The sequence below is a fragment of the Streptomyces sp. NPDC051183 genome (assembly GCF_040682455.1).
Classification (GTDB): domain Bacteria; phylum Actinomycetota; class Actinomycetes; order Streptomycetales; family Streptomycetaceae; genus Streptomyces.
Map to the genome: position 1 here is coordinate 1 of NZ_JBFBBA010000053.1, position 43,966 is coordinate 43,966.

Sequence of the window (43,966 nt, forward strand, 5' to 3'; positions counted from 1 at the left end):
GGGGGGACCCTGTGGGAGAGTAGGACGCCGCCGAACAATCATTGTGGGAAAGCCCCGCACCTTATGGTGCGGGGCTTTTCTGCGTTTACGGGCCGGGTGCGGGCCCGATAGGGCTGGTACCGGCGGGTCCTACCAGTCGGAGGGGTAGCTCTTGAGGCTGCTCGTGTCGAGCGTCCAACGACCGGCGGTGAGGGTGTCCCCGAAGGCATAGGGGACCTTCTTGCGGTAGCGGACGCCGTCAGGCCCCTCCGAGGGGTCGCTGTGCACCGTGGCGGTCTTCTTGTCCTTGCGGGGGTCCACCACGACATAGAGCGGGATCCCCATCCTCGGATAGTCGTGGAGCTTGTCGCGGATGCCGGTGAGGGAATTCGTACGCGAGACGACCTCAATCACCATCAGGACATCGCGGGAGCTGACGACCTTCGCCGTGTCGTCGGTGTCTTCCTCGGCGATGACCATGAGGTCGGGGACCTTGGTCAGGCCTGTCACCGGATCGCCCATGTTCGTGTCGTTGAGAGCCATGACCTCGGGTGTCTGGGCCTCGATCTGGCGGCGCAGACGCACCACGTTCAGCCTGTGAGGCGCCATGGGGCTCATCATCGTGAGGAAGATCTGACCGTCGGTGGTCTGCACCTTCCACCGGTCCGAGAGTTGCTCCGCGAAGTCGTGCATGCGGCGCATCTGCTCGGGGGTGAGGTCGGCCATGGTGCCCTCCTGGTGGGTGCCTCGCCCAGCGTATCCAGGTCGGGACGGTGCGTGCCCGTGAGGAAGTGATCAGGTGGTCACAGTCGGCCGGCGGCCTTCAGGGAGAGGTAGGCGTCGGCCAGGGACGGGGCCAGGGTGTCGGGGGTGGCGTCGACGACGTGGACGCCGTGGCGGGTGAGCTGCTCGGCGGTGCGGCGGCGCTGGGACTGGGACTGGGTGGCCGCGGCGGCCTCGTAGACCGCGTCCAGCGAACCGCGGGCGGCGGCCATCTGCGCGATGTGCGGGTCGGCCACCGAGGCCAGCAGGACCGTGTGGCGCTGGGTGAGGCGGGGGAGGAGCGGCAGCAGGCCCTCTTCGATGGGGGCCGCGTCCAGGCTCGTCAGGAGGACCACCAGGGAGCGGCGCGGGGCGTTGCGCAGGATGGTGGAGACCAGGGTCTTGGAGTCGGTTTCGACGAGCTCCGGCTCCAGGGTGGCCATGGCGTTGACGAAGGCCAGCAGGGTGTCGGCGGCCGAGCGGGCCTGGATCTGGGCGCGGGGGCGGCGGTCGTGGGCCAGCAGGTCCACGCGGTCGCCGGCGCGGGTGGCCAGGGCCGTGAGCAGGAGGGCGGCGTCCATGGACGCGTCCAGGCGGGGTGCGTCGCCGACGCGGCCGGCCGAGGTGCGGCCGGTGTCGAGGCAGATCAGGATGTGCCGGTCGCGTTCCGGGCGCCAGGTGCGGACGGCGACCTTGTGCTGGCGGGCGGTGGCGCGCCAGTCGATGGAACGGGTGTCGTCGCCGGGGACGTAGTCGCGCAGGCTGTCGAACTCGGTGCCTTCGCCGCGGGTCAGGACGCTGGTGCGGCCGTCCAGCTCGCGCAGCCGGGCGAGCCGCGAGGGCAGGTGCTTGCGGCTGGTGAAGGGCGGCAGGACCCGTACCGTCCAGGGGATCTTGTGGGAGCCCTGGCGGGCGAGGAGGCCCAGCGGGCCGTACGAGCGGATCGTCACGCGGTCGGTCTGCCGGTCGCCGCGGCGGGTGGGCCGCAGGCGGGTGGTGAGGCGGCGGCGCTCGCCGCCGGGGACGGTGACCCGGTGGCGGGACGCGGCGGCGTCGGTGCCCGGGAGCCAGCTGCTCGGGGGCCAGGCGTCGCGGACGCGGGCGCGGAGCTTGCGGGTGCTCGGGTTCGTGACGGTGAGGTGGACGTCCGCGGTCTCGCCGAGTCGGACCGAGGTGTCACCGGAGCGGGCCAGGACGAGGGTGCGGACGGGCGCGGCGAGGGCGTAGTCGACCGCGCAGGCCAGGGCGAGGGGGCCGTTGACCGCGAGCATCCCCGTCCAGCTCGGTTCGAGGATGCCGACGGGGATGCTGCCGAGGGCCGCGAGCAGGGCGGCGCGTCCGGTGAGGGCCATCAGCGCGGGACGGGGACGTGGGCGAGGATCGCCGAGATCACCGAGTCCGGGGTGACGCCTTCCATTTCGGCTTCCGGGCGGAGCTGGACGCGGTGGCGCAGGGTGGGCAGGGCGAGTGCCTTGACGTCGTCGGGGGTGACGTAGTCGCGGCCGGTCAGCCAGGCCCAGGCGCGGGCGGTGGCCAGCAGGGCGGTCGCGCCGCGCGGGGAGACGCCGAGGGTGAGGGAGGGCGATTCGCGGGTGGCGCGGCAGATGTCGACGACGTAGCCGGTGATCTCGGGGGAGACGGAGACCTTGGCGACGGCCTCGCGGGCCGCTTCGAGCTCGGCCGGGCCGGCGACCGGGCGGACGCCGGCGGCGTGCAGGTCGCGCGGGTTGAAGCCGGCGGCGTGCCGGGTCAGTACGCCGATCTCGTCCTCGCGGGAGGGCAGCGGGACCGTCAGCTTCAGCAGGAAGCGGTCGAGTTGGGCCTCGGGGAGCGGGTACGTGCCCTCGTACTCGACGGGGTTCATGGTGGCGGCGACGAGGAAGGGCTCGGGGAGCGCCCGCGGGGTGCCGTCGACGGTGACCTGGCGCTCCTCCATGGCTTCGAGGAGGGAGGACTGGGTCTTGGGCGGCGTGCGGTTGATCTCGTCCGCGAGGAGGAGGTTGGTGAAGACCGGGCCGTTCTGGAAGGAGAACTCGGCGGTGCGGGCGTCGTAGACGAGCGAGCCGGTGACGTCGCTCGGCATCAGGTCGGGGGTGAACTGGACGCGCTTGGTGTCGAGTTCGAGGGACGCGGCGAGGGCCCGTACGAGGAGGGTCTTCGCGACGCCGGGGACGCCTTCGAGGAGGACGTGGCCGCGGCACAGGAGCGCGACGACGAGACCGGTGACGGCGGAGTCCTGGCCGACCACGGCCTTCGCGATCTCGGTTCGGAGCGCCTCCAGGGCGGAGCGGGCGCTGTCCGTGGTGGCCGTCATGAGGTGCGGACCTCTCTTTCGAGGGCGTCGAGGTGGTCGGCGAGCGCGACGAGTGCCGCGTCGTCGGCGGGGGTGGTGCCGAAGAGGAGGGCGGTGAGGTTCTCCCGGGTGCCGTCCGGGAACCGGGCGGAGACGGCGGGGACCAGGGCCGCGGGGTCGTGTGCCTGGGCGGCCGGTACGCCGACCAGTGCGGCGAGGCGTTCGCGGGTGGCGGCGCGCAGCACGGTGGCGGCGCGGTCGCGGGCGCCGGCCTTGCGGTAGAGGCGGGCGCGGCCCTCGGTGGCCTCGGAGGCGCGGATGGCGACGGGCAGCCGTTCGGTGACGAGCGGGCCGAGGCGGCGGGCGCGCCAGAGGGCGGCGAGGGCGGCGGCGGTGAAGAGCTGGAGCAGGGCCCAGTTCCAGCCGTCGGGGATGAGTTCGAGGAAGGTCTTGTCCTGGCGGCCGGCGGCGTCGGGGTCGGTGTCCGAGAGGGACGGCATGTACCAGACGAGGTCGGGGCGGGAGCCGAGGAGTTGGAGGGCGAGGGAGGCGTTGCCCTCCTTGGCGAGGCTCCGGTTGAGGAGGATCGTCTCGGAGCCGAGGAGGACGGTGTCGCCGCCGGTGGTTCCCGTGGGGAGGACGAGGAGGGTGGGGTAGCCGTGGCTGGGGTAGCAGGCGGTGGCTCCGCCGGTGCCGGTGCCGGTGCCGGTGTTGGTGCCTGTGCCTGTGCCTGTGCTGTAGCGGTAGCCGTCGCCGGTGCCGGCGCGGCCCGCGGAGGTTGCGGCGGGCAGGGTGCAGGCGGGGTCGAGGTTGTCCTCGGGGGCGTCGCCGCGCAGTTGGGTGCCGGGGGCGAGGTCGGGGAGGCCTGCGGGGCCGGGGGCGAGGAGTACGGTGCGGCCGCCGGAGAGGTCGATGGCGGAGCGGATGGTGCGGCGCTGGCTCTCGCCGAGCAGGTCGGGGTCGGTGACGAGGAGGGTCGCGTCGGGGCCCGCGGCGTCGGCGGCTTCGCGGGCGGTGGTGACGACGCGGACGGTGACGCCGCGGGCTTTGAGCAGTTCGGCGACGGCCCGGCTGCCGTAGGGGTCGGCGGAGCGGGGGTCGAGGTAGCCGTGGTGGGCGCCGGAGTTGAGGGCGGCCATGGTGATCGCGGCGGCGAGGAGCACCGCGAGGGCGACGGCGATCCCGCGGGCGCGGCCCCAGACCCCGGCCGGTCCCCTGCGGGGGGCCTTGGGGGCCTTGGGGCCATCGGGGGCGAGGAGCAGCGCGACACCCTGGGCGGCGGAGCCGCCGGGGTCACGCGGCACCGCCCCGCCGGGCGTCGGCGCCGAGTACGGAACGGTCGTGGGCGCCGTGCCGAGCGCGGGCGCGGGCGCGGATCCGCCTGCGGTGGGGGCTGGCCGGTCGGGCGTGGGCGCCGGGCCGGGTGCGGGCGTCGCGTCAGCGGTCGGTGCGTGCCCGGGGGCCGACGTTCCGTCCGGGGACGGTGCGGGCGCGGCTGCGTGCGCGGCGGGTCCGGGCGTCGCGTCAGAAGACGGTGCGGGTTCAGGGGCCGACGTCGCGTCGGGCGCGGGGGTGCCTGCGGCGGGGGTTGCCGGGGCGGGTGCGGCTGCGGACGTGGTGGGCCCGGGGGCCGACGTCGGGTCGGGTGTGGCCGAGGGCGCGGTGGGGTCGGGGTTCGGGGTGGGGGCCGTCATGACTGGGGGCCTGTCAGGAGGGGCTTGGTGCGGTCCAGGGCCAGGTCGAGGGTGCGCAGGCGGGCGTAGGTGTCGGCGTCGCCGGGGCGGCCGCCGTAGGTGACGTCGTCGAAGGCGCGGGCCGCGGCGCGCAGTTCGGCGGTGTGGTCCGGGAGGGACGCGGATGCCTCGGCGGCGGCCTCGTCGGCGGTGCGGCCGGGGCGGGGGTCCAGGAGGGTGCGTTCCTCCAGGGCGCGCACGACCGCGCGCATCCGCTCCTGGACGGCTTCGGTCCAGCGGCCCGCGGAGGCGTGCGCCTCGGCGGCCGCGCGGTGGTCGGCGGCGCTGCGGATGCCGTCGTCGAAGAGGTCGCCGGCGCCGGCGGCGCCGCGGCGGGGGGAGCCGAGGCGCCACCACAGGGCGGTGACGGCCAGGACGATCAGGACGGCGATGGCGACCAGGCCGAGGGTGCCGCCGGGAGCGGACCCGGAGGCGCGGTCGAGGAGGTCGCCGACCCACTCCCAGAACCGGTCCATGGCGCGCTGGAGCAGGCCCGGGTCGTTCTGGTGGTACACCGGCTTGGACAGCTCGTGCTCGGCCGCCTCACGGGCCGCGTCGCGTCCCGTCGTCACCGGCCCCCCCGAATGGATCATCCCCGGATCAGCCTCCGGCCGACGGCGGTGTGCTGGTCCCCGCGCCGTAGTTCTCGACGCCGGCGGCTCGGGCGAGCTCCAGGTCGAGGGCCTCGCGGCGGATGCGCTGGTCGACGTAGAGCAGGACGGTGACGCCGGCCTGCATCGGCATGGTGATGGTCAGCGCGATGACCAGGCCGACCGCCGTGAGGATCAGGTAGCCCCAGCTGTCCTGGCCGGTGCCCTCGGCGAGGCTGCTCAGGCCGTCGCCGAAGAAGGCCGCGCCCACGGCGGTCAGCGGGAGGACGATGATCGAGGAGATGAAGCCGGTGATGAGCTGGGTGAGGGCGGTGATGCCGAAGATGCGCCACCACGAGCCGCGGACCAGCTTCCAGGACCGGGTCAGGGCCTTGAACACCGGCGCCTTCTCCAGCATCAGCGCGGGCGAGGCCAGGCTGAGCGCGATCCAGAGCCAGACGACCAGTCCGAAGCCGGTGAAGATGCCGAGGAAGATGAGGCCGTAGCTGTCGACGATGGCGCCGGGCACGGCCAGTACGCCGATCACCAGGATCGCGCCGAGCGCCAGGATGAAGGTCAGGCCGACCAGCCGCAGCAGCTGGGGGCGGGCGTCGCGCCAGGCGGCGCCGATGGACGAGGTGTGTCCGAGTACCGCCCGGCTGAAGATCATCGTGAGCATGGCGGTGGCCACGACGGAGCCGACGAGCTGGATGAAGAGGTCCGCGCCCGAAGCGAGCAGGAGGCTGCCGAGGGTGTCGAAGGCCTCGGTCAGGGTCGTCGGTTCGGATTCGAGGTCGAGCTCGGACAGGGCGTACTTCTGTATCAGCACGCTGCAGAGCTGTACGACGGTGGCCACGACCAGGGCGATCGGCAGGACGGAGCGCCAGTGCTTGCGCATGGTGGCGACCGCGCCGTCGAGGATCTCGCCCATGCCGAGGGGGCGCAGCGGGATCACGCCGGGCTTGGCCGCGGGGGGCTTGCCCCAGTGGGCGCCGGGCCCGCCCGGGTAGCCGTACTGGCCCGCGTACTGGGAGCCCTGCTGCCCGCCGTACGATCCCCAGCCCGTGCCCTGCTGCGAAGGCGCGGCCGGGTCGGGGGCGGGTGCTCCCGGGCCGGTGCCGGTGGCGCCGCTGCCCGTGCCCGTGCTGCCGGGGCTCGACCACTGTCCGGGCGGGGGCTGCTCGGCAGACCACTTCGGGTCGCCGGCCGGCTGCGCGGGCTGCGCGGGAGGCTGGGTGCCGTCTGCGCCGTCCGCCCCCTGACCGTTGTCGGACGGGGAGGATCCGGGCGTAGCCCAGCCCGGAGAGTCGTTCATCGTCGCTCCTTCACGTGCACTGCAGGGGAGGCGGGGCGCTTGGTCCGGCTGCCATCGTGCCATGTGAGAACGTCATACGGACCAGCCGTCCCCCTATCCGTGGCCGCCCGCACCTTCAATTGTCGCGCGGATCCGGGGCAGACTGGTCGCCCTGATCACCACGCAGGTCCGAGGGGCGATTTCCAGCCCCTTTGGCTGTGGGACAGCTCACCGCCAGGTAACGATTAGCTAATGGGATGATGTCAACCATGAAGGGACGCGTCCTCGTCGTCGACGACGACACCGCGCTGGCCGAGATGCTCGGCATTGTGCTGCGGGGAGAAGGTTTTGAGCCGTCGTTCGTAGCAGACGGTGACAAGGCACTTGCTGCCTTCCGGGAGGCGAAGCCGGACCTGGTGCTGCTCGACCTCATGCTGCCCGGACGGGACGGCATAGAGGTGTGCAGGCTGATCCGGGCCGAGTCCGGCGTGCCGATCGTCATGCTCACGGCCAAGAGCGACACGGTCGACGTGGTCGTGGGCCTGGAGTCCGGGGCCGACGACTACATCGTCAAGCCGTTCAAGCCGAAGGAGCTGGTGGCCCGCATCCGGGCCCGCCTGCGCCGGTCGGAGGAGCCCGCGCCCGAGCAGCTGGCCATCGGTGACCTGGTCATCGACGTGGCCGGGCACTCGGTCAAGCGGGACGGTGCCTCCATCGCCCTGACCCCGCTCGAGTTCGACCTCCTGGTCGCCCTCGCGCGCAAGCCCTGGCAGGTGTTCACCCGCGAGGTGCTGCTGGAGCAGGTCTGGGGCTACCGGCACGCGGCGGACACGCGCCTGGTCAACGTGCACGTGCAGCGCCTGCGCTCCAAGGTCGAGAAGGATCCGGAGCGCCCCGAGATCGTCGTGACGGTGCGCGGTGTCGGCTACAAGGCCGGACCGAGCTGACGTGCAGCCCGGCAAGCCCCGGAGCGGTTCCCGCAGGGGAGCCCTGCGGGGCGGCCGGGCGCTTCGTCACGTCGCTGACGGAGCACCGGGCGGCCCCGTGCTGCGGCTGTTCGTACGCCTCGTGCGACGGCCGCTGCTTCCGGCTGTCCGGATCTGGCGGCGCAACATCCAGCTGCGGGTGGTCGCCGCCACCCTGCTGATGTCACTGGCCGTGGTCCTCGCGCTCGGCTTCGTCGTGATCGCCCAGGTCAGCAAGGGCCTCCTCGACGCCAAGGAGGAGGCCGCGCAGAGCCAGGCCGCGGGAGGGTTCGCGGTCGCACAGGAGAAGGCCAACGCCCCCGCCACGGTGGACGGGCCCGACGCCACCGACAACAAGGCCGGCCGGGACGCCAGTACCTGGATGAACTCGCTGGTCAAGCAGCTGGCAAGTGGCGGGCAGACGGCCTTCGAGGTCGCCGCGCTCGGGGCGGGCACCGGCACCGGCGAAGAACAGCCCCCCGGCCGTGCGATCGGGGTCCGCGGCGCCCGCGCCTCCGGTGACGTCGACCCGACCGCGAGCGTCCCGCTCTCGCTGCGCAAGGCCGTCAACCGCGCCACCGGCGCCTACAAGGGCTTCTCGCAGATCCGGTACACCGCCGGCGCAGGCGAGAAGAACCCGGAGCCCGCGCTGGTCGTGGGCAAGCGGCTGACCGACATCAACGGCGAGCCCTACGACCTGTACTACCTCTTCCCGCTGACGCAGGAGGAGGAGTCCCTCAACCTGGTCAAGAGCACCATCGCCACGGCCGGACTCTTCGTCGTGGTGCTGCTCAGCGCCATCGCCTGGCTCGTCGTGCGCCAGATCGTGACCCCCGTGCGGATGGCTGCCGGGATCGCCGAGCGGCTCTCGGCCGGCCGGCTCCAGGAGCGGATGAAGGTCACCGGCGAGGACGACATCGCCCGTCTGGGCGAGGCCTTCAACAAGATGGCCCAAAACCTCCAGACGAAGATCCAGCAGCTGGAGGACCTGTCGCGGATGCAGCGCAGGTTCGTCTCGGACGTCTCCCACGAGCTGCGCACACCCCTCACGACGGTACGCATGGCGGCCGACGTCATCCACGACGCCCGGGTCGACTTCGACCCGGTCACCGCGCGCTCGGCCGAGCTGCTCGCCGGGCAGCTCGACCGCTTCGAGTCGCTGCTCGCCGACCTGCTGGAGATCAGCCGGTTCGACGCGGGCGCCGCCGCGCTGGAGGCGGAGCCGATCGACCTGCGGGACGTCGTACGCCGCGTCATCGACGGGGCCGAACCGCTCGCCGAGCACAAGGGCACCCGGATCCGGATCCTCGGCGACACCCAGCCGGTGATAGCGGAGGCCGACGCCCGGCGCGTGGAGCGGGTGCTGCGCAACCTCGTCGTCAACGCCGTCGAGCACGGCGAGGGCCGTGACGTGGTGGTGCGGCTCGCGTCCGCGGGCGGGGCCGTCGCCGTGGCCGTACGGGACTACGGGGTCGGGCTCAAGCCGGGCGAGGCCACCCGGGTCTTCAACCGCTTCTGGCGGGCCGACCCGGCCCGGGCGCGCACGACGGGCGGTACGGGCCTGGGCCTGTCCATCGCCGTCGAGGACGCCCGGCTGCACGGCGGCTGGCTCCAGGCGTGGGGCGAGCCCGGGGGCGGTTCGCAGTTCCGGCTGACGCTGCCGCGCACCGCGGACGAGCCGCTGCGGGGGTCGCCGATCCCGCTGGAGCCCGAGGACTCGCGGGCCAACCGGGCCAGGGCCGCCGCGGACGCCGCCGGGAGCGCGGCGCCCGCCAAGGCGGCGGAGCCCGTGGACCGCTCGCCGATACCGCCGCGGTCGCCCGTGGCGGGGGCGGTGCCGGTGCCCGCGGACCCGACGGCGTTGCCGGGCAGCGGGGCCAGGGTCGTGACGCGGCCGGCCGACCAGGCGGGTCAGGCCGAGCAGGCGGGCCAGGCCGACCAGGCGGGCCAGGCGGGCCAGGCCGAGCAGGCCGGAGCGGCCGCGCAGGAGGACCGAGCAGGTGGAGCGGGTGGAGCGGGTGGAACCGGTGGAGCGGATGGACGCTGAGACCGGGGCCGCGCGCGGTCGCGGCGTACGGAGCCTGCGGACCTCACGGCGGACCTCGCGGGCCTCAGGGGCTTCGCGGACCTCGCGGACCCTGCGCGCGTACGCCCTCGGCGCGGCCGGGCTGCTGCTGGCCGGCTGCGCCTCCATGCCCGACCGCGGCGAGATCCGGCCGGTGCAGGCCTCGCAGGGCGTCGACTCGCAGGTCCGCGTCTTCGGTGTGCCGCCGGCCGACAAGGCCAGCCCGCAGGAGATCGTCGACGGCTTCCTGGAGGCCATGACCAGCGACGACCCGCAGCAGCAGACGGCCCGCAAGTACCTCACCGAGGAGGCCGCGAAGGAGTGGAAGCCGGGCGCGGCCGTCACCGTGCTCTCGGCCGGCCTCGACCGGTTCTCCGTACAGGGCGAGAAGGACCCCTCGCGGCCGCGCTTCAAGGTGTCCGGCAAGCGCCTCGCCACGGTGGACGAGCGCAGCGCGTACCAGCCGGAGACCGGCGGGCGGCGCTACGAGGAGTTCCTCCAGCTCACGGAGGAGAACAAGCAGTGGCGGATCTCGACCCCGCCCAGCAGCCTGGTGCTGAGCCAGTCCGACTTCGAGCGCATGTACATGCCGGTCAACAAGTACTACTTCGCGGGCAACACGCTGGTCGCCGATCCCGTCTACGTGCGCCAGCGCAGTGACCCCGACTCGCGGATGGACCCGACCACGCAGACGGTGCAGTCGCTGCTGGCCGGCCCGTCCAAGTGGCTGGGTCCGGTGGCCTCGTCCGCCTTCCCCACGGGGACGGAACTGCGCGAGGGCACCAAGTCCCTGGCGTACGACGGGCAGAACACGCTGCGCGTGCCGCTCAACGACAAGGCCGACAACGTCGCGCAGCCGCAGTGCCAGAAGATGGCGACCCAACTCCTCTACACGGTCAAGGACCTGACGGGCGGCCAGCGGGTCGACCGGGTCGAGCTGATGCGCTCGGACAAGTCCTCGCTGTGCTGGGTGACCGAGGCGGGCGCGGCCGTGAACGCCAACCGGCCCCTGCCTCCCGAGCACCAGTACTACGTCGACAGCGAGCACCACCTCCAGCGGCTGAACCTGGACCCCAACAAGGAGGACCAGCAGGACCGGCCCGAGCCGGCCCCCGGGCCGCTGGCGGCCAACCCGTCCTTCAAGGTGGGCACGGCCGCCGTGGCGTACGGCGAGAAGCGCGCGGCGGTGGTGTCGGAGGACGGGCACGGCCTGTACGTCGTGAACCTGACGACCACGGGGGCCATGCCGCAGCCGCTGCTGACCAGCAAGGGCGCCAAGCCGAACGCGCTGACCGCGCCCACCTGGGACGCGTCCGGTGACTTGTGGGTCGCCGACCAGGATCCGCAGAACCTGGTGCTGTGGCGGGTTCCGGGCGGCACCGGGACCCCCGAGAAGGTCGAGGTCGCCGGGCTCGACGGCGGGCGGATCACCGCGCTGAAGGCCTCGCCCGACGGGGTGCGCCTCGCGATGCTGGTGCAGCGCGCGGGTGCCAAGAACCTGTTCATCGGGCGGGTGGAGCGGCCCGAGGGCAAGGCGGACGCGCCGGGGGTGTCGGTCCGCGAGCTGCGCCCGGCGGCCCCCCAGATGGCGGACGTGGACGCGATGAGCTGGGCGCCGCGGGGCCGGCTGCTGGTGGTGGGCCGGGAGAGCGGCGGGCTGGTGCAGGCCCGGTACATGCTGGCGGACGGCTCGATGGTCGCGGCCGGGCTGCCCGGGGCGACCGGGCTGAAGGCGATCGCGGCGACCGAGGACGAGAAGAAGCCGGTCGTCGGGTCCTCGGACGACGACGGGATCGTGTGGCTGCCGCCGGGCGCCCAGTGGCGCACGGTGGCGGCGGGCGGCAGAGCCCCGGTCTACCCGGGCTGACCTGCGGCTTTCGCGGGCCGTCGGGCCGCTCGCGACGGTTGTCCACAGGGGTGGCGGCGGCCTGCCCGCGCCCGGAACAGTGGTGGCCGTGCTGGGGTGGTGGCAGGAGCTCGCCGGGCTGGTCCTGCCGGTGGACTGCGCGGGCTGCGGCGCCGCCCGCGTGCTGCTGTGCGGCGGGTGCCGGTCGGCGCTGAGCGGGGCCGGGGCACGGCGTGTGCGGCCGTCTCCGCGCCCGGCGGGGCTGCCGGTGGTACATGCCTGCGCCGCGTACGAAGGGGCCGTACGGGAGGTCCTGCTGGCCCACAAGGAGCGCGGGGCGCTGGCGCTGGCCGGCGTGCTCGGTGAAGCCCTGGCGGCGGCGGTCCGGGCGGGTGGGGGCGGGGCGGGGGAGCCGGGGGAGGTGGCCCTGGTCCCGGTGCCCTCCGCGCGGCGGCAGGTGCGGGCGCGCGGGCACGACCCGGCGCGGCGGATCGCGCTGGCGGCTTCGGCGCGGCTGCGCGGGGCGGGGGTCGCGGCGCGCGTGGCGCCCGTACTGCGGCTGCGGCGGGCGGTCGCCGACCAGGCGGGCCTCGGGGCGCGGCAGCGCCGGGAGAACCTCGCGGGGGCCCTGGAGGCCTGCCGGGACGCGGCGGGGCTGACGGCGGGGGCGGGTCGGATCGTGCTCGTGGACGACCTCATGACGACCGGAGCCACGCTGGTGGAGGCGGCGCGGGCGCTGCGCGCGGCGGGAATCGGGCCGGTGGCGGGCGCCGCGGTGGTCGCCGTGTCCGCGGACTCGTTCCATCGGATCCGGTCCGCAACTCGTACAGAGCAAAAAAGTTGTGAATAGATTTGGAACTGGAGGGGAAAGCGCATCGTTGCAGGTAGTAAGAGGGAAGAGCCACCTGAACGGAGGTACGTTCCGGTAGCGGGTGCCGACAACCGCCATAGAGGGATATGTTCGGTTGTGAGGAACTGGCGAGCCTCGGGCCCCACGCATCGGATCGCACGTTTCGAACTTTTTGGAACCTTCGTGTCAGAGGCTGTCTCTCGACTCCGAAGTCGGTGGGGTGTAGATCTTGCCGATGGGGGAGGAGGAGGTGAAAGTCGCCAAGTCCGAGGCTCCGGTGTTCACCGGAGTCTGGTGCGAAAGGGAGACGCTTCGCCCCGAGGCGGAGCTATCCGGGAACGGAGTTCTGCGTGGACATCGTCGTCAAGGGCCGTAAGACCGAGGTGCCCGACCGGTTCCGCAAGCACGTGGCCGAGAAGCTGAATCCGGAGCGGATCCAGAAGCTCGACGCCAAGGTGATCAGCTTGGACGTCGAGGTGTCCAAGGAGCACAACCCGCGCCAGGCCGACCGTTCCGACCGCGTTGAGATCACCCTGCGTTCGCGGGGCCCGGTCATCCGTGCCGAAGCCGCCGCAGCCGACCCGTACGCGGCGCTCGACCTCGCTCAGGACAAGCTGGAGGCCCGGCTGCGCAAGCAGCACGACAAGCGCCACACCCGTCGCGGCACCGGCCGGCTCTCCGCCGCGGAAGTCGCCGACGTGGTGCCGGACGCCGCGACCCTGAACGGGAACGGCCAGCCGGTCACCGAGGAGAAGGCGGGCGCGATCCCGACCACCCGGATCGGGTCGCTGGAAGTGCAGGGCGAAGGCCCCCTCATCGTCCGCGAGAAGACCCACTCGGCCGCACCCATGTCGCTCGACCAGGCTCTCTACGAAATGGAGCTGGTCGGCCACGACTTCTACCTGTTCGTCGACTCCGACACCAAGATGCCCAGCGTCGTCTACCGGCGCCACGGCTACGACTACGGCGTGATCCACCTCAACGCCGACACGGCGTCCAGCTCGGGTGAGCTCGACGGCGCCGGCGCGGGCGGTGCGCTCGGCGGCTGACGCCGGGCACGGTTTTCGCGCGGTGCCCCCGTCGGACGCTCCGGTGTCCGCGGGGGCACCCGTATGACTTGTAACAGTCGGCCGGTATCCGGCGGCTCCCCCTGTGGTCGTGCGGGCATGGAATCATGGCGGGCAGTCAACCGGCGGCCGTCCCCGTCGGATTGGCCCAGAGCTCAGCACATGCGGTGCAGGGGGAGGAACGATGGCGGACAGCTTCGGGCCGGTGCGTGGTGACGACGGTGGGGGCTGCCGTGGTTGGGAGCCGGCGGAAGAGCGGGCCGGGGAACCCGCCGGGGAGCCGATCCGGGTGCTCGTGGTCGACGACCACGCGCTGTTCCGGCGCGGGCTGGAGATCGTCCTCGCGCAGGAGGAGGACATCCAGGTCGTCGGCGAGGCCGGGGACGGCGCGGAGGCGGTGGACAAGGCGGCCGACCTGCTGCCGGACATCGTGCTGATGGACGTACGGATGCCCAGGCGCGGCGGGATCGAGGCGTGCACGTCCATCAAGGAGGTGGCGCCCTCCGCGAAGATCATCATGCTGACGATCAGCGACGAGGAGGCCGACCTCTACGACGCGATCAAGGCGGGTGCGACCGGGTACCTGCTCAAGGAGATCTCGACGGACGAGGTCGCGACGGCGATCCGCGCGGTGGCGGACGGGCAGTCTCAGATCAGCCCGTCCATGGCGTCGAAGCTGCTGACCGAGTTCAAGTCGATGATCCAGCGCACCGACGAGCGGCGGCTGGTGCCGGCGCCGCGGCTGACGGACCGGGAGCTGGAGGTCCTGAAGCTGGTGGCCACCGGGATGAACAACCGGGACATCGCCAAGGAGTTGTTCATCTCCGAGAACACCGTGAAGAACCACGTGCGCAACATCCTGGAGAAGCTGCAGCTGCACTCCAGGATGGAAGCGGTGGTCTACGCGATGCGGGAGAAGATCCTGGAGATCCGCTAGCGCGGGCGGAGGCGGAGGCGGAGGCGGAGGCTGAGGCGGCGCCGGCGCGGGTCCCTTGAGCCGTTCGTGCGACTTCGTGATCCGTACGGGCTGTCCGGGCGCCCGTACGGATCACGCCGGGAAGCCGACCACCCTGGCACGTGGTCGGCTGGGCTCGGCCGGCCGCGGTCCCTGATGACCGGCCGTACGTCGCACAAGGAGGAACCTCCGATGTTCCGTCGGCATGTCCCGGCCGTTCTCGGCCTCGTCGCGGGCGCCCTGGTGGCCGTCCCGGCACCGGCCGCGCACGCCGCCACCGTGCAAGTGGGCTGCTCGGTCCCGGATCTCGTCGAGGCGGTCAACACCGCGAACAGCACGCCGGGACCGGACACGCTCCGGCTCGCGCGCAAGTGCACGTACGAGCTGACGGCGCCGGACCCCGTGAATCCCGGCAACGGGCTGCCGGTGATCACCAGTGAGATCACCATCGACGGGCGCGGGGCCACGATCGAGCGGGAGGACCGCGGGCACAAGGTGCCGAGGTTCCGGATCGTCTTCGTCGGCCCGACGGGCGACCTGACGCTGAACCACACGACCATCAGCGGCGGCTACGCCACGGACTGCCCCGCCTTTCCCGACCCCCCGGGCCTCGCCTGCGGCGGCGGAATCTCCAACACCGGAACGATGAAGGTGACCCGCAGCAAGTTCACCGGCAACACCTCCGCATCGGACGTCTTCGCCCAGGGCGGCGCCATCGACAGCCCCGGCACCGCGAGCATCAGCGACACCGAAGTGACCGGGAACCACGTCGTCTACAGCGGGAGCGCAACCGGCGGGGCCGCCGCAGGCGGGGGCATCTCGAACGACGGTCCGCTGACCCTCACCGACTCCAAGCTCACCGGGAACACCGCGACCGTCACCAAGGACACCCAGAGCACCGCCTTCGCCGCGGGCATCATCAGCTTCGCGGAGACGACCATCGAGAACACGGTCATCAGCAAGAACCGGGCCTTCGCCCCCGGGGGAATCGCGCGTGCCGCGGTCTCCAACGGTGTTCCGGAGCCCGGCAGGCTGACCGTGACCGGCGGCTCCGTCCTCGCCAACATCTCGGAGGCCCCGCACGGCGTGGCGCAGGGCGGCGGCATCGCGAACAACGGCCTGATGACCGTGACCGGCGTGAAGATCAGCGGCAACCGGACGGTCGCCGAGGGCGGCACCGCGCGCGGGGGCGGCGTACGCATGGGTCCCTTCGGCACGCTCGACCTGAGCGACAGCCAGATCACCCGCAATACCGCCGAGGCCCCGAACGGCACGGCGCAGGGCGGCGGCGTCGACAACCCCGACGGCGGCACCCTGAGGGCGAGCCGCAACGAGATCCTCCACAACGCGGCCACCGCCAAGGGCGGCACGGCGCAGGGCGGCGGTCTCTACCACGCCGGTGGGACCACGGGGCTGGGCACGAGCACCCTGGAGCAGAACACCGTCACCCACAACCGGGCGGGTGACGGCGGGGGCATCTTCAAGGCGTCCGGCGTGCTCACCCTGAGCGGGGACACGGTCCGCGACAACCAGCCGAACAACTGCAGCCCGTCCGGCGCGGTAGCGGGCTGCACCGGCTGACGGCGACCCCGGCGGCGACGGCGGAAAGAGTCGGGATGGGGCCGGCCGGATTCGAACCGGCGTCTTCCCACATGCGGTGAAGGCGCGACGACCACTGCGCTACGAGCCCCATCCCGCCATGATCATACGAGCGGCCCGGGTGCACCGCTAGCCCCCGGGGTTCCGCCTCGCGCCCGGTCAGAGCGCGGCGAGTTCGGCGGTGACCGCCGCCGCCTCGGCCGGGGTGGCCGCGCGCTCGACGCGTACGGAGTCGCAGCCCACCCACTGCGCGGCCTCGCGCAGGGCGGCGGCCATCGGCGCCGCTGCCCCGGGGGTGGTCAGGGAGAGCTGGCGGGCCACCAGGGTCGTGCCCTCGCGGGCCGGGTCGGCGCGCCCCTGGAGGCGGCCGCCGGTCAGCAGCGGCATCGCGAAGTAGCCGTGTATCCGCTTGGGCTTGGGGACGTACGCCTCCAGCCTGTGGGTGAAGCCGAAGATCCGCTCCGTGCGCGGCCGGTCCCAGACCAGGGAGTCGAACGGGGACAGGAGCGTGGTGCGGTGGCGGCCGCGCGGCGGGGCCGCCAGCGCCGCGGGGTCGGCCCAGGCGGGCTTGGTCCAGCCCTCGACCTCGACCTGGACCAGCCCGGAGTCCTCGGCCACTGCGTCGAACTGCTCGCCCTTGAGGCGGTGGTAGTCGGCGATGTCGGCGCGGGTGCCGACGCCCAGGGACTGGCCGGCCAGCGCGACCAGGCGGCGCAGGCACTCGCGGTCGTCCAGGTCGTCATGGAGCAGCGCGTCCGGCACCACCCGTTCGGGGAGGTCGTAGACCCGCTTCCAGCCGCGGCGTTCGGTGACGACCACGTCACCGGCGTCCAGCAGCCACTCCACCGCGATCTTGGTCTCGGACCAGTCCCACCAGGGGCCGCCGTTCTTCGCGCCGCCCAGCTCGGTCGAGGTCAGCGGGCCCTCTGCGCGCAGCCGGTCCAGGACCAGCCGGCAGGACGCCTCCTTGTCCTTCATCCTGTGCCAGCGGTAGCCGTGGGCCCGCTTGATCCGGCGGCGGAAGGCGAAGTGCGGCCATTCCTCGATGGGCAGGATGCAGGCCGCATGCGACCAGTACTCGAAGGCGTGCCGGTCCGACCAGTACGCCGCCTCGACGGCCGGCCGGCCGACGGCGCCCAGGCGGGCGTACGGGATGAGCTCGTGCGAGCGGGCCAGGACGGAGATCGTGTCCAGCTGGACGGCGCCCAGGTGCCGCAGCACGCCCCGCACCCCGCCCTTGCGGTCGGGCGCCCCGAGGAAGCCCTGCGCGCGCAGGGCGATCCGGCGGGCTTCGTCGGCGGACAGCGAGATCGAGGTCATGCCGGCAGCCTAGGCGGCGCCACTGACAGCGGGCTCGTACGGGACCCTAGGCGGCGCCACTGACAGCGGGCTCGTACGGGAGCCGGGAGGGCAGATCCAGGTCGGAGGGGAGCAGGGCGCCGACCCAGGAGTCCCGCACGGTGCCGCCGCAGTGGAGCGAGGCCCGCATGAGCCCCTCGATGCGGAAGCCGACCTTCTCGGCGACGGCCTGCGAGCCCGTGTTGCCGGCCTCGGCGCGCCATTCGACGCGTACGGCGCCCAGCTCGGTGAAGGCCCAGCGGACGACGGCGTCCACGGCCTCGGCCATGAAGCCCTGGCCGCGGTGCTCCTTGACGGCCCAGTAGCCGATCTCGTACCCCTTCGTCCTCAATGTCTCGTGCACGTGGAGGCCGACGGCCGCGACGAGCGGGCCGTCGGCGCCGATGCGGACGGCGAAGGAGTAGACGGTGTCGTCGCGCCAGCCGTTCGGGACCAGCTCGCCCACGAACCCGACGGCGTGCTCGCGCAGGTAGGGGGAGGGGACCATGGTCCAGCGCTGGATGTCGGGGTCCTGGCAGGCGGCGAAGACCTCGTCCTCGTCGGCCGGGGCGAAGGGGCGCAGGTCCAGGCGGGCTGTCTTCAGGGTGGTGGGCTCCATGGAGGGATTCTCGTGCGCCGCTGCGCCGGGGGCGAACACTTTTCCCTCACCCCGGCACCTTCGGCGGCCCCCGTACGTTCTCAATCCGGGCGCCCACGCCCTCAGGGCTACGGCGGACCTCCCGACGCGACCACGTCCTCGCTTACGATGGCCGTTGCGGTGGGGCCCACCTGCCGTGCCCGTGTACGAACAGTGCCCAGGCCCGACCGGCAAGGAGACAAACCTCGGTGTCCGTCTTCAACAAGCTCATGCGTGCAGGCGAAGGCAAGATCCTGCGCAAACTGCACCGCATCGCGGACCAGGTCAACTCCATCGAAGAGGACTTCGTCAACCTCTCCGACGCCGAGTTGCGTGCCCTCACGGAGGAGTACAAGCAGCGCTACCAGGACGGCGAGAGCCTGGACGACCTGCTGCCCGAGGCCTTCGCGACCGTTCGCGAGGCCGCCAAGCGCGTCCTGGGACAGCGCCACTACGACGTCCAGATCATGGGCGGCGCCGCGCTGCACCTCGGCTACGTGGCCGAGATGAAGACCGGTGAGGGCAAGACCCTCGTCGGCACGCTCCCCGCGTACCTGAACGCGCTGTCCGGCAAGGGCGTCCACCTGATCACGGTGAACGACTACCTGGCCGAGCGCGACTCCGAGCTGATGGGCCGGGTGCACAAGTTCCTCGGCCTGGAGGTCGGCTGCATCCTGGCGAACATGTCGCCCGCGCAGCGCCGCGAGCAGTACGGCGCGGACATCACGTACGGCACGAACAACGAGTTCGGCTTCGACTACCTGCGCGACAACATGGCGTGGTCGCAGGACGAGCTGGTCCAGCGCGGCCACAACTTCGCCGTGGTCGACGAGGTCGACTCGATCCTCGTCGACGAGGCCCGTACCCCGCTGATCATCTCCGGCCCGGCCGACCAGGCCACGAAGTGGTACGGCGACTTCGCGAAGCTGGTCACCCGCCTGAAGAAGGGCGAGCCCGGCCAGCCGCTGAAGGGCATCGAGGAGACCGGCGACTACGAGGTCGACGAGAAGAAGCGCACGGTCGCCATCCACGAGGCCGGCGTCGCCAAGGTCGAGGACTGGCTCGGCATCGAGAACCTCTACGAGTCGGTGAACACCCCGCTCGTCGGTTACCTGAACAACGCCATCAAGGCGAAGGAACTGTTCAAGAACGACAAGGACTACGTCGTCATCGACGGCGAAGTCATGATCGTCGACGAGCACACCGGCCGCATCCTCGCCGGCCGCCGCTACAACGAGGGCATGCACCAGGCGATCGAGGCGAAGGAAGGGGTGGACATCAAGGACGAGAACCAGACCCTCGCCACGATCACCCTGCAGAACTTCTTCCGCCTCTACTCGAAGCTGTCGGGTATGACCGGTACGGCCATGACCGAGGCCGCCGAGTTCCACCAGATCTACAAGCTCGGTGTCGTCCCGATCCCGACCAACCGCGACATGGTCCGCAAGGACCAGGCGGACCTGATCTACCGCACCGAGGTCGCGAAGTTCGCCGCCGTCGTCGACGACATCGCGGAGAAGCACGAGAAGGGCCAGCCGATCCTCGTCGGCACGACGTCGGTCGAGAAGTCCGAGTACCTCTCGCAGCAGCTCTCCAAGCGCGGCATCCCGCACGAGGTGCTGAACGCGAAGCAGCACGAGCGCGAGGCCTCGATCGTCGCCCAGGCCGGCCGCCGCGGCGCCGTCACCGTCGCCACGAACATGGCCGGCCGCGGTACCGACATCAAGCTCGGCGGCAACCCGGACGACCTGGCCGAGGCCGAGCTGCGCCAGCGCGGCCTGGACCCGGAGGAGCACATCGAGGAGTGGGCGCACGCCCTGCCCGAGGCGCTCACCAGGGCCGAGGCGGCCGTCAAGGCCGAGTTCGAAGAGGTCAAGGACCTCGGCGGCCTGTACGTGCTGGGCACCGAGCGGCACGAGTCGCGCCGTATCGACAACCAGCTGCGCGGCCGCTCCGGCCGTCAGGGCGACCCGGGCGAGTCCCGCTTCTACCTGTCGCTCGGTGACGACCTGATGCGGCTGTTCAAGGCGCAGATGGTCGAGCGCGTCATGTCGATGGCGAACGTGCCGGACGACGTGCCGATCGAGAACAAGATGGTGACGCGCGCCATCGCGTCGGCCCAGTCGCAGGTCGAGACCCAGAACTTCGAGACGCGCAAGAACGTCCTGAAGTACGACGAGGTCCTCAACAACCAGCGCACGGTCATCTACAAGGAGCGCCGCCGCGTCCTGGAGGGCGAGGACCTCCAGGAGCAGATCCGGCACATGATGGACGACACGATCGACGCCTACATCACGGCGGAGACGGTCGAGGGCTTCGCCGAGGAGTGGGACCTGGAGCGCCTGTGGGGCGCCTTCCGCCAGCTCTACCCGGTGAAGGTCACCATCGAGGAGCTGGAGGAGGCCGCGGGCGACCGCGCGGGCATCACCGCCGAGTTCATCGCGGAGTCCGTCAAGGACGACATCCACGAGCAGTACGAGACGCGCGAGAAGAACCTCGGCTCCGACATCATGCGCGAGCTGGAGCGGCGCGTGGTCCTGTCGGTCCTGGACCGCAAGTGGCGCGAGCACCTGTACGAGATGGACTACCTGCAGGAGGGCATCGGCCTGCGGGCGATGGCCCAGAAGGACCCGCTGGTCGAGTACCAGCGCGAGGGCTTCGACATGTTCAACGCCATGCAGGAGGGCATCAAGGAGGAGTCGGTCGGCTACCTGTTCAACCTGGAGGTCCAGGTCGAGCAGCAGGTCGAGGAGCTCCCGGTGCAGGACGCGGCTCCGTCGATGACGAAGGAGCCGGCGGGCGGGGTCCGTCCGGAGATCCGGGCGAAGGGCCTGGACGCCCCGCAGCGCCCGGACCGGCTGCACTTCTCCGCCCCGACGGTGGACGGCGAGGGCGGTGTGGTCGAGGGCGACTTCGACGCGGACGACGCGGGCGAGGGCGACGGCATGACGCGGGCGGAGCGCCGCAAGGCGCAGAAGGCCTCCGGCGGGCGTCGCCGCAAGAAGTAGCCCCGCTGGGGCAGACCGTCGGCCGGGGCCGGACACCGCTTGGGGTGTCCGGCCCCGGCCGCGTTGTGCGTGCGGGCGCGGGCGAGGCGCCGCTGCCGGGGCTCAGCCCCGGACCCCGCGCCTCGAACGCCGACGGGGCCGGACCGTCATGGCCGGGGGCCCTGGATCTCCACCGCCGCGCAGCGCCAGCGCAGGTCGGGGCCCTGTTCGAGGCGGAAGGCCATCGCCGAGACCCGGTCGCCCGTCGCGATGCGGGCGAAGGCCTCGATGACCCCCGGGCCCGGGGTGAAGCGGCCGCACTGGCGGACGACCGGGCGCAGCCGGTCCCGGAAGGGGTCCGCGGGGGCCAGGGTGACCAGCTGCTCGTACGCCGGGCCGACGGTGTGGCCGAGCAGTGAGTGGACCGGCCGGCGGCCGCTGAGCACCGCGAGCAGCCGCTCGGCGAACCAGTGGTGCGGGCCGCTGCGCGGGGCGCGCGGCTCGGCCGCGGTGGCCGCGGGGCGGCGGGAGTCGCGCCGCCCGGTGGGTCGGGTCGGGGCCGGGCCGCCGGGCCGGCGGCGGCTCCCGTCGCCGCGGACCGTGCTGCTCAGGGTGGTGTCCATCGCGATCTGCCCCCGTACAGGTCGGACCCGGAGTGGTACCGGGCGGTAACTTGATGGGGATCTTCTACGGTCGCCGAACACGCTCCGCAACCGGCGCCGGGCCCCGCCCGGCCCGGGGCCCGGTTCACCTATCCGAGTGCGCGCCGGGCGCCGGGCGGCCTCCCGGAGGCGTGCGGAGGGGACGCGGGTGGACGGGCGCGGAGCCGGAGCCGGCACCCCGAAGGGGTACCGCGGCCGTCACCCGGCCGGCGGCGGCGCCCCCGGACGGGAGCGGGCGTCCGAACGGGGCGCAGTCCGCCGGGAAGGAGCGGCGCAGCCGTATCCTGGGGGCGTTTCCGACTACCGAAAGCAGCCGGCCATGCGTGTGTACGTCCCCCTGACCCTCCCCGCGCTCGCCGAGGTGCACAAGGCGGGTGAGCTGGGTCCCGCCCCGCTGCGGGCGTACGCCGTCACCCCGGGGCTGCGCGAGTGGTACGTGTCGGATGACATCGAGGAGCTGGAGTACGCGGCCCTGGGCCGCGCCGCGGCCGCCTCGCTGCGCCTCCTGGCGGCCGACGCCGCCGCCCCGCGCCGGCGGGTCGTCGTCGCGCTCGACGTGGACGACAAGGCCGCCACCGCGACCCCCGGGGTCGACGAGGCCACGCTCGGCCAGGTGTCCGTCGCCGGGGTCCTGCGGCTCACCGTGGCCGCCGCCGTGCACGTGGACGCCGATGACGCGGAGGGCGACGTCAGCGCCGCCGCAGCGGCCGTGGAGGCCGCCGACGCCGGGGACGACGACGCGCGGTTCACCGTCGACGGCGCCGAGGACCACGAGCTGCTGTGGTTCGGCGTCCAGGAGATCCCGGGGCTGCTGAAGTGACCGCAACGCCGACGGGAACGCCGACCGGAACGCCCGTCCCCGCCCACCACATCGTGTGGGACTGGAACGGGACCCTGCTGCACGACATCGACGCCGTCATAGCCGCGACGAACGCCTCCTTCGCCGAGTTCGGGTTCGAGCCGATCACGCTGGAGCGCTACCGCGAGCTGTACGTCGTACCGGTGCCGAAGTTCTACGAGCGGCTGATGGGCCGGCTGCCCACCGAGGCCGAGTGGGCCGTCATGGACGACACCTTCCACCGGCACTACTGGGCCGCCGCCGACGCGGCCGGGCTCGCCGAAGGGGCCCGGGAGCTGCTCCGGGACTGGCAGGCGGACGGCCTGACCCAGTCGCTGCTGTCCCTGGCGCCCCATGAGAAGCTCGTACCACTCGTCCGGGCGCACGGCATCGACCGGCACTTCCTGCGCGTGGACGGCCGTACGGGCCCCTCGCACACCACCAAGGCGGGACACCTCGTACGACACCTGGCCGCCCTGGAGGGGACGGGGGTGACGGCCGACCGTACGGTTCTCATCGGGGACGCCGTGGACGACGCGCTCGCCGCCGCCCACGTGGGCGCCCGGGCCGTGCTCTATACGGGCGGTTCGCACAGCCGCAGCAGTCTGGAATCAGCCGGTGTGCCCGTCGTGGACACCCTGGCCGAGGCCGTACGCGCTGCTCGCGAACTGGCCGGATAGCTACTGGCACGTGCGGCGGCCCGCGTCGCTGTCCAGAGTGTCAAAGTTCCACCCCAGGTTTTGTACACATACAGCTCATGACGAGTCGGGGGTGGGTGGAGATAGCCTGGTACCCGTGATCAGCGCGATAGTCCTCGGAGGCACTGAAGCCTCCGGCAAGCGCCCGGCGCACCACCGTGCCCGGGCCGTCGCTGATCCCCGCTGCCGGGACCTCTCGCCGATCATGGCTGATTCCCTCCCGGTCGGCTCTCTCGACGGCATAGCGTCGACCCCGAACGGAATCCCCGCCTCGCGGTGCTATGCCATTCCTTTTTTCACCTACGTCACGCAATGGCGCGCGACAGGAGCCAGAGGACATGCAGACCAAGCTGGACGAAGCAAAGGCCGAGCTGCTCGCGCGGGCGGCACGGGTAGCTGAGAACAGCCCGGCCGGGGGGCTACTTCCGACTGGGTCCGAGCAAGGGGAGCGTCCCGACCAGGACACGATGCTCGCCTACCTCCAGCGCTACTACCTGCACACCGCCCCCGAGGACCTCTTGGACCGGGACCCGGTCGACGTGTTCGGGGCGGCGCTCTCGCACTACCGGCTCGCGGAGAACCGGCCGCAGGGCACCGCGAACGTGCGGGTGCACACCCCCACGGTCGAGGAGAACGGCTGGACCTCCAGCCACTCCGTCGTCGAGGTGGTCACCGACGACATGCCCTTCCTCGTCGACAGCGTCACCAACGAGCTGTCCCGCCAGGGCCGCGGCATCCACGTGGTGATCCACCCGCAGGTCGTCGTCCGCCGCGACGTCACCGGCAAGCTGATCGAGATCCTCGGCCCCGACTGCGACGCGCACGGCCCCAAGACCGCGCGCCCCCACGACTCCCTCGTCGAGTCCTGGATCCACGTCGAGATCGACCGCGAGACCGACCGCGCCGACCTCAAGCAGATCACCGCCGATCTGCTCCGCGTCCTGTCCGACGTACGGGAATCCGTCGAGGACTGGGAGAAGATGCGCGACGCCGCGCTGCGCATCGCCGACGAGCTGCCGAACGAGCCGACCGCCCCCGACCTGCGCGAGTACGAGCTCGAAGAGGCCCGTGAGCTGCTGCGCTGGCTCGCCGACGACCACTTCACCTTCCTCGGCTACCGCGAGTACAACCTCGTCGACGGCGACGCCCTCGCCGCCGTGCCCGGCACCGGCCTCGGCATCCTGCGCTCCGACCCGCACCACAGCGGACAGGAGGACGCGCACCCCGTCTCGCCGTCCTTCAACCGGCTGCCGGCCGACGCCCGCGCCAAGGCCCGCGAGCACCGCCTGCTGGTGCTGACCAAGGCCAACAGCCGCGCCACCGTGCACCGCCCCTCGTACCTCGACTACGTCGGCGTGAAGAAGTTCGACGCCGACGGCAACGTCGTCGGCGAGCGCCGCTTCCTCGGCCTGTTCTCCTCCGCCGCGTACACCGAGTCCGTGCGCCGCGTCCCGGTCATCCGCCGCAAGGTCGCCGAGGTCCTCGAAGGCGCCGGCTTCTCGCCGTCCAGCCACGACGGCCGCGACCTGCTCCAGATCCTGGAGACGTACCCGCGCGACGAGCTGTTCCAGACCCCGGTCGACAAGCTCCGCGAGATCGTCACCTCCGTCCTGTACCTCCAGGAGCGCCGCCGGCTGCGGCTGTACCTGCGCCAGGACGAGTACGGCCGCTACTACTCGGCGCTCGTCTACCTGCCGCGCGACCGCTACACCACCGGCGTGCGGCTGCGCCTGATCGGGATCCTCCAGGAGGAGCTCGACGGCATCAGCGTCGACTTCACCGCCTGGAACACCGAGTCGATCCTCTCCCGCATCCACTTCGTCGTCCGCGTCCCGCAGGGCACCGAGCTGCCCGTCCTGACCGACGCCGACGTCGAGCGCATCGAGGGCCGCCTGGTCGAGGCCGCCCGCTCCTGGGCCGACGGCTTCGGCGAGGCCCTGGTGGCCGAGCTGGGCGAGGAGCGCGCCGCCGAGCTGCTGCGCCGCTACGGCACCTCCTTCCCCGAGGGCTACAAGGCCGACCACTCGCCGCGCGCGGCCGTGGCCGACCTGTGCCACCTGGAGCGACTGTCCGCGAGCGACCGCGAGTTCGCGCTCTCGCTGTACGAGCCGGTCGGCGCCGGGCCCGGCGAGCGCCGGTTCAAGATCTACCGCACCGGTGAGCAGGTCTCGCTCTCCGCGGTCCTGCCCGTGCTGCAGCGCCTGGGCGTCGAGGTCACCGACGAGCGCCCGTACGAGCTGCGCCGCTCCGACCGGGTCAGCGCGTGGATCTACGACTTCGGCCTGCGGATGCCCGCCGCGAACGCGAACGGCGAGAACGCCGCGGCCAACTACCTCGGCGACGACGCCCGCGAGCGCTTCCAGGAGGCCTTCGCCGCGGTCTGGCAGGGCGACGCCGAGAACGACAACTTCAACACCCTGGTCCTGAGCGCCGGGCTCACCTGGCGCCAGGCCGTCGTCCTGCGCGCGTACGCGAAGTACCTGCGCCAGGCCGGTGCCACCTTCAGCCAGGACTACATGGAGGACACCCTCCGCAACAACGTCCACACCACCCGGCTGCTGGTCTCGCTGTTCGAGGCCCGGATGGCGCCCGTCCGGCAGACTGCCGGCACCGAGCTCATCGACGCCATGCTGGAGGAGCTGGACGGCGCCCTGGACCAGGTCGCCTCGCTGGACGAGGACCGGATCCTGCGGTCCTTCCTCACCCTCATCAAGGCGACCCTGCGGACGAACTTCTTCCAGCTCGACTCCGCGGGCGAGCAGCACTCGTACGTGTCGATGAAGTTCGACCCGCAGGCCATCCCGGAGCTCCCCGCGCCGCGCCCGGCCTTCGAGATCTGGGTGTACTCCCCGCGCGTCGAGGGCGTCCACCTGCGCTTCGGCAAGGTCGCCCGAGGCGGTCTGCGCTGGTCCGACCGGCGCGAGGACTTCCGTACGGAGATCCTCGGCCTGGTCAAGGCGCAGATGGTCAAGAACACTGTCATCGTGCCGGTCGGCGCCAAGGGCGGCTTCGTCGCCAAGAACCTGCCCGACCCGTCGGTGGACCGCGACGCCTGGCTCGCCGAGGGCATCGCCTCGTACAAGATCTTCATCTCGGCGCTGCTCGACATCACCGACAACATGGTCGCCGGCGAGGTCGTGCCGCCCAAGGGCGTGGTCCGCCACGACGAGGACGACACCTACCTCGTCGTCGCCGCCGACAAGGGCACCGCGACGTTCTCCGACATCGCCAACGGCGTGGCGGAGTCCTACGGCTTCTGGCTGGGCGACGCCTTCGCGTCGGGCGGCTCGGCCGGCTACGACCACAAGGGCATGGGCATCACGGCCCGCGGCGCCTGGGAGTCCGTCAAGCGGCACTTCCGCGAGCTCGGCCACGACACCCAGAACCAGGACTTCACCGTCGTCGGCGTCGGCGACATGTCCGGCGACGTCTTCGGCAACGGCATGCTGCTCTCCGAGCACATCCGCCTGGTCGCAGCCTTCGACCACCGGCACATCTTCATCGACCCGAACCCGGACGCGGCCACCTCCTACGCCGAGCGCCGGCGCCTGTTCGACCTGCCGCGCTCCTCGTGGGCCGACTACGACACCGCGCTGCTCTCCGCGGGCGGCGGCATCCACCCGCGTTCGGCCAAGGCCATCCCGGTCAACGCGCAGGTACGCGAGGCCCTCGGCATCGAGGCCGGCGTCACCAAGATGACCCCGGCCGACCTGATGAAGGCGATCCTCCAGTCCCCGGTGGACCTGCTGTGGAACGGCGGCATCGGCACGTACGTCAAGGCGACCGCCGAGACGCACGCGGACGTCGGCGACAAGGCCAACGACGCCATCCGCGTCAACGGCTCCGACGTACGGGCCAAGGTCATCGGCGAGGGCGGCAACCTGGGTCTGACCCAGCTCGGCCGCATCGAGTTCGCCCGCAGCGGCGCCGGCGGCGAGGGCGGCAAGGTCAACACCGACGCCATCGACAACAGCGCGGGCGTGGACACCTCCGACCACGAGGTGAACATCAAGATCCTGCTGAACTCGGTCGTCGCCGACGGCGACCTGACCGTCAAGCAGCGCAACAAGTTCCTCGCCGAGATGACCGACGAGGTCGGCCGCCTCGTGCTGCGCAACAACTACGCGCAGAACGTGGCGCTCGCCAACGGCGCGGCCCAGGCCCCGAGCCTGCTCCACGCCCAGCAGCGCTTCATGCGCCGCCTGGGCCGGGACGGCCTGCTGGACCGCGCGCTGGAGTTCCTGCCCAACGACCGGCAGATCCGCGAGCTCCTGAACAACGGCAAGGGCCTGACCCAGCCGGAGCTGGCCGTCCTGTTCGCCTACACCAAGATCACGGTGGCGGACGAGCTCATCCACACCGAGCTGCCGGACGACCCGTACCTGGCCCGCCTGCTGCACGCCTACTTCCCGGGCGCGCTGCTCGCGAAGTTCCCGGAGCAGGTCGACGGGCACGCGCTGCGCCGCGAGATCATCACCACCGTGCTGGTCAACGACACCGTCAACAGCGGTGGCTCGACCTTCCTGCACCGACTGCGCGAGGAGACCGGGGCCTCCCTTGAGGAGATCGTCCGGGCGCAGCTCTCGGCCCGCGAGATCTTCGGCCTGGCCGAGGTGTGGGACGCGGTCGAGGCGCTCGACAACAAGGTCGCGGCCGACGCCCAGACCCGGATCCGGCTGCACTCGCGGCGCCTGGTCGAGCGCGGCACCCGCTGGCTGCTGAACAACCGGCCGCAGCCGCTCCAGATCACCGAGACCATCGAGTTCTTCGCGGCCCGGGTCACCGAGGTCTGGTCGGAGCTGCCCAAGCTGGTGCGCGGCGCGGACCTGGAGTGGTACGAGTCGATCATGGCCGAGCTGACCGGCGAGGGCGTGCCGGAGGAGCTGGCGGCCAAGGTGGCCGGCTTCTCGTCCGCCTTCCCGACGCTCGACATCGTGGCCATCGCGGACCGCACCGGCGTGGCCCCGCTGGACGTCGCCGAGGTGTACTACGACCTCGCCGACCGCCTGGAGATCACCCAGCTGATGGACCGGATCATCGAGCTGCCGCGGTCGGACCGCTGGCAGTCGATGGCCCGCGCCTCCATCCGCGAGGACCTGTTCGCGGCGCACGCGGCCCTGACGGCCGACGTACTGGCGGTCGGCAACGGCACGTCGACCCCCGAGGAGCGGTTCAAGGCCTGGGAAGTGCGCAACGCGGCGATCATCGGCCGGGCCCGGACCACGCTGGACGAGATCCAGGGGTCGGACGACTTCGACCTGGCGAACCTGTCGGTGGCCATGCGGACGATGCGTTCGCTGCTGCGCGCGCACAGCTGAGCGGTCGAGCGGCTGAGCCGCGCGCCTCGCGCACGGCAACGGGCGGCCCCCGGGACCTCGATGGTCCCGGGGGCCGCCCGCTGTCCAGCGCGTGGCACTAACGTCCGGAGGTGAAGGCCTCGTACGCGTCGCAGACCTCGCCGGCGGGGCCGTCCATGCGCAGGACGCCCGATTCCAGCCAGATCGCCCGGTCGCAGGTCTCGCGGACCGTGCCGATGCCATGGCTGACGAGGAAGACGGTGCCGGCGCGCTCGCGGAGCTCCTCGATGCGGGCCTGGCTGCGGCGCTGGAAGGCCGCGTCGCCGGTGGCCAGGGCCTCGTCGATCATCAGGACGTCGTGGTCCTTGGCGGCGGCGATGGAGAAGCGCAGCCGGGCGCCCATGCCGGAGGAGTAGGTCCGCATCGGCAGCGAGATGAAGTCGCCCTTCTCGTTGATCCCGGAGAAGTCGACGATGTCCTGGTAGCGCTCGCGGATCTGCTGCTTGGACATGCCCATCGCGAGGCCGCCGAGGACGACGTTGCGCTCACCGGTGAGGTCGTTCATCAAGGCGGCGTTCACTCCGAGGAGGGACGGCTGGCCGTGCGAGTAGACCGCGCCGCGGGCCACCGGCTGGAGGCCGGCGATGGCCTTGAGGAGGGTGGACTTGCCCGAGCCGTTGGTGCCGATGAGGCCGATGGCCTCGCCCTTGTACGCGGTGAAGCTGACGCCCTTGACGGCATGCACCTCGCGGATGCCGGGCGCCGGCTTGCGGGAGAAGATCCGGCTGAGGGCCGCGGTGGCGCCGCCCTTGGGCCTGCCGGCGCCGTGCACCTTGTAGACGACGTGGACCTCGTCCGCGATGACGGTCGGTACGCGGGTGTCGACGGCCGCAGCCGCCGGGGTCGACGGGGTCGCTCGTTCCATGAGGTCAGCCACGGCCGTACTCCTCCTCAGCCTTCCAGAAGTAGATGAAGCCGCCGACGCCGGCGAGCAGGGCCCAGCCGATCGCGACGGGCCACACGTGGTGGGGGAGCGCGTGCGCGGGGAAGGTGTCGATCAGCGCGAAGCGCATCAGGTCGATGTAGACGGCGGCCGGGTTCGTCTTGAGCGCGAGCGTGACCCAGTGCGGCAGGTGGTCCGTCTTGAGCATGGTGTCGATGGACCACATCACGCCCGAGGAGTACATCCAGGTCCGCAGGACGAACGGCATCAGCTGGCTCACGTCGGGGCTCTTGGAGCCGATCCGGGCCATGACCATGGCGCAGCCCGCGCAGAAGACCGCCATCAGGACGAGCGTGGGGACGGCCAGCAGCCAGGACGGGCTCGGGGTCTGGCCGAAGGCGAGGAGCAGGATGACCAGCGCGCCCATGGTCACGAGCAGTTGCTGGAAGAGCTGGACGACGGTGGAGATGGGCAGGCTCGCCCGCGGGAAGTGCAGGGCGCGGACCAGGCCGAGGTTGCTGTGGACGGAGCGGGTGGCGGCGTTGATGGAACTGCCGATGAAGTCCCAGACGAAGACGCCGGTGATCAGGAACGGCACGTAGTTCGGTACGCCGTGGCTGGCGTGCATGACGATGCCGAAGATGAAGTAGTAGACGGCCGCGTTGAGCAGCGGGGTCACCAGGTGCCAGACCTGGCCGAGCTTGGCCGTGCTGTACGTGGCGTGCATGCGGGCGGTGGCGTACGCCGTCACGAAGTGGCGGCGGCCCCAGAGCTGCGCGACGTAGCGGGGCAGCGAGGGGCGGGCGCCGCTGACGGTCAGCCCGTGGGCGGCGGCGAGCTCCGCGGCGGAGGTGCCCGCCGGGTTGCCGGCGCGGGTGCCCGCGGGGGTCACCGGTGCGGTGGTCACGGTCACGGGGCTCGCTTTCGACGGGGGACGGGGTCGGGTCGTCGCTGGCGATGGAACGGGTCCGTATCGTCGCTACGTCGAGGTTAGGGCGCGAGTCGTCGGAACGCAACCGTATCGTCGTGACGGGTGGGTGACGGCCTGCGCGGTTATGCTCTGTGCATGACCACGGAACCTGCCTCCGCCCCCGCCCGTCGTGCCCCGGCCGGGGCCGCCGTCCTGCGCGAGGACGTGACCGAGGCGATCCGGTCGGCGGTCGTCGCCGAGCTGGCCGCGGTCGGCTTCTCCCGGATGTCGATCGAGGGCGTCGCGCGCCGGGCGGGCGTCGGCAAGACGGCCGTCTACCGGCGGTGGAAGTCCAAGCTCCACCTGGTGCTCGACCTCGTGGGGGCCTTCGCCGCGGACGGCTTGCCGGTACCCGCGACCGGCTCGCTGTACGGGGACGTACGGGCGCTGCTGGAGGTCATGTCACACGTGCTGCGCCACCCGGTGGCCTCGGCGGTCATCCCCGACCTCCTGGTCGAGGCCGCCCGCAACCCCGAGATCGCCGAGGCGGTGCGCGGAGCCCTCCTCGACGGCCAGCGCCGCATGGCGGAGGGCATCGTCGCCGACGCCGTCTCCCGCGGCGAACTCCCGGACGGCATCAACGCGGACCACGCACTGGACCTCGCGATCGGCCCGCTCTACTGGCGCCAGGTCATCGTCCGCGACGCGGTGACGGCCCCCCACCTCGACACCCTGGCCCACCAGGTGGTCGCGGGCCTGAAGGCGGGCCCGGGCGGCCGCTGACCCGTACGGCCGCCGAACCGGGCGCCCGCTACGGCCAGAGGCCGGCCGTGAGGTGGGCCAGCGTCGGTTCCGCGGCCGGGGCGGGAGCCGCCGGAGTGGGGCGGCGGTCCTCCAGCGGGAGCACCGCCGGGACCGGGGCCGACTGGCCCAGGAAGACGCGCCGGACCACGCGTTCCGCCGCGTGGCCGTCGTCGTACGAGCAGAACCGCGCGCGGAACGCCGAGCGCAGCTGGGCCGAGCGCGATCCCTGCCAGTGCCCCGTGGCGAAGATGTCCACCAGCTCGTCCTCGGTGCGGGCGATCGCGCCCGGCGGGCACGAGCGCAGGTCGAAGTAGGTGCCGCGCGCCGCCTCGTACGCCTCCCAGTCGTCCGCGTGGATCACGATCGGCCGGTCCAGCGCGGCGTAGTCGAACATCAGCGAGGAGTAGTCCGTCACCAACGCGTCGGAGGCCAGGCACAGTTCCTCCACCGAGGGGTGGCGGGAGACGTCCAGCAGCCGCGGGTGCGGCTCCCAGGAGCGCTCGGCGTCCGCGTACGTCAGGTGCGTGCGCGTCAGGATCGTGAAGCGCGGGCCCAGGTCGCGCAGGACCCGCTCGAAGTCCAGGTGGTCCGGCCGGCTGCGCCGGTAGTCGCGGTGCGTGGGGGCGTACAGGATCGCGATGGAACCCGCCGGGACGCCCAGGCGTTCGCGCAGTTCGAGCACGTCGGACTGGGTGGCCCGGTGGAAGACGTCGTTGCGCGGGTAGCCGTACTCCAGGGTCGTGTACGAGGAGGGGACCGCCTTCTCCCACACCAGCGTCGAGTGCCGGTTCGCGGAGAGCAGGTAGTCCCACTGGTCGGCGCTGCGCAGCAGGCCCGCGAAGTCCGTCGTCGGGGTGGCCGCCGGACGGTCCTGGAGGTCCAGGCCGACCCGCTTGAGCGGGGTGCCGTGCTGGGTCTGCACCAGGATCTGGCCCGGCCGCTTGACCAGCGTGCGGTCGAAGTTGACGTTCGTGACCAGGTACGTGGCCCGCGCGAGGGCGGTCCAGTACGCCGCCGAACCGGGCCGCAGCGCCGCCGTCTCCCGGGGCAGGGTCGCGGCGTGCGCCGGGTCGCAGATCCACGCCGTCCGCATCCGCGGGGCCAGCTCCCGCAGCTTGGCCTCGATGGCCGCCGGGTTGCAGGCGTAGCCGCCGTGCCAGTACGCGGAGAAGACCGCCAGCTCGGGCCGCAGCGGCAGCAGCCGCTGGATCCGGTAGTGCAGGCGCAGGGCGGCCTCGCGCAGGCCCTGCCAGGCGGCAGCGCCGGTCCGCCCCGCCGCCAGCGCCGCTGTGCGCAGCGTGGACAGCAGGCGGTACGTGCGCCGGGTGCCCAGCCGCATCAGCAGGTGGCGGACCCGGTCGGTGCGGGAGAGCGAAAGCGGCTGCGAGCCGGGGGCCCGGTAGCGGCGCAGCAGGGCCGAGGCCCGGCCGAAGAACTCCGCCCGGCTGGCGCGCGGCAGGCGGCGCGGGTCGGCGTACAGGGCGCAGAAGTGCTCGGCCATCCGCCGGTGCACGGCGGGGCGCCAGCGCTCCAGCTCGGGGCGGGTGGCGAGGTAGCCGAAGACGCGGTCGTACTGGTCGAAGATGTCGAGGTGGCGGCGGGTGGACGTGGTCAGGATCGAGCCGGTCCGGCGCTGGCGGTAGTGCACGCAGACCCGGTCGAGCACGGCGACGGACTCCGCCGCCAGCAGCGCCGGGTAGGTCCAGGGGGTGTCCTCGTAGAACCCGGGCGGGAATTCGAGGCCCTCGCGCTCCACGTAGTCGCGGCGGTACGCCTTGTTCCACACCACCATCAGCATGCCGAGCAGCGCCGGGCGGTCGGCGAGCCGGAAGCTGGCCGGGCCCTCCTCGGAGAGCCGGTGCGAGAGCCGGTTGCGCACCAGCTCCCCGGTCCAGAAGGTGCGCGCGTAGTCGTAGACGAGGACGTCCGGGGAGCCGGTGGCCTTCAGACGGTCAGTGATGGCCTGGAGGGCGCCGGGGGCCAGGGTGTCGTCGCCGTCGAGGAAGACGAGGTAGTCGCCGGTGGCCCGGGCCAGGCCCGCGTTGCGGGCCGGGCCCAGTCCGAGGTTGTGCGCCAGGTGCACGGCGGTCACCCGCGGGTCCCGGGCGGCGTACTCGTCGATGATCGAACCGCAGGCGTCCGGGGAGGCGTCGTCCACCGCGATCAGTTCGAGATCCGGGTACGACTGCGTCAGGACCGAGTCCAGACTCTCCTGGAGGTACGCCTGGACCTTGTACGCGGGCACGATGACGCTGAACCGGGGCACGGCACATCCAGGGGTCGGCGCGGGCATATTGCCCAGGAACCGCGCGCGCGGCGATCGGGTTACGCAGAGTGCGGCATTCGGGTTACGCAGCGTCAGCATCCCATGTCAACCCCGTGATCACGGCGCCCGATCGGAGCCCGTGGCGCGGGCTACTTGATCGCCCCGGCCATCACCCCCGACACGAACTGCCGCTGGAAGGCGAAGAAGACGGCCAGCGGCACCACCATCGACAGGAACGCGCCGGGCGCGAGCACGTCGATGTTGTTGCCGAACTGCCGTACCTGCTGCTGCAGGGCCACGGTGATCGGCGGGTTCGCGGAATCGGCGAAGACGAGCGCGACGAGCATGTCGTTCCACACCCACAGGAACTGGAAGATGCCGAGCGAGGCGATGGCGGGCCCGCCCAGCGGCAGCACCACCCGGGCGAACAGCCGCAGTTCGCCCGCGCCGTCGAGCCGGGCGGCCTCCAACAGCTCGCGGGGGATCTCGGCGAAGAAGTTGCGCAGAAGGAACACCGCGAACGGCAGCCCGAAGGCGGTGTGGAAGAGCACCACGCCCGCTGTGGTCTCGAACAGGCCGACGGAGCCGAAGAGTTCGGACACCGGGATCAGAGCCACCTGCACGGGGACCACGAGCAGCCCGACCACGATCAGGAACAACCAGTCCCGGCCCGGGAACTCCAGCCAGGCGAAGGCGTATCCGGCGAACGCGCCGAGGGTGAGCACGAGCAGGGTCGCCGGTACGGCGATGGCCACCGTGTTCAGGAGCGAGCCGGTGATGGTGTCGTTCTGGAGCAGCCGTTCGTAGTTGCCGGCCGTGAGCCGGGAGGGGGCGGTCAGCGCCTTCCACCAGCCGCCCCCGTTCAGCTCGGTGGGGGAGAGGAAGGACGAGATCAGCAGGCCGAGCGTGGGCAGCAGCCAGAACAGCCCCGCCAGTACCAGGAAGACCCGCAGGGCCCCGCCCGCCAACCGCGCCGTCAGCCGTCCGGTCGTCCCGCGGACCGTGCTCATCGGCGGGCCTCCTTCCGCATCCGGTGGATGTTGTAGAGCATCACGGGGACCACCAGCACCAGCAGCAGCACCGCGATGGCGCTGCCCAGTCCCGGATCGGCGTCCGTGCCGAAGGAGGTCCGGTAGAGCTGGAGGGCGAGGACGTTGGCATCGTCCTGCACTGCGCCCGGGGCGATCACGAAGACCAGGTCGAAGATCTTCATGACGTTGATGACGAGGGTGACGAGGACGACGGCCAGCACCGGCGCCAGCAGCGGCACCGTGACCCGGCGGAACACCTGCCATTCGCCCGCCCCGTCCACGCGGGCCGCCTCCAGCAGCTCCCTGGGCACGGCGGCGAGCCCGGCCCCGATCAGCACCATCGCGAAACCGGCCCACATCCAGACGTACGCCCCGATGACCGCCGGGGTGACCAGCGTGGGGCCGAGCCACTGGACCCCCGCGTACGCCTCCCGGAAGTTCGAGGCGGGCAGCCGCAGCCGGGCCCCGTCGGCCTTCGCGGACAGGGTGAAGGTGCCGTCGGCGCCGGCCCGCGTCGAGTCGACGACGCTGCCGTCCTTGACCGCCTCGATCCGGATCCCGGCGAGCGCGGACTCCGTGGGGTCGACCGCGTTCGTACGGCCGCCCCCGCCCCGGGTGAAGTCCTGCCAGACGGTGCCGGTGACCCGGCCCGGCTCCGGGAGGGCGGCCGCGGCCGTACGGGTCCCCTCGGGCAGCGCCTCCGGGGCGATGCCGACCAGCGGGAGCAGGGCCGGCGCGCCCGCCCGTACGGGATCACGCGTCATGTACGCGCCCCCGGCGGCCGGCTCCAGCGGGGAATCGCGGCCCGGGCGGGCCTTGGGGAAGGCCGAGGACTCCGCGAAGGTGTCGTGGACCCCGACCCAGACCGCGTTCGCGACCCCCCGGTCGGGGTCGTGGTCGTAGACGAGCCGGAAGATGATGCCCGCCGCCAGCATCGAGATGGCCATCGGCATGAAGACGAGGAGCTTGAACGCCGTTCCCCAGCGCACCCGTTCGGTGAGGACCGCGAAGATCAGGCCGAGGGCGGTGGCCGTGGTCGGCGCCAGCACCACCCACACCGCCGTGTTCCGCAGGGCGGTGCGGATCGTGTCGTCGTGCATGATCTCGCGGTAGTTCCCGGCGCCGACGAAGGCGTCGCCGGAGCGGTCGAAGAGGCTGCGGTAGAGGGAGTAGCCGATGGGGTGGACGACGAGCGCGCCGAGCAGCACGAGGGTGGGCAGGAGGAAGGCCGCGGCGATCAGCCGGCGGCGCCGGGCCGCGGCCGCCCTGGCGGCTGCCCCGGCCCCGGCCGCTGAGGCCGCCGCGTCCGCTGCGGCTGTCGTGGCGGCGGCCCCGCGCGGGGCTTCGGCCGTCACGGCTCAGTTCCCGTAGGCCTTGGCCGCGTCGGCCTCCAGTTTCGCCTGGGCCCCCGCCACGTCCGACGGGTTCGCCAGGAAGTCCTGGAGGTCCTTCCACATGCCCGTGCCCGGGGTCCCGCCGAAGGCCGCCGGGGCCTGGTCGGACAGGTCGAAGCGGAACTCGTCGCCCGACGCGATCAGCGCCTTCGCGATGTCGCGCTGGATGTCGTTCGGGTAGGCGTCCGGGCTGACCGCCTTGTTCGGGGAGACGAAGCCGCCCTCCCGGGCCTGGATCTCCGCCGCGTCCGCCGAGGCGAGGAAGGTCAGCAGCGCCTGCGCGCCCTTCGACGGCTTCAGCGCGACCGCCACGTCACCCCCCGAGACGACGGGGGCCTTGGCGCCGACGGCCGGGAAGGGGAAGACCAGTGCGTCCTTGCCCACCTTCGCTTCCGTCTGCCCGATGTTCACCGCCACGAAGTCGCCCTCGAAGACCATCGCGGCCGCCGGGCGGTCACCGCCGGTGAACGTCTGCGTCACCGACTTGGGGAACTCGGTCGCCAGCGCCCCGCTCTGGCCGCCGGCCAGGAAGTCCTTGCGGCCGAACAGCTCGCCGAGGCTGGTCAGCGCCTGCTTGACGCTGTCGTCCGTCCACTTGATCCGGTGCTTGGCCAACTGGTCGTACTTTTCGGGGCCCGCCTGGGAGAGGTAGACGTTCTCGAACCAGTCGGTCAGCGTCCAGCCGTCCGCGCCGGCCACCGAGACCGCCGGGGTGCCGGACGCCGAGAGCGTGTCGGCCGCGCTCAGCAGCTCCTTCCAGGTCTTCGGCGGCTGCACGCCCGCCGCCTCGAAGGCCTTCGCGTTGTACCAGATCAGCGACTTGTTGGCCGCCTTGTAGTACACGCCGTACTGGGTGCCGCCGACCGCGCCGAGCGCCTTCCAGCCGTTCGAGTAGTTCTGGTCGAGCTGGGCCTTGGCCTCCGCACCGACCGGCTGCGCCCACTTGTTCTCCACCGCCGAGACCAGCGCGCCGACCTGCGGGAGGAGCGCCACGTCCGGCGGCTGGCCGCCCGCGATCTTCGTACCGAGGAAGGTGACGATCGGGTCCTGGGCCGGGACGAAGGTGACGGTGGCGCCGGTCCGCCTCTCGAACTCCCGCAGCACCTTGGCGAAGTTCGCCTGTTCGGGCCCCGTCCAGACCGCCGCGACCTCCAGCTTCTCGCCGGTGAGCCTGGGTAACTGGACCCGCACGGTGGAGGGCTCCCCGCCGCTCGGCCGGGCCTGCCCGCCGTCCCCGTCCCCGTCGCCGCACGCGGTCAGCACGAGCGCGGTGGCGGCGGCGAGCGCCGTCCAGGTGAGTTTCGTACGGGCGGATGTCGTACGGGCCGGTGTCGTACGGGTGGGTGTCGTACGGGTGGGTGTCGTGCGGCTCGTTCCGTGCCTGCGCATGGCTCTGCCCCCGATGCCTGTGGTGTGTCCCGTCCCACAGGTCTACGCCGACCCGCGCACCCCCGCAATAGCGCGTGGCGGGGGCGCGCCCCGGCTTCAGGGGGCGGGCGGGAACAGCACCGGTATCGCCGAGACGAGGTGGGAGGCGCGGTCCAGGGCGCTGGCCAGGAGGGCGAGGTCGGTGGGCCCGTTGCCCAGTTCGCGCACCGGACGGCGGGCCGGCGGGTCACCCATCCGCTCCCACTCGACCGGCACCACTGTCGGCCGCAGCGTCGCCGTCCGGGGGATCCGGCCGGTCACCCGCCCGGCCTGGAACGGGAGGGTCCGGCCGTCGGCGTACCGGAGCAGCCCGCGGCCGGGGCCCGGCTGGTCGGGTGCGTCGAGCTCGACGCGCAGGGTGGCCAGCCGTGCCAGCTCGGTGTCGGCGGTGCGGTCCGGGCGGGCGCTGGTGGCCACCAGGTGCACGCCGAGCCGGGCCCCCTCACGGGCCACCGCCTCCAGTACGCGCACCACCGACCCGGCGGCGGGACGGCCCGTACTGCCGAGCCCGGGGGCGACCAGCGCGTCGAAGTCGTCGACGAGCACGACGAGGCGGGGCAGCGGGCCGGGGCCCGCGGCCGCTTCGGTGCGGGTGGCGGAGGCGCGCAGCCGCAGCGTCCCCGTGCGCTGGGGGTCGAGGTCTCCGTGCAGCTCGCCGGCGCTGGGCTGGCGGGGCGAGACCATCCGCTCGGACAGCTCCCGGCGGGCATGCCATTCGGTGAAGGGCGCACCGTCCAGCAGCTCGGCCCGCCGCTTGAGCTCGGCGCCCAGCGCCTGGGCGAACTCGCGCATGCGCAGCGGGTCGGAGGCGACCAAATGGGCCGAGACGTGCGGGAGTTCGGTGCAGGGCAGCAGCCCGTCCCCGCGCTCGCCGCCGGCCCCGTCGAGCAGGACCAGGCCGAGCCGGTCGGGGCGGGACGCGGCGGACAGGGACGCGGCGACGGAGCGCAGCAGCTCGGTGCGGCCGCTGCCGGCGGGTCCCTCGATGAGCAGGTGCGGGCCGTCCGCGACGAGTTCGGCTCCGGCCGGGCCGCGCCGGCCGGTGCCGAGCACGACCTCGACGAGGCCGCCGACGCCCTGCCCCTGGTCGGTGGCGGCGGCCCAACGGGCCATCAGCGAGGCCGGGGTGGCCCGGGCCAGCCCCAACTCGTCGAGCAGCCGCGAGGTCTGGGGGAGCGCGGCCGTGGCGGGCCGGTAGGCCTCGGCGCTCTGGGAGTCGGCCCGCAGCGGGGCCAGGGCTCGGGCGAACCGCTCGGCCCAGGCCAGGGACACCGCATCGGCGGTGGCCGTCCCGCCGGGCGGCACCGGCCGCCCGCCGCGCACCTCGAAGGTCCGTACGACGGTGGCCACGTCCCCGCTGAGCAGGGCGACCGCGCCGCAGTCCCGGAAGGCCGGGGTGCCCGCGCAGGCGGCCTCGTACGTCTCGGCGACCGGGGACGCGGGGGTGGCGGCTGGCGTCTCGGCCAGTACGAGCAGGTGGATCCCGGCGGCGGGGCCGTGCGAGGCGAGCCGGCCGGTGATGTCGCGCAGCGGCCCGGCGCCCGGGTCCCCGTCGAGGACGAGGAGGGTGTGGGGGCCCTGGTAGGCGTACGAGGCCTCCTGGATGCTGCGGGCGTCGGCGGCGGCCCAGTTGGTGCCGAGCGGGCTGTCGTCGAGGCGCCGGGTCAGCTCGCCGGTACGGGCCGCGGCCTGGTCGCGGTCGTACGCGAGCAGCAGCCGGCAGTCCTGCCCGTGCGCGGGCCGTACGTGGGGCAGCCAGCCGAGCCAGCCCCAGTCCCCCCGCCGCTCGGCCAGGCCGCGGGCCCGGTCGGTGGCGACGAGCACGATCTCCAGCTGCTGCCCGGGCGCGTGCAGGGCGGCGAGCTGGGCGACGACGGAGCGGGCCACCCCGGTCAGCCGCGCCCGGGGACCGGCGATCCCGAGGGCCCCGGCCTCGCGCAGCGCCACCCGGCTCCCGGCCCCGAGGCCGACGTCGAGGGCCCCGGGCTCGCGGGACCACAGCCGCCGGGTCGGCCCGAGGGCCGCCAGCAGCAGCGCGGCCGGGTCATCGGGGTCGGGCCGTACGGAGACGGCCGCCTCGGCCGCGACCTGCTCGGCGGGGGCCTCCTCGCCGCGCACCCACTTCCGCGCCCAGGCGCCGAGGCCCTTGCGGCGCCCGGCCGCTCCCGCGTCGGGGGCGGCGGCAGGGACGGGGGCGGGGGTGCTGCCCGGCGCGGGGGCGGAAGCGGGAGCGCCGTACGGGCCGCCCTCGCGCCCGGTGCGGCCTTCGTGCCCGAAGGCCCCGTCGTGCCCGTCGGCCCCGTCGGACCTATGGGCCCCGTCGCCGGGGGCGGCCGCGTCCCCCCGCCGGGAGCCGCGCGCCGCGGGCTGCGGGGCGACGGACAGGTGGCCCTCCAGGTCGGGGGTGACCGGCAGCCGCTCTGCGTCCCTGTCGGCTCTGTCGGCCTGGTCCGCCCCGCCGGCCAGCCGCAGGGTGGATTCGCCGACGCGCAGCAGCGCCCCCGGCGCCAGCGGCACCGGGCCCGCGCCCACCGGCACGCCGTCGAGCGTCGTGCCGTTCGTCGAGTCCAGGTCCGCCACGGACACCCGGCCGTCCGGCAGCACCGTCACCGCGCAGTGCAGCCGCGACACGTCCGGGTCGTCCAGCGGGACGTCCGCGTCGGCCGAGCGGCCGACCCGGATCGCCCCCGGGTGCAGCAGGTGGACCCCGCCCGCGTCCGGGCCGGCCACCACGTGCAGCTGCGGGCCGGCGGAGCCGTCCTCGTCCGGCAGGACGTCCGGGACCGGCGCGTGCAGCGCCAGCACCGCCCCGTCCACCAGCGGGGGCTCGCCCAGGACCCGCCGCTGCGGGTCGAGCCGCTCCGCGCCGGCGTACAGGATGACCGTGCCCCCGGTGTCGGGTCCGCCGACGGTCGCCGCGAGCCCGGAGGCCACCGCGGCGAGCGCGGTACCGGCGGGCGCGGTGACGAGCACGTCACAACTCGCGGGCGCGGTCGCGGTCTGGTGGCCGCTGCGCGACCCAAGGACGGTCAGCCGGATCTGCATCGCCGTCAGCGGTCCCTTCTGCGCGGTGCGCGGTGAGTGCGCCCGGCAGGGAAATCACGGGACATGCCTGCCCGTTCGCCCCCACCCGGCACGGACGCGTCGTCCGGTCAGGTCTGCGGAAGGCGGGGCTCCCGTCCCGGCCGTTCCGTACGGGTGCATCCTCGCACCTGTCACGGACAACACGCCCGGCACCCGCCGACAATTGATCTTGATCGGTCGCGGGCCGGTATCAGCACCGTTCACATACGGACAGCAAGGCGAGGAAAATCGCCCCTGGCATACACCGCAAACATCACTCTTAGTACATATGTACGGCAACCAACCTTCGACGCCCGGCGTCTTCCATGGGGACACCCCCTAGAGTGGGCCGGAAAACCATCGACCGGAACGATGGCCGGATCGGTGACGAGAACGACAGCAGGGGAGCGCGAGACGTGCGGCCAGTCGGCAGCAAGTACCTGCTCGAGGAGCCGCTCGGACGCGGCGCCACGGGCACTGTCTGGCGTGCCAGCCAGAGGGAGATGGCCGGCGCCGAGGCGGCCGTCGCAGGGCACCCCGGCGAGACCGTGGCCATCAAGGTCCTCAAGGAGGAGCTGGCACAGGACGCGGACATCGTCATGCGCTTCCTGCGCGAGCGCTCCGTCCTGCTGCGCCTGACCCACCCCAACATCGTCCGCACCCGCGACCTCGTGGTCGAGGGCGACCTGCTCGCCCTCGTCATGGACCTGATCGACGGCCCGGACCTGCACAAGTACCTCCGCGAGAACGGCCCCTTCTCGCCGGTCGCCGCGAGCCTGCTGACCGCCCAGATCGCGGACGCGCTCGCCGCCAGCCACGCCGACGGCGTGGTCCACCGCGACCTGAAGCCCGCCAACGTCCTGCTCGACGAGCGCGACGGCCAGATGAAGCCGATGCTCACCGACTTCGGCATCGCCCGCCTCGCCGACTCCCCGGGCCTGACGCGCACCCACGAGTTCGTCGGCACCCCCGCCTACGTGGCCCCCGAGTCCGCCGAGGGCCGCCCGCAGACCTCCGCCGTCGACATCTACGGCGCCGGCATCCTGCTCTACGAGCTCCTCACCGGCCGGCCGCCCTTCGCCGGCGGTACCGCGCTGGAAGTGCTCCACCGCCACCTCAGCGAGGAGCCGCAGCGCCCCGCGAACCTGCCCGAGCCGCTGTGGACGGTCATCGAACGCTGCATGCGCAAGGAGCCGACCGAGCGCCCCAGCGCCGAGAGCCTGGCCCGCGGCCTGCGCGTGGTCGCCGCCGGCATCGGCGTGCACTCCTCGCCGCAGCAGGTGGAGGCCGCGCTCGGGGTCGGCGCGCTCCTGGCCCCCGACCCCTCGCCCGCGCCGGTCCCCGAGACCCCGGGCGCCGCGGACGCCACGCAGGTGCTGTCCGGGCAGGGCGGCTCGCCGATGGGCGGCTACGACCCCAACGGCATGACCAGCGTGCTGCCGCCGGTCGGCGCCGCGGACGCCACCTCCGTACTTCCGAACACCGCGGCCCCCGGGGCCGACCCGACCTCGGTCATGCCGCCCGTACAGCGGCCGGACCAGCCGCACCCGTGGCAGTCGCAGATGCAGGCGGCCCGCGACCGCAACGAGCAGACGCAGATCCAGTACCTCGACCCGAGCGAGGACCCGCTGCGCCGCCGGCCGCAGCGGCAGGCGCCGCCGCCCCCGCAGCAGCAGCCGCAGCGCCCTCAGTACCAGCAGCCCCCGCCGCAGCAGTACCAGCAGCCGCAGCGGCCCCAGTACCAGCAGCCTCCGCAGCAGCAGTACGCGCCTCCGCCGCCGCAGCACTACCAGCCGCAGCAGCACCAGCCCCAGCAGTACCAGCAGCCCCAGTACCGGCAGCCGCAGCACCAGCCGCAGCCGCACCAGCCGCAGCACCAGCCCCCGCAGGGCCCGCCTCCGCAGCAGCCCGCCCCCCGGGAGCCGCGCGAGCCGCGCCGCCGCAGCGCCAACCCGGTGCACATCCCGGGCCTGGGCTGCCTCAAGGGCTGCCTGGTGCTGATCCTGGTGTTCTTCGTCGCGGGCTGGCTGATCTGGGAGCTGACCCCGCTCCAGGCGTGGGTCGGCACCGGGAAGGGCTGGTTCGACCAGGTGTGGAGCTGGGGCACCGGCGCCGTCGACTGGATCACCACGATCGGCGAGGCGACGGACAAGGGCACCCAGTGACCGGGGCCCTGTAGCGCCGACTTCGTGGATTTGTCGACTTCTGGGACGTGTTTTCGCCCGCAGAAGTGAAGGTCGCCGCGAATCGGGGCCCCTACTGGCGTCCAACCCCCACCCGGCCGCGTAGCTTTGGTGCGTACGCCAGCCGCTGAGGGAGCAGTCGTGGCACGGAAGATCGGCAGCCGGTACACCGCGCACCAGATCCTTGGGCGCGGCAGCGCGGGCACGGTGTGGCTGGGCGAGGGGCCTGACGGGCCCGTCGCCGTCAAACTGCTGCGCGAGGACCTCGCGTCCGACCAGGAGCTGGTCGGACGGTTCGTCCAGGAGCGCAGCGCGCTGCTGGGCCTGGACCACCCGCACGTCGTCTCCGTCCGCGACCTCGTCGTCGACGGCAACGACCTCGCCCTCGTCATGGACCTCGTCAGGGGTACGGACCTGCGCACGCGCCTCGACCGCGAGCGGCGCCTGGCCCCCGAGGCGGCGGTGGCGATCGTCGCCGACGTCGCCGACGCGCTGGCCGCGGCGCACGCGGCGGGGGTCGTGCACCGGGACGTCAAGCCCGAGAACGTCCTGCTGGACATGCAGGGCCCGCTCGGCCCGGGCGGCGCGCATCCCGCGCTGTTGACCGACTTCGGCGTGGCCAAGCTGATCGACTCGCCCCGGCGGACCTCCGCCGGGCGGGCCTCGGCCCCGACGACCCGCATCATCGGCACGCCGGACTATCTGGCGCCCGAGATCGTGGAGGGGCTGCCCCCGCGGGCGGCCGTGGACATATACGCCCTCGCCACCGTCCTGTACGAGCTGCTGGCGGGCTTCACGCCGTTCGGCGGCGGCCATCCCGGCGCGGTGCTGCGGCGGCACGTGACCGAGACGGTCGTCCCGCTGCCGGGCATCCCCGACGAGCTGTGGCAGCTGATGGTCCAGTGCCTCGCCAAGGCCCCCGCGTCCCGGCTGCGGGCCTCGGAGCTGTCCGTACGCCTCAGGGAGCTGCTGCCGCTGCTGGCCGGGATGCCGCCGCTGGACGTGGACGAGCCGGACGACGCCGAGCTCTCGGAGCTGTCCGGGCTGCCAGAGCCCGAGGGCGCGGCGGCGGACCCGGTCCGGCGGCGCGGGGTGGTGCCCCTGGTGCCGGGGTCCGCCACGGACTCGAACCGCGACACCCACACCTCGATGCGGGTACCGGGGCCGGACGAGCTGGCGGGGGGCGCGCTGGGCACGGCGCGGGTCCCGCGGCCGGCCGGCGGCCACCGCCCCGGCGCGGCCCGGCACCGTGCGGAGGCCGCGCGCAAGCGGCGGCTCGCCCTGTCCGCGGGCGCGGTGGCGCTGGTCGCGGTACTCGGCGTCGGCGGCTGGCTCGCCGTCTCGGGCGACGACGCCCCGCCCCAGGACAACAAGCACTCCGGCCCGGCCGCCCCCTAGGGGGTGTCTGGCGGATCATGGCCGGGCCCGGCCCGCCTGGCACCGCGGCTTGCCGCGTTGTCGTCAGTCGCCAATGCTCCGCAGTGGCTCC

At 72.9% G+C, this 43,966-nt stretch carries 30 protein-coding genes and 1 tRNA gene; 14 read left to right on the forward strand and 17 right to left on the reverse strand.

The window, feature by feature from the left end; genetic code table 11:
* Window positions 1–129: 129 nt before the first annotated feature.
* The 6 genes from AB0M99_RS32805 to AB0M99_RS32830 all read right to left on the reverse strand — a co-directional run bounded on the left by AB0M99_RS32805 (window position 130) and on the right by AB0M99_RS32830 (window position 6,672).
* Complete coding sequence (locus AB0M99_RS32805; RefSeq protein ID WP_365926979.1) at window positions 130–705, reverse strand: Uma2 family endonuclease; 576 nt, start codon at window positions 703–705, stop codon at window positions 130–132.
* Between the two features lie 77 nt (window positions 706–782).
* Window positions 783–2,093: a DUF58 domain-containing protein gene (locus AB0M99_RS32810; protein WP_365926981.1), complete on the reverse strand. Its 1,311-nt coding sequence runs from the start codon at window positions 2,091–2,093 to the stop codon at window positions 783–785.
* Window positions 2,093–3,055: a MoxR family ATPase gene (locus tag AB0M99_RS32815; protein ID WP_365926983.1), complete on the reverse strand. Its 963-nt coding sequence runs from the start codon at window positions 3,053–3,055 to the stop codon at window positions 2,093–2,095. The genes AB0M99_RS32810 and AB0M99_RS32815 overlap by 1 nt, the downstream gene beginning before the upstream one ends.
* On the reverse strand, window positions 3,052–4,296 hold the full coding sequence (locus AB0M99_RS32820; RefSeq protein ID WP_365927024.1) for a DUF4350 domain-containing protein: 1,245 nt from the start codon (window positions 4,294–4,296) through the stop codon (window positions 3,052–3,054). The genes AB0M99_RS32815 and AB0M99_RS32820 overlap by 4 nt, the downstream gene beginning before the upstream one ends.
* A gap of 428 nt (window positions 4,297–4,724) precedes the next feature.
* On the reverse strand, window positions 4,725–5,360 hold the full coding sequence (locus tag AB0M99_RS32825) for a DUF4129 domain-containing protein (protein WP_365926984.1): 636 nt from the start codon (window positions 5,358–5,360) through the stop codon (window positions 4,725–4,727).
* Window positions 5,361–5,367: 7 nt separating this feature from the next.
* Window positions 5,368–6,672 carry a hypothetical protein gene (locus AB0M99_RS32830; RefSeq protein WP_365926986.1) on the reverse strand — a complete coding sequence of 435 codons (1,305 nt, stop codon included), beginning with the start codon at window positions 6,670–6,672 and terminating at the stop codon, window positions 5,368–5,370.
* Between the two features lie 236 nt (window positions 6,673–6,908).
* Here AB0M99_RS32830 and mtrA point away from each other — a divergent pair, with 236 nt between their 5' ends.
* The 7 genes from mtrA (at window position 6,909) to AB0M99_RS32865 (ending at window position 15,980) form a co-directional block, all read left to right on the forward strand.
* On the forward strand, window positions 6,909–7,598 hold the full coding sequence (gene mtrA / locus AB0M99_RS32835; protein WP_189747360.1) for a two-component system response regulator MtrA: 690 nt from the start codon (window positions 6,909–6,911) through the stop codon (window positions 7,596–7,598).
* Window positions 7,599–7,641: 43 nt separating this feature from the next.
* Complete coding sequence (gene mtrB / locus AB0M99_RS32840; RefSeq protein WP_365927026.1) at window positions 7,642–9,663, forward strand: MtrAB system histidine kinase MtrB; 2,022 nt, start codon at window positions 7,642–7,644, stop codon at window positions 9,661–9,663.
* Window positions 9,653–11,548: an LpqB family beta-propeller domain-containing protein gene (locus AB0M99_RS32845; protein WP_365926989.1), complete on the forward strand. Its 1,896-nt coding sequence runs from the start codon at window positions 9,653–9,655 to the stop codon at window positions 11,546–11,548. Before mtrB ends, AB0M99_RS32845 begins: the two co-directional genes overlap by 11 nt.
* Before the next feature lie 88 nt (window positions 11,549–11,636).
* On the forward strand, window positions 11,637–12,377 hold the full coding sequence (locus AB0M99_RS32850) for a ComF family protein (protein ID WP_365927028.1): 741 nt from the start codon (window positions 11,637–11,639) through the stop codon (window positions 12,375–12,377).
* 350 nt (window positions 12,378–12,727) lie between these two features.
* Window positions 12,728–13,426, forward strand: coding sequence for a ribosome-associated translation inhibitor RaiA (gene raiA, locus AB0M99_RS32855; RefSeq protein ID WP_365926991.1), 699 nt, complete (start codon window positions 12,728–12,730; stop codon window positions 13,424–13,426).
* Between the two features lie 202 nt (window positions 13,427–13,628).
* Complete coding sequence (locus tag AB0M99_RS32860; RefSeq protein ID WP_365926993.1) at window positions 13,629–14,381, forward strand: response regulator transcription factor; 753 nt, start codon at window positions 13,629–13,631, stop codon at window positions 14,379–14,381.
* A 210-nt stretch (window positions 14,382–14,591) separates the two neighbouring features.
* A complete protein-coding gene (locus AB0M99_RS32865) occupies window positions 14,592–15,980 on the forward strand; it encodes a hypothetical protein (RefSeq protein WP_365926995.1) in 1,389 nt (462 codons plus the stop codon).
* Between the two features lie 36 nt (window positions 15,981–16,016).
* Here AB0M99_RS32865 and AB0M99_RS32870 read toward each other — a convergent pair.
* From AB0M99_RS32870 to AB0M99_RS32880, 3 genes are all read right to left on the reverse strand, one after another.
* Window positions 16,017–16,090, reverse strand: a tRNA-Ala gene (locus AB0M99_RS32870).
* A 67-nt stretch (window positions 16,091–16,157) separates the two neighbouring features.
* Window positions 16,158–17,318: a crosslink repair DNA glycosylase YcaQ family protein gene (locus AB0M99_RS32875; RefSeq protein WP_365926997.1), complete on the reverse strand. Its 1,161-nt coding sequence runs from the start codon at window positions 17,316–17,318 to the stop codon at window positions 16,158–16,160.
* A 46-nt stretch (window positions 17,319–17,364) separates the two neighbouring features.
* A complete protein-coding gene (locus tag AB0M99_RS32880) occupies window positions 17,365–17,955 on the reverse strand; it encodes a GNAT family protein (protein WP_365926998.1) in 591 nt (196 codons plus the stop codon).
* 227 nt (window positions 17,956–18,182) lie between these two features.
* Between AB0M99_RS32880 and secA the strand changes: the two genes are divergently transcribed.
* Entirely contained in the window at window positions 18,183–20,981 is a 2,799-nt protein-coding gene (gene secA / locus AB0M99_RS32885) for a preprotein translocase subunit SecA (protein WP_365927000.1), read from the forward strand.
* 146 nt (window positions 20,982–21,127) lie between these two features.
* On the opposite strand, the gene AB0M99_RS32890 is transcribed toward secA, so the two are convergent.
* Complete coding sequence (locus tag AB0M99_RS32890) at window positions 21,128–21,583, reverse strand: Rv3235 family protein (RefSeq protein WP_365927002.1); 456 nt, start codon at window positions 21,581–21,583, stop codon at window positions 21,128–21,130.
* A 358-nt stretch (window positions 21,584–21,941) separates the two neighbouring features.
* Here AB0M99_RS32890 and AB0M99_RS32895 point away from each other — a divergent pair, with 358 nt between their 5' ends.
* The 3 genes from AB0M99_RS32895 to AB0M99_RS32905 all read left to right on the forward strand — a co-directional run bounded on the left by AB0M99_RS32895 (window position 21,942) and on the right by AB0M99_RS32905 (window position 28,476).
* Entirely contained in the window at window positions 21,942–22,442 is a 501-nt protein-coding gene (locus AB0M99_RS32895; RefSeq protein ID WP_365927004.1) for a hypothetical protein, read from the forward strand.
* Window positions 22,439–23,140 (forward strand): HAD family hydrolase, encoded by a 702-nt coding sequence (locus AB0M99_RS32900; RefSeq protein WP_365927006.1) that lies wholly within the window; start codon window positions 22,439–22,441, stop codon window positions 23,138–23,140. Before AB0M99_RS32895 ends, AB0M99_RS32900 begins: the two co-directional genes overlap by 4 nt.
* Before the next feature lie 356 nt (window positions 23,141–23,496).
* Window positions 23,497–28,476 carry an NAD-glutamate dehydrogenase gene (locus AB0M99_RS32905; RefSeq protein ID WP_365927008.1) on the forward strand — a complete coding sequence of 1,660 codons (4,980 nt, stop codon included), beginning with the start codon at window positions 23,497–23,499 and terminating at the stop codon, window positions 28,474–28,476.
* A gap of 97 nt (window positions 28,477–28,573) precedes the next feature.
* Here AB0M99_RS32905 and AB0M99_RS32910 read toward each other — a convergent pair whose 3' ends face one another.
* Both AB0M99_RS32910 and AB0M99_RS32915 read right to left on the reverse strand, forming a co-directional pair.
* Window positions 28,574–29,380, reverse strand: a complete 807-nt coding sequence (locus tag AB0M99_RS32910; protein ID WP_365927030.1) for an ABC transporter ATP-binding protein — start codon at window positions 29,378–29,380, stop codon at window positions 28,574–28,576.
* A 4-nt stretch (window positions 29,381–29,384) separates the two neighbouring features.
* Window positions 29,385–30,290, reverse strand: coding sequence for an ABC transporter permease (locus AB0M99_RS32915; protein ID WP_365927032.1), 906 nt, complete (start codon window positions 30,288–30,290; stop codon window positions 29,385–29,387).
* Window positions 30,291–30,464: 174 nt separating this feature from the next.
* On the opposite strand from AB0M99_RS32915, the gene AB0M99_RS32920 reads away from it, so the two are divergent.
* Entirely contained in the window at window positions 30,465–31,091 is a 627-nt protein-coding gene (locus tag AB0M99_RS32920; protein ID WP_365927010.1) for a TetR/AcrR family transcriptional regulator, read from the forward strand.
* Window positions 31,092–31,119: 28 nt separating this feature from the next.
* On the opposite strand, the gene AB0M99_RS32925 is transcribed toward AB0M99_RS32920, so the two are convergent.
* From AB0M99_RS32925 to AB0M99_RS32945, 5 genes are all read right to left on the reverse strand, one after another.
* The gene (locus tag AB0M99_RS32925) at window positions 31,120–33,378 is read right to left on the reverse strand and encodes a bifunctional glycosyltransferase family 2 protein/CDP-glycerol:glycerophosphate glycerophosphotransferase (RefSeq protein ID WP_365927012.1); all 2,259 of its coding nucleotides are present in this window, start codon (window positions 33,376–33,378) and stop codon (window positions 31,120–31,122) included.
* A gap of 149 nt (window positions 33,379–33,527) precedes the next feature.
* A complete protein-coding gene (locus tag AB0M99_RS32930) occupies window positions 33,528–34,388 on the reverse strand; it encodes a carbohydrate ABC transporter permease (protein WP_365927014.1) in 861 nt (286 codons plus the stop codon).
* On the reverse strand, window positions 34,385–35,650 hold the full coding sequence (locus AB0M99_RS32935) for a sugar ABC transporter permease (protein WP_365927034.1): 1,266 nt from the start codon (window positions 35,648–35,650) through the stop codon (window positions 34,385–34,387). Before AB0M99_RS32935 ends, AB0M99_RS32930 begins: the two co-directional genes overlap by 4 nt.
* Before the next feature lie 117 nt (window positions 35,651–35,767).
* Window positions 35,768–37,192, reverse strand: coding sequence for an ABC transporter substrate-binding protein (locus AB0M99_RS32940; protein WP_365927016.1), 1,425 nt, complete (start codon window positions 37,190–37,192; stop codon window positions 35,768–35,770).
* 96 nt (window positions 37,193–37,288) lie between these two features.
* On the reverse strand, window positions 37,289–40,276 hold the full coding sequence (locus AB0M99_RS32945) for an FHA domain-containing protein (RefSeq protein ID WP_365927018.1): 2,988 nt from the start codon (window positions 40,274–40,276) through the stop codon (window positions 37,289–37,291).
* Between the two features lie 434 nt (window positions 40,277–40,710).
* Between AB0M99_RS32945 and AB0M99_RS32950 the strand changes: the two genes are divergently transcribed.
* Together AB0M99_RS32950 and AB0M99_RS32955 are read left to right on the forward strand one after the other, a co-directional pair.
* The gene (locus AB0M99_RS32950; RefSeq protein ID WP_365927020.1) at window positions 40,711–42,459 is read left to right on the forward strand and encodes a serine/threonine-protein kinase; all 1,749 of its coding nucleotides are present in this window, start codon (window positions 40,711–40,713) and stop codon (window positions 42,457–42,459) included.
* Between the two features lie 159 nt (window positions 42,460–42,618).
* Entirely contained in the window at window positions 42,619–43,875 is a 1,257-nt protein-coding gene (locus AB0M99_RS32955; RefSeq protein ID WP_365927022.1) for a serine/threonine-protein kinase, read from the forward strand.
* Window positions 43,876–43,966: the final 91 nt, after the last annotated feature.

Bases quoted from the DNA above. Each gene is read 5' to 3' on its own strand.
- AB0M99_RS32805 (WP_365926979.1), bottom strand. From the start codon at position 705: ATGGCCGACCTCACCCCCGAGCAGATGCGCCGCATGCACGACTTCGCG.
- AB0M99_RS32810 (WP_365926981.1), bottom strand. From the start codon at position 2,093: ATGGCCCTCACCGGACGCGCCGCCCTGCTCGCGGCCCTCGGCAGCATC.
- AB0M99_RS32815 (WP_365926983.1), bottom strand. From the start codon at position 3,055: ATGACGGCCACCACGGACAGCGCCCGCTCCGCCCTGGAGGCGCTCCGA.
- AB0M99_RS32825 (WP_365926984.1), bottom strand. From the start codon at position 5,360: ATGATCCATTCGGGGGGGCCGGTGACGACGGGACGCGACGCGGCCCGT.
- AB0M99_RS32830 (WP_365926986.1), bottom strand. From the start codon at position 6,672: ATGAACGACTCTCCGGGCTGGGCTACGCCCGGATCCTCCCCGTCCGAC.
- mtrA (WP_189747360.1), top strand. From the start codon at position 6,909: ATGATGTCAACCATGAAGGGACGCGTCCTCGTCGTCGACGACGACACC.
- AB0M99_RS32845 (WP_365926989.1), top strand. From the start codon at position 9,653: ATGGACGCTGAGACCGGGGCCGCGCGCGGTCGCGGCGTACGGAGCCTG.
- AB0M99_RS32860 (WP_365926993.1), top strand. From the start codon at position 13,629: ATGGCGGACAGCTTCGGGCCGGTGCGTGGTGACGACGGTGGGGGCTGC.
- AB0M99_RS32865 (WP_365926995.1), top strand. From the start codon at position 14,592: ATGTTCCGTCGGCATGTCCCGGCCGTTCTCGGCCTCGTCGCGGGCGCC.
- AB0M99_RS32875 (WP_365926997.1), bottom strand. From the start codon at position 17,318: ATGACCTCGATCTCGCTGTCCGCCGACGAAGCCCGCCGGATCGCCCTG.
- AB0M99_RS32880 (WP_365926998.1), bottom strand. From the start codon at position 17,955: ATGGAGCCCACCACCCTGAAGACAGCCCGCCTGGACCTGCGCCCCTTC.
- AB0M99_RS32890 (WP_365927002.1), bottom strand. From the start codon at position 21,583: ATGGACACCACCCTGAGCAGCACGGTCCGCGGCGACGGGAGCCGCCGC.
- AB0M99_RS32895 (WP_365927004.1), top strand. From the start codon at position 21,942: ATGCGTGTGTACGTCCCCCTGACCCTCCCCGCGCTCGCCGAGGTGCAC.
- AB0M99_RS32905 (WP_365927008.1), top strand. From the start codon at position 23,497: ATGCAGACCAAGCTGGACGAAGCAAAGGCCGAGCTGCTCGCGCGGGCG.
- AB0M99_RS32910 (WP_365927030.1), bottom strand. From the start codon at position 29,380: ATGGAACGAGCGACCCCGTCGACCCCGGCGGCTGCGGCCGTCGACACC.
- AB0M99_RS32920 (WP_365927010.1), top strand. From the start codon at position 30,465: ATGACCACGGAACCTGCCTCCGCCCCCGCCCGTCGTGCCCCGGCCGGG.
- AB0M99_RS32930 (WP_365927014.1), bottom strand. From the start codon at position 34,388: ATGAGCACGGTCCGCGGGACGACCGGACGGCTGACGGCGCGGTTGGCG.
- AB0M99_RS32940 (WP_365927016.1), bottom strand. From the start codon at position 37,192: ATGCGCAGGCACGGAACGAGCCGCACGACACCCACCCGTACGACACCC.
- AB0M99_RS32945 (WP_365927018.1), bottom strand. From the start codon at position 40,276: ATGCAGATCCGGCTGACCGTCCTTGGGTCGCGCAGCGGCCACCAGACC.